Origin of the sequence: Wolinella succinogenes DSM 1740, assembly GCF_000196135.1 — a bacterium.
In the GTDB taxonomy this organism is placed as follows: domain Bacteria; phylum Campylobacterota; class Campylobacteria; order Campylobacterales; family Helicobacteraceae; genus Wolinella; species Wolinella succinogenes.
Window position 1 is genome coordinate 1 of the sequence record NC_005090.1, and the last position, 57671, is coordinate 57671.

General features: G+C 48.3%; 52 protein-coding genes. 18 read left to right on the forward strand and 34 right to left on the reverse strand.

Annotated features, from left to right (window positions below):
• The 6 genes from dnaA to WS_RS00030 all read left to right on the forward strand — a co-directional run bounded on the left by dnaA (position 1) and on the right by WS_RS00030 (position 6220).
• The gene (gene dnaA / locus WS_RS00005) at positions 1-1314 is read left to right on the forward strand and encodes a chromosomal replication initiator protein DnaA (RefSeq protein ID WP_011137974.1); all 1314 of its coding nucleotides are present in this window, start codon (positions 1-3) and stop codon (positions 1312-1314) included.
• Positions 1315-1473: 159 nt separating this feature from the next.
• On the forward strand, positions 1474-2541 hold the full coding sequence (dnaN, locus tag WS_RS00010) for a DNA polymerase III subunit beta (protein WP_011137975.1): 1068 nt from the start codon (positions 1474-1476) through the stop codon (positions 2539-2541).
• Positions 2542-2560: 19 nt separating this feature from the next.
• A complete protein-coding gene (gyrB, locus tag WS_RS00015; RefSeq protein WP_011137976.1) occupies positions 2561-4879 on the forward strand; it encodes a DNA topoisomerase (ATP-hydrolyzing) subunit B in 2319 nt (772 codons plus the stop codon).
• 10 nt (positions 4880-4889) lie between these two features.
• Positions 4890-5264: a preQ(1) synthase gene (queF, locus tag WS_RS00020; RefSeq protein ID WP_011137977.1), complete on the forward strand. Its 375-nt coding sequence runs from the start codon at positions 4890-4892 to the stop codon at positions 5262-5264.
• A 9-nt stretch (positions 5265-5273) separates the two neighbouring features.
• Entirely contained in the window at positions 5274-5900 is a 627-nt protein-coding gene (plsY, locus tag WS_RS00025; protein ID WP_011137978.1) for a glycerol-3-phosphate 1-O-acyltransferase PlsY, read from the forward strand.
• Positions 5897-6220, forward strand: a complete 324-nt coding sequence (locus WS_RS00030; protein WP_011137979.1) for a dihydroneopterin aldolase — start codon at positions 5897-5899, stop codon at positions 6218-6220. The genes plsY and WS_RS00030 overlap by 4 nt, the downstream gene beginning before the upstream one ends.
• Positions 6221-6223: 3 nt before the next feature.
• Here the strand turns inward: WS_RS00030 and WS_RS00035 are convergent, their stop codons facing one another.
• The 4 genes from WS_RS00035 to WS_RS00050 form a co-directional block, all read right to left on the reverse strand.
• Positions 6224-8179, reverse strand: coding sequence for a BCCT family transporter (locus tag WS_RS00035; RefSeq protein WP_011137980.1), 1956 nt, complete (start codon positions 8177-8179; stop codon positions 6224-6226).
• 99 nt (positions 8180-8278) lie between these two features.
• A complete protein-coding gene (locus WS_RS00040; protein ID WP_011137981.1) occupies positions 8279-9136 on the reverse strand; it encodes a universal stress protein in 858 nt (285 codons plus the stop codon).
• A gap of 162 nt (positions 9137-9298) precedes the next feature.
• Positions 9299-9790 (reverse strand): hypothetical protein, encoded by a 492-nt coding sequence (locus tag WS_RS00045; RefSeq protein ID WP_011137982.1) that lies wholly within the window; start codon positions 9788-9790, stop codon positions 9299-9301.
• Positions 9791-9801: 11 nt separating this feature from the next.
• A complete protein-coding gene (locus WS_RS00050) occupies positions 9802-10917 on the reverse strand; it encodes a c-type cytochrome (RefSeq protein WP_011137983.1) in 1116 nt (371 codons plus the stop codon).
• A 100-nt stretch (positions 10918-11017) separates the two neighbouring features.
• Between WS_RS00050 and WS_RS00055 the strand changes: the two genes are divergently transcribed.
• The 3 genes from WS_RS00055 to WS_RS00065 are packed head-to-tail and all read left to right on the forward strand — an operon-like array spanning position 11018 to position 13810.
• Positions 11018-11989, forward strand: coding sequence for a cache domain-containing protein (locus WS_RS00055; RefSeq protein ID WP_081454320.1), 972 nt, complete (start codon positions 11018-11020; stop codon positions 11987-11989).
• Positions 11986-12648 (forward strand): response regulator transcription factor, encoded by a 663-nt coding sequence (locus WS_RS00060; protein WP_011137985.1) that lies wholly within the window; start codon positions 11986-11988, stop codon positions 12646-12648. Before WS_RS00055 ends, WS_RS00060 begins: the two co-directional genes overlap by 4 nt.
• Entirely contained in the window at positions 12635-13810 is a 1176-nt protein-coding gene (locus WS_RS00065; RefSeq protein WP_011137986.1) for a sensor histidine kinase, read from the forward strand. The genes WS_RS00060 and WS_RS00065 overlap by 14 nt, the downstream gene beginning before the upstream one ends.
• On the opposite strand, the gene WS_RS00070 is transcribed toward WS_RS00065, so the two are convergent.
• From WS_RS00070 to WS_RS00100, 7 genes are all read right to left on the reverse strand, one after another.
• A complete protein-coding gene (locus WS_RS00070) occupies positions 13805-15304 on the reverse strand; it encodes a DUF1538 domain-containing protein (protein ID WP_041571931.1) in 1500 nt (499 codons plus the stop codon). The two genes, WS_RS00065 and WS_RS00070, sit on opposite strands and share 6 nt — an antisense overlap.
• Before the next feature lie 26 nt (positions 15305-15330).
• Positions 15331-15717 (reverse strand): CBS domain-containing protein, encoded by a 387-nt coding sequence (locus WS_RS00075; protein WP_011137988.1) that lies wholly within the window; start codon positions 15715-15717, stop codon positions 15331-15333.
• A gap of 19 nt (positions 15718-15736) precedes the next feature.
• Positions 15737-16087 (reverse strand): P-II family nitrogen regulator, encoded by a 351-nt coding sequence (locus WS_RS00080; protein ID WP_011137989.1) that lies wholly within the window; start codon positions 16085-16087, stop codon positions 15737-15739.
• 122 nt (positions 16088-16209) lie between these two features.
• The gene (locus tag WS_RS00085) at positions 16210-17547 is read right to left on the reverse strand and encodes a sensor histidine kinase (RefSeq protein WP_011137990.1); all 1338 of its coding nucleotides are present in this window, start codon (positions 17545-17547) and stop codon (positions 16210-16212) included.
• Between the two features lie 2 nt (positions 17548-17549).
• Positions 17550-18725, reverse strand: a complete 1176-nt coding sequence (locus WS_RS00090) for a class I SAM-dependent rRNA methyltransferase (protein WP_011137991.1) — start codon at positions 18723-18725, stop codon at positions 17550-17552.
• A 19-nt stretch (positions 18726-18744) separates the two neighbouring features.
• On the reverse strand, positions 18745-19863 hold the full coding sequence (locus WS_RS10510) for a phospholipase A (protein ID WP_011137992.1): 1119 nt from the start codon (positions 19861-19863) through the stop codon (positions 18745-18747).
• Positions 19864-20197: 334 nt separating this feature from the next.
• Positions 20198-20875 carry a DUF1847 domain-containing protein gene (locus WS_RS00100; protein ID WP_011137993.1) on the reverse strand — a complete coding sequence of 226 codons (678 nt, stop codon included), beginning with the start codon at positions 20873-20875 and terminating at the stop codon, positions 20198-20200.
• 63 nt (positions 20876-20938) lie between these two features.
• Here WS_RS00100 and WS_RS00105 point away from each other — a divergent pair, with 63 nt between their 5' ends.
• The 6 genes from WS_RS00105 (at position 20939) to WS_RS00130 (ending at position 29843) form a co-directional block, all read left to right on the forward strand.
• On the forward strand, positions 20939-23527 hold the full coding sequence (locus tag WS_RS00105; RefSeq protein WP_049770596.1) for a [protein-PII] uridylyltransferase family protein: 2589 nt from the start codon (positions 20939-20941) through the stop codon (positions 23525-23527).
• A 56-nt stretch (positions 23528-23583) separates the two neighbouring features.
• A complete protein-coding gene (gene glmS, locus WS_RS00110; RefSeq protein ID WP_011137995.1) occupies positions 23584-25371 on the forward strand; it encodes a glutamine--fructose-6-phosphate transaminase (isomerizing) in 1788 nt (595 codons plus the stop codon).
• Between the two features lie 6 nt (positions 25372-25377).
• Positions 25378-27207, forward strand: a complete 1830-nt coding sequence (locus WS_RS00115; RefSeq protein ID WP_011137996.1) for a GGDEF domain-containing protein — start codon at positions 25378-25380, stop codon at positions 27205-27207.
• A 118-nt stretch (positions 27208-27325) separates the two neighbouring features.
• Positions 27326-28444, forward strand: coding sequence for a pyridoxal-phosphate-dependent aminotransferase family protein (locus WS_RS00120; RefSeq protein WP_011137997.1), 1119 nt, complete (start codon positions 27326-27328; stop codon positions 28442-28444).
• 2 nt (positions 28445-28446) lie between these two features.
• Positions 28447-29499, forward strand: coding sequence for an NAD-dependent epimerase (locus WS_RS00125; protein WP_011137998.1), 1053 nt, complete (start codon positions 28447-28449; stop codon positions 29497-29499).
• Positions 29500-29510: 11 nt separating this feature from the next.
• Complete coding sequence (locus WS_RS00130) at positions 29511-29843, forward strand: VOC family protein (protein ID WP_232501937.1); 333 nt, start codon at positions 29511-29513, stop codon at positions 29841-29843.
• On the opposite strand, the gene fdhD is transcribed toward WS_RS00130, so the two are convergent.
• The 7 genes from fdhD to WS_RS00165 all read right to left on the reverse strand — a co-directional run bounded on the left by fdhD (position 29832) and on the right by WS_RS00165 (position 36277).
• Positions 29832-30620: a formate dehydrogenase accessory sulfurtransferase FdhD gene (gene fdhD / locus WS_RS00135; protein WP_011137999.1), complete on the reverse strand. Its 789-nt coding sequence runs from the start codon at positions 30618-30620 to the stop codon at positions 29832-29834. The two genes, WS_RS00130 and fdhD, sit on opposite strands and share 12 nt — an antisense overlap.
• Positions 30617-31537: a formate dehydrogenase subunit gamma gene (locus WS_RS00140; protein ID WP_011138000.1), complete on the reverse strand. Its 921-nt coding sequence runs from the start codon at positions 31535-31537 to the stop codon at positions 30617-30619. The genes fdhD and WS_RS00140 overlap by 4 nt, the downstream gene beginning before the upstream one ends.
• 2 nt (positions 31538-31539) lie before the next feature.
• The gene (fdh3B, locus tag WS_RS00145) at positions 31540-32142 is read right to left on the reverse strand and encodes a formate dehydrogenase FDH3 subunit beta (protein WP_011138001.1); all 603 of its coding nucleotides are present in this window, start codon (positions 32140-32142) and stop codon (positions 31540-31542) included.
• 10 nt (positions 32143-32152) lie between these two features.
• Complete coding sequence (locus tag WS_RS00150; RefSeq protein WP_011138002.1) at positions 32153-34972, reverse strand: formate dehydrogenase subunit alpha; 2820 nt, start codon at positions 34970-34972, stop codon at positions 32153-32155.
• A 50-nt stretch (positions 34973-35022) separates the two neighbouring features.
• Positions 35023-35229, reverse strand: a complete 207-nt coding sequence (locus tag WS_RS00155; RefSeq protein WP_011138003.1) for a hypothetical protein — start codon at positions 35227-35229, stop codon at positions 35023-35025.
• 306 nt (positions 35230-35535) lie between these two features.
• Complete coding sequence (locus tag WS_RS00160; RefSeq protein ID WP_011138004.1) at positions 35536-35832, reverse strand: YciI family protein; 297 nt, start codon at positions 35830-35832, stop codon at positions 35536-35538.
• A 64-nt stretch (positions 35833-35896) separates the two neighbouring features.
• Positions 35897-36277: a 4Fe-4S dicluster domain-containing protein gene (locus WS_RS00165; protein WP_011138005.1), complete on the reverse strand. Its 381-nt coding sequence runs from the start codon at positions 36275-36277 to the stop codon at positions 35897-35899.
• An 85-nt stretch (positions 36278-36362) separates the two neighbouring features.
• Here WS_RS00165 and WS_RS00170 point away from each other — a divergent pair, with 85 nt between their 5' ends.
• Positions 36363-36824, forward strand: coding sequence for a GNAT family N-acetyltransferase (locus WS_RS00170; RefSeq protein ID WP_011138006.1), 462 nt, complete (start codon positions 36363-36365; stop codon positions 36822-36824).
• Between the two features lie 61 nt (positions 36825-36885).
• Complete coding sequence (locus WS_RS00175; RefSeq protein WP_011138007.1) at positions 36886-37071, forward strand: CCE_0567 family metalloprotein; 186 nt, start codon at positions 36886-36888, stop codon at positions 37069-37071.
• Positions 37072-37073: 2 nt separating this feature from the next.
• Here the strand turns inward: WS_RS00175 and WS_RS00180 are convergent, their stop codons facing one another.
• The 15 genes from WS_RS00180 to WS_RS00250 are packed head-to-tail and all read right to left on the reverse strand — an operon-like array spanning position 37074 to position 55633.
• Positions 37074-38849 carry a polysaccharide biosynthesis protein gene (locus WS_RS00180; RefSeq protein WP_011138008.1) on the reverse strand — a complete coding sequence of 592 codons (1776 nt, stop codon included), beginning with the start codon at positions 38847-38849 and terminating at the stop codon, positions 37074-37076.
• A complete protein-coding gene (locus WS_RS00185; RefSeq protein WP_011138009.1) occupies positions 38846-39949 on the reverse strand; it encodes an aminotransferase class V-fold PLP-dependent enzyme in 1104 nt (367 codons plus the stop codon). The genes WS_RS00180 and WS_RS00185 overlap by 4 nt, the downstream gene beginning before the upstream one ends.
• A complete protein-coding gene (locus tag WS_RS00190; protein ID WP_011138010.1) occupies positions 39946-40557 on the reverse strand; it encodes an acetyltransferase in 612 nt (203 codons plus the stop codon). Before WS_RS00190 ends, WS_RS00185 begins: the two co-directional genes overlap by 4 nt.
• Entirely contained in the window at positions 40554-41159 is a 606-nt protein-coding gene (locus tag WS_RS00195) for a sugar transferase (protein WP_041571935.1), read from the reverse strand. The genes WS_RS00190 and WS_RS00195 overlap by 4 nt, the downstream gene beginning before the upstream one ends.
• Positions 41140-42306 (reverse strand): N,N'-diacetylbacillosaminyl-diphospho-undecaprenol alpha-1,3-N-acetylgalactosaminyltransferase, encoded by a 1167-nt coding sequence (gene pglA, locus WS_RS00200; protein WP_011138012.1) that lies wholly within the window; start codon positions 42304-42306, stop codon positions 41140-41142. Before pglA ends, WS_RS00195 begins: the two co-directional genes overlap by 20 nt.
• Complete coding sequence (gene asnB / locus WS_RS00205) at positions 42303-44135, reverse strand: asparagine synthase (glutamine-hydrolyzing) (protein ID WP_011138013.1); 1833 nt, start codon at positions 44133-44135, stop codon at positions 42303-42305. Before asnB (WS_RS00205) ends, pglA begins: the two co-directional genes overlap by 4 nt.
• Before the next feature lie 4 nt (positions 44136-44139).
• Positions 44140-46263: an STT3 domain-containing protein gene (locus WS_RS00210; protein WP_011138014.1), complete on the reverse strand. Its 2124-nt coding sequence runs from the start codon at positions 46261-46263 to the stop codon at positions 44140-44142.
• The gene (locus WS_RS00215) at positions 46260-47408 is read right to left on the reverse strand and encodes a glycosyltransferase (protein ID WP_011138015.1); all 1149 of its coding nucleotides are present in this window, start codon (positions 47406-47408) and stop codon (positions 46260-46262) included. The genes WS_RS00210 and WS_RS00215 overlap by 4 nt, the downstream gene beginning before the upstream one ends.
• Positions 47409-49265 (reverse strand): asparagine synthase (glutamine-hydrolyzing), encoded by a 1857-nt coding sequence (asnB, locus tag WS_RS00220; protein WP_011138016.1) that lies wholly within the window; start codon positions 49263-49265, stop codon positions 47409-47411.
• Positions 49250-50374: a glycosyltransferase gene (locus tag WS_RS00225; RefSeq protein ID WP_011138017.1), complete on the reverse strand. Its 1125-nt coding sequence runs from the start codon at positions 50372-50374 to the stop codon at positions 49250-49252. Before WS_RS00225 ends, asnB (WS_RS00220) begins: the two co-directional genes overlap by 16 nt.
• 32 nt (positions 50375-50406) lie before the next feature.
• Positions 50407-51183, reverse strand: a complete 777-nt coding sequence (locus tag WS_RS00230; protein WP_011138018.1) for a DUF2334 domain-containing protein — start codon at positions 51181-51183, stop codon at positions 50407-50409.
• On the reverse strand, positions 51165-51899 hold the full coding sequence (locus WS_RS00235; RefSeq protein WP_011138019.1) for a peptidoglycan bridge formation glycyltransferase FemA/FemB family protein: 735 nt from the start codon (positions 51897-51899) through the stop codon (positions 51165-51167). Before WS_RS00235 ends, WS_RS00230 begins: the two co-directional genes overlap by 19 nt.
• Complete coding sequence (locus WS_RS00240) at positions 51899-52993, reverse strand: glycosyltransferase family 4 protein (protein ID WP_011138020.1); 1095 nt, start codon at positions 52991-52993, stop codon at positions 51899-51901. Before WS_RS00240 ends, WS_RS00235 begins: the two co-directional genes overlap by 1 nt.
• A gap of 17 nt (positions 52994-53010) precedes the next feature.
• A complete protein-coding gene (locus WS_RS00245) occupies positions 53011-53952 on the reverse strand; it encodes a glycosyltransferase family 2 protein (protein WP_011138021.1) in 942 nt (313 codons plus the stop codon).
• A complete protein-coding gene (locus WS_RS00250) occupies positions 53942-55633 on the reverse strand; it encodes an ABC transporter ATP-binding protein/permease (protein ID WP_011138022.1) in 1692 nt (563 codons plus the stop codon). Before WS_RS00250 ends, WS_RS00245 begins: the two co-directional genes overlap by 11 nt.
• 115 nt (positions 55634-55748) lie before the next feature.
• Here WS_RS00250 and tviB point away from each other — a divergent pair, with 115 nt between their 5' ends.
• The gene (gene tviB / locus WS_RS00255; protein WP_011138023.1) at positions 55749-57008 is read left to right on the forward strand and encodes a Vi polysaccharide biosynthesis UDP-N-acetylglucosamine C-6 dehydrogenase TviB; all 1260 of its coding nucleotides are present in this window, start codon (positions 55749-55751) and stop codon (positions 57006-57008) included.
• Here the strand turns inward: tviB and WS_RS00260 are convergent.
• Positions 57005-57664, reverse strand: coding sequence for a response regulator transcription factor (locus tag WS_RS00260; protein ID WP_011138024.1), 660 nt, complete (start codon positions 57662-57664; stop codon positions 57005-57007). The genes tviB and WS_RS00260 overlap by 4 nt on opposite strands.
• Between the last annotated feature and the right edge of the window lie 7 nt (positions 57665-57671).

The following is a 57671-nucleotide window of genomic DNA, read 5'->3' on the forward strand; positions in this document are numbered from 1 at the left end:
TTGCTAGGCGATACTACATTAAAACAACTTAAAGACGAAATCTCAACGCTTGAATATGAGCGCTATATTAAGCAGCTTCGATATGATGAAGAAGCCTCACGCACGGACTTAGCGGTCTATATTGCCCCCAATCAATTTATCGCTAACTGGGTCAAAACCAAATATGGTGAGCGACTCGCCCATCTCTTTGAGCTAAGCACAGGAATCCGCCCTAAAATAGAGATTCGCCTTGGTTCTTTAAAGAAAGATGTGAAAAGTTCTTCCCCCAAAGCGGGAGTTAGCAAAGGCCAAAAAAGCACCATCTTAAACCCATCTTTCACATTCGATTCTTTTGTGGTCGGAAATTCGAATCGATTCGCCTATGAGGTCTCGCAAAATGTCGCTAAAAAACAGGGAATCGCCTATAATCCCCTTCTTATTTACGGCGGCACGGGTCTAGGAAAAACACACCTACTCAACTCGATTGGAAACTATAATGTTGCCAAGGGAAAAAGCGTCATCTATGTCACCAGTGAGCAGTTCCTTAATGATTATCTCTATCATATTCGCAACAACACCATGGATCGATTCCGTGATAAATATCGTGCTTGCGACTATCTTCTTATTGATGATGTTCAATTTTTTGGCGGAAAACCCCAAATCCAAGAGGAGTTTTTTCACACCTTTAATGAGCTCCATAATAAAAACAAACAGATTGTCCTCACCTCAGATAAGACTCCCAAACAGATCGCAGGACTAGAAGAGAGGCTCAAAAGTCGTTTTGAATGGGGAATGGTCTCAGATATTCAACCCCCAGAGTTAGAGACTAAGATCAACATTATTAAGAAAAAGTGCGAATTTGATGGAATATACCTAAGCAACGAGATCATCAGCTATATTGCCACCAACATGGACAACAATATCCGTGAGATTGAGGGAATCATCATCAAACTCAACGCCTACGCCAACTTGATGAATCAAGAGATCACTCTTCAATTTGCTAAAAATGTCCTCAAAGAGCAGATTAAAGAGGAGCGTGAAAATATCACTTTGGAAAATATCATTGAGGTGGTCTCTAAAGAGCTCAATGTCAAACCCGCCGAAATCAAAAGCAAAGGGCGAAGTAAAAATATCGCCAACGCTAGAAGAATCGTTATCTTTCTTGCGCGAACCCTCACACCCAACTCTATGCCCTCGCTCGCTCAATTCTTTGGGATGAAAGATCACAGCTCCGTGAGCAAGGCAATGAAAACGGTTAAAACAGAAATTGAAGAGGATGCGAACTTCAAAATGGTCATTGAAGAGCTAAAAAACAAGATCAAATCAAGGAACTAAGCTCAACTTTGCTACAATGGGTGTGAATAAAAGTGAAAAAATCCATTGGATTAATTCCCCTTTGAGATTCCCTATCCATCGGAATCAAAAGGCACTTTTCACCAACTCACTGTCCACTACTACTGTTACTAAAATTATTTTAAATCTAAGGGGTCTGTCATGAACATCGTCATTCCTAAGAGTAGCCTAGAGAATATCCTCACGAATCTCCAGCCTTTCCTCGAAAAAAAAGACGCCAGCCAAATCACCTCTCACGTCTATTTTAAAGCCCAGGGCAGTGAGCTCACCTTTCAGGCTACAGACTATGAGATTGGACTTTTAGCCAAAACAGAGAGCGTCCAAATTCAAAAAGAGGGAATCGCCACCGTCAATGGAAAAAAGATTTTAGACATTGTCCGAAGACTCAAAGAGGGCGAGATCACTCTTCAAAGCCAAGAGGAGTATCTTCACATCAAGCAAGAGAAAAGCAGCTTCAAACTCCCGATGTTTAATGCTGAAGAGTTTCCCTCATTCCCAAGCTACGAAGAGCTTCCAAAAATTGAGATCAACTCCATGCATCTGGTTCAGTCCATGAAGAAGATTCTTCCCGCTATTGATAACAACAACCCTAAATTTGAGCTCAATGGCGCCCTTTTAGACATCAAAGAATACTCTTTCAACTTTGTTGCCACGGACACTCGAAGACTCGCCGTAATTAAGTATGAGAATCCCTCCATCAACAAGCTTGCCCTTATTGTTCCTAAAAAGGCAATTGTGGAGATTCAAAAGCTCTTTTTTGAAGAGGTTGAGCTTCATTACAGTGAGACACACTTGATTCTAAAATCCAAAAACTATCTCTTTTTCACCAAACTCATCAGCGGAAAATATCCCGACTATGAGCGAATCATCCCCAAAGAGACCACCCACAATATGACCCTTCCTAAAGAGAAGATCATTGAAGCGATTAAACTCATCAACTCCCTTAGCAATGACATCAAGGTGACTTTTACAAAAGAGGAGATTCTCTTTGAATCTTTAAGTGAGGAGAATAGCGAGGCCAAAACTCAAGTTGAAGTGGAGACAGGAATCACAAAAGAGCTCACCCTTGGAATCAACTCCAAATATCTTCTAGATTATCTAGGACAAATCGATACAAGCGAGTTCAAGATAGGAATCAACGAATCCAACACTCCCTTTATTCTCAAAAGTGAGAATTTCTCCACGGTCATCATGCCCATCGTAATGTAAATTTTTAGGAAAGCACCGAATGCAAAATCAACAATACAGCGCCGACAATATCAAAGTTCTCAAAGGTCTTGAAGCCGTCAGAAAACGCCCTGGAATGTATATTGGTGACACCAATGTCAATGGTCTTCACCATCTTATCTATGAAGTGGTGGACAACTCTATCGATGAGGCGATGGCGGGTCACTGTAACACCATCTCTATCACGCTTACCAAAGAGGGAAGTGCTATTATCGAGGATAATGGACGAGGGATTCCTGTGGATATGCACCCCACCGAAAATCTCCCTGCTGCCACGGTTGTTCTCACCGTTCTTCACGCGGGAGGAAAGTTTGACAAAGATTCCTATAAAGTCTCAGGTGGACTTCATGGGGTTGGGGTTTCTGTCGTCAACGCCCTCTCTAAAAAATTGGTTATGACCATCCGTAAAAACGGAAATGTTTACACTCAAGAGTTCTCATGCGGGATTCCCAAGACGGGCTTGGACATCATTGGCACAAGCAAAAAAAATGGAACCACCATTGAATTTATCCCTGATGATGAGATTTTTGAAGTCACGGTTTTTGATAGAGAAGTGTTGGCTAGACGTTTTAAAGAGCTCGCCTATCTCAACCGAAATATCACGATTCACTTCAAAGATGAGCGCGATAATTTTAACGAGAGTTATCACTTTGAGGGAGGTTTGCGTCAATTTGTCGAACACCTCAATAAGAAGGTCCTCGTCTCCCAAGTTTTCAGCTTTTCTGATAATGAGAGCGACACTGAGGTAGAGATTGCCCTTGCCTATAACGATGGCTATGATGAGAAGGTCTTAAGCTTCGTGAATAACATTAAAACCCCTGAGGGCGGAACTCACGAGGCAGGTTTCAGAGCGGGTCTTTCTCGTGCGATCACGAGCTACATTGATGCCAATGCCAATGCCAGAGAGAAAGATAACAAAATCACGGGTGATGATGTTCGTGAGGGTCTTGTGGCAATCGTTTCAGTCAAGGTGATGGAACCTCAATTTGAGGGTCAAACCAAGGGTAAGCTCGGAAGCTCTTTTGTTAAACCCATCGTGCAGAAATTGACCTATGAAAAAATTGCCAAATTCTTTGAAGAGAATCCTAATGATGCCAAAGCGATCATGCAAAAAGCCCTTATGGCTGCACGCGGAAGAGAAGCGGCCAAAAAGGCTAGAGAGCTTACAAGGAAAAAAGATTCTCTTATGGTGGGGACGCTCCCTGGAAAATTGGCGGATTGCCAAAGCAAAGATCCTTCTATCTCTGAGCTCTACCTAGTGGAGGGTGATAGTGCGGGCGGTTCGGCCAAGCAGGGGCGAGATCGAGTCTTTCAGGCAATTCTTCCCCTTAAAGGAAAGATTCTCAATGTAGAGAAGAGCCGCTTGGATAAGATTCTCAAAAGTGATGAGATTAAAAACATGATCACCGCCCTTGGTTGTGGAATCGGTGAGGAGTTTGATATCAATCGTATTCGTTACCAAAAAATCATCATCATGACCGATGCGGATGTCGATGGGAGCCATATTCAAACCCTCCTCCTCACCTTCTTCTTCCGCTATCTCAAACCTGTGATTGAAGCGGGCTATCTCTATATTGCCCAGCCTCCTCTCTATCGATTCAAAAAAGGGAAAAAAGAGATCTATCTACGAGATGAGAAGGCGTTGAGCGAATACCTCATCGAAAATGGAATTGAAAATTTCGCTTTTGAAGGGGTTGGTACACCCGATCTTTTAGAGATTCTTCGATTCGCCTCTCACTATCGCCTCACTTTAAAAGAGTTAGAGAAGCGCTTTGCGATGATTGATGTAGTGAAATATATGATCGAGCATCGAGATTTGATCTCTTTGCCCATGAGTGAGCTCTATATTAAGCTAGAGGAGTTTGTCCAACAAAAAGGCTATAACATCCTTAATAAGCGCGTGGAAGAGGAAAAAATCCATCTCTATGTACAGACACACGAGGGATTGGTGGATTTGGTAATTGATGATTCTCTCTTCACTCATCCTCTTTTTGAAGAGGCCTATTATGTTCATAATCTTATTCTGGAGAGGGATTTAAGCTTTTTGGGCGAAAAAGATATTCTCACGATTCTTGAAGAGATTGAAGAGAGTGCCAAAAAAGGTGCTTATATTCAGCGCTATAAAGGTCTAGGAGAGATGAACCCTGAGCAACTTTGGGAGACGACCATGACACCAGAGAATCGCCGATTACTCAAGGTGCAGATCACTGATGACATGGAAGCAAGCGATGTATTCTCTCTCTTTATGGGAGATGAGGTGGAGCCGCGCCGCGCCTACATTCAAGATCACGCCAAAGACGTGAAACACCTAGATGTGTAAGGAGGGGAAGATGCGATATGGTGAAATGGAGGTCAAAAACTTTAATCCCGAAGAGATTGAGGTTTGGCCTAACCGAAACGATCGTCACTATACGATCAAAATCACGCTCCCAGAATTCTCTTGCCTCTGCCCAAGGAGCGGCTACCCTGATTATGCGACCGTCTATATTGAGTATGTTCCCTCCTCTTTAGTGGTTGAGCTCAAAGCGATTAAACTCTATATCAACTCTTTTCGTGATCGCCATGTGAGTCACGAAGATAGCGCGAATGAGATTTATGATCTTCTCTACAAAAAACTCTCTCCCAAGGAGCTCTACCTCAAGATGGATTTCAATCCTAGAGGAAATGTGCACACCATCATCGAAATTGATAGCAAGAAAAATTAGAGGTTTTTTATGAGTTTTATTAGTAATCCCAATATCCACTTCTATCTTCTAGCCTATTTTATCGGCGGGATTCCCTTTGGCTATCTTTTGAGTCGATTTTTCTACAATATCAACCTTCAAGAGGTGGGGAGTGGAAGTATTGGTGCGACCAATGTGCTAAGAGCCCTCAAAGAGAGAGACCCGAAAAAAGCCAAAATGATGGCGGCACTCACGATGCTTTTGGACGCACTCAAGGGCGCCTTGGTGATTCTTGTGGCCAAGATGGCTGGAATGAGTGTAGAGACTCAATGGGCGATTGCGGTTTTGGCGGTGGTGGGACATTGCTTTAGTCCTTATTTGAAGCTCGAAGGGGGCAAGGGAGTCGCCACAGGCCTAGGAGTGATGGCGGTGATGTTACCCTTAGAGGCAGCGATTGGCTTGGTCGTTTGGCTGGTTGTGGGTAAGACTCTGAAGATCTCCTCTCTCTCCTCTTTATTAGGGCTTGGCGCGCTTTTAATCTCAAGCTTTTTGATTCACCCTGAGATTCCAGAGATAGGAACTCACGCGCCGCTTTTAATCATCGCTTTTGTCATTTTTTACAAACATATCCCTAATCTCGTTCGCCTTTTTCAGGGCAAAGAGGGGAGGGTGGTTTGACACTTCTTATTGAGCATCTCAAAGTGGAGGCGATCATTGGAATCTTGCCCGAGGAGAGAGAAAAAGCCCAGACGATTCTCGTGGATGGCTCTTTTTCCTATGTGTTTGCAGGGAACTATCTCGATTATGTCGCCATCAAGGAGCTCATCACTCAACACCTCATCAGCGAGCGATTTGGACTCTTAGAAGAGGCACTTGTGAGTCTTCATCGAGAGCTCAAAGAGAGCTTTGAGGAGCTCACCGAAGTGAATCTCACCCTCAAAAAACCCGATATTCTGCGCGACTGCTTAGTCGGAGCGAGCCTCTCTAAACACTACTAACTCCTAGCGGAGTAGGTGCAAAAACTGCATATGTCGCCGATACTGGTTGAGAATATCAGCGATGATCTGCTCTTTAGAGTAGCCCATGAGGTCATAGCCTTGACTTCCCTCTTTAAGGAAGACTTCGGCGCGATGGTATTGATAGATCTCATCCTCGCTCTCACTGCTCATGATAAAGGTGGTGGAGGTGTATCCTCGATTCCTCACCTCATAAAGAAAGTCAATCTCTTCGCCATGAAGCACCTCTAGGGAGATGCTCCCCTCCCCTTTTTTTACTTTAGATAAAACCCCTTCCCTCTCTAACTCCTGCGATACGGCAGTGATAGCCTCAAAAACTCTCTCTTGGATGAAAAGTGTAATGGCACTCTTTTTGTGGCGAGAGATAAGATTTTTGAGTCTTTTTTGCCAAGGAATCGGAGAATAAGAAGGGGAGAAGGTGATGGCTCCTTGGACTTTGAGAGCCTCTTTTTTAATTGCTTCGATTCGGAGGGCTTTGTGCATCCCATAAGCCATAAATAGCATGATGATCGAAAAAGGGAGTGCAAAGATGATAGAAGCGGTCTGGAGCGCCCCCAAACCCCCTGCAAGAAGAAGAGCCGCCGCGACAAATCCCTCAGAGCTAGACCAAAAGATTCTTTGCCATAGGGGGGTCTCTTTGATTCCTCCTGAGGTGAGCATATCAATGACAAGGGAGCCTGAATCCGATGAGGTGACAAAAAAGGTGATGATGAGAATGGTCGCTAACAAAGAGGTGATGAAAGAGAAGGGAAGCGATTCGAGGAATTTAAATAGTGCAGTGGTGCTATCAGCCTGCACAGCGCTCCCCAAAGAGGTGAGATTCTCTTTCAAGATGAGGAAAATGGCGCTATCGCCAAAGACGGTGAGCCAGAGAAAAGTGAAGCCCACAGGTACCATGAGCACACCGATGACAAATTCTCGGATGGTTCGTCCTTTGGAAATCCTAGCGATGAACATCCCCACAAAAGGCGACCAAGCGATCCACCAAGCCCAGTAGAAGATTGTCCAGCCTCCAATCCAACCCGTAGGCTCATAGGCGTGGAGATTGAAGGTTTTATAGGTGAGGTCACTCAAATAGGCACCGATATTTTGGACAAAAGTCTGAATGATAAAAAGCGTGGGACCAGCGAGCAGCACAAAGAGCATCAGGGCGATGGCGAGGAAAAGATTGAGTTCGCTTAGGCGCTTGATTCCTCCGCTTAAGCCCAAAACCACAGAGATGGTCGCCAAAGAGGTGATGAAAGCGATGAGAAGAATCTGTGTCCAAATCGTATTGGGAATCTCAAAAAGGTAGCTAAGCCCACTGTTGACCTGTAAGACACCAAAGCCTAAAGAGGTGGCGACTCCAAACATCGTGCTTATAACAGCAAAAGTATCGATTGCATCACCCAAACGCCCTTTAATTCTCTCTCCAATGAGGGGATAAAAAGCTGAGCGAATCGTAAAGGGGAGCTGATGGCGAAAGCTGAAGTAGGCAAGGGCTAGAGCGACGAGTGCATAGATTGCCCAAGCGTGGATTCCCCAATGAAAAAAGGTGATTTTCATCGCCTCTTTGGCTGCTTCGACCGTGCCACCCTCCATTTTTGGAGGAGAGAGGAAGTGCATCACAGGTTCTGCAACTCCAAAATACATGAGACCAATTCCCATGCCCGCCGAAAAGAGCATCGCAAACCAAGACTTGTAACTAAATTCAGGCTCAGAATGATCCGCCCCAAGCTTCACATCGCCATGACGGCTGATGGCTAGATAGAGGACAAAAATCAAGAAGAGAGCCACGGAGAGGATATAAAACCACCCCAGTTTCTCAATGATTCCCTTTTGAATCATTGAGAAAAGGGTGTTAGCCCTCTGGGGCATCAGAGCCCCAAAGAGGACAAAGCCGAAGATGAGCAGAATGGATGAAAAAAATACAGGGGGGTTGAGGGTCGCGCGTATCTTCATGAAACTCCTTAAATTTTTTTAAGCTAGTTTCATTGTAGCGGATAAAAATAAAGTTTATTTTAAGGGGTGCCTCTAAAGCTCACCCAAGGAGTGATTTCCTCACTCCGAATCGGTTTTGAAAATGAGCACATCCTTGGGGCTTTGATTCAAAATATCCATGGAGAAGAAACTGATATTTCCTGTGGTGTTCAGCGCAATGAGATCGCTTTGAGCCTCTTTGACCTTTTGGAGGCAGAGTTTAGCGCTGAAGACTCCCGTTTCCATGAGGAGCTTGATGCGGTGTTTTCCCGAGGGAAGTTTAAGCTTTTCGATGAAATGGTCGGCTTCACTGGCGCTTTGGTTGTCGATATCTTTGTGGTAGCGAAGAATCTCATCCTTGTCCAATCCATACATCCCAAGACGCTGTTCAAAAGGCTTAAGAATGACATGAAAGAGCGAAATATAGGCATGGGGAAAGAGGTGGAGTGTCAGATTCGCCATCTTCTGGCTCGAGGGTGAAAAATCGGTGGGAATAAAAATTTTGGAGTAATCGCTCTCCTCTTCGTTTTTCACCACCAAAACAGGAATGGTTGAAGAGCGGATGATTTTTCGGCAGTGGCTTCCGAGGAAAAACTCTCGCAATAGGTTATCCTCACCCGAAGTCCCAATAAGAAGTAGGGAGGCTTGCGTCTCTTTAATCGCCGAGATAATCGATTCCTCGATTCCTCCTTGACGGCATAGAAGTGTGGCTTTGACTTCTGGATAGCGAGCGTAAAAGGGCTCTAAAAGCTTGCAAAGATTGGCTTCGATTTGTGTGAGCTCGATGATTTTAGGGGCAAAGAGGGTTGTTTCGCTCACATGGAGGATAAAAAGGGGTTTGTGGTATCTCTTGGCTAGTTTGAACGCCTTCTCCAAGACGACTTTTCCCGTAGGAGAGAGATCGGTTGCGACCAGTAGAGGAAATTTGGATGAAAGCATTCTAAGCTCCTTGGATCATGATGGAGAGTATGGGTTAAGATTATATTAGAAAAAGAGGTTTTTACCAAGCAAATAGGGGAACTCTTCCCTGAGAAGGGGGAGTTCTCAGGGAAACTACACAAGGAGGAAAATTATGCGTTTGGGGTTACTATGAGAGCAATCTTACCTTAGGAGCCCCCTTACGATGGGCTCCCGACCAAGCGAATCCCAAGACATGAGGAACTGCACTCCCTCAGAGGTCTTCTCTAGGATCACATAGCGGGGCGATGCTTCATTAGAGTAGTGTGCGCTTCGTCGCTCAACATAGAGCGCGCAGTTGTTATTGGCACTTGGCCAAGAACCAAAATAGACGGCGGCTTTAGTGCCATCCGCGCTATTTTCGTAACTCCCCTTGTAGGAGAATTCGCTCTCACAAGGGGAAGGAGAGAGATCTTTGCCCATGTGGTTTTTAAGCTCAGGGAAGGAGACAAGCAATTTCTCTCCCCTCTGCTCCACCTTTAGGGCAGTGGCTTGACCTTTTAGCTTTCCTGCTTGGGTTGCTTTGCCACTTAGTGCAGGAGATTGCATGATCTCTCCTGCACTATACTTGGCGCTACACCCTGCTAGCGCCAAGGAAGCCGCTACGATTCCCATGAATAGTTTCATCTTCTTCATATTGGCTCCTTTCACTTCGCGGCGGGTTTTTGTTTGATGATTCCCTTGTAGGGACCCACCTTATAATCCATTTGGGTCTTGCCCTCATCAGGGAAAATATAGCTCCCCTCAGGTCCATAGGGTCCTGGCTGGTCATGATCAGGAACGCGGACTTTAGGATCCACGAAGTCATTCTGACGATTGAGCTTCACGGTGCGATAGTGGCTATAGTCATTGATGAATGCAGCCACATCATAGGCATCTTTATCACTCAAAGTGGGAGCTCCCTTAGGCATGGTGCTCTTGATGAAATCGGCCGCTTTGAGCGTTCGATACATTCCCGCTCCAGTGTTGTAAGTGTCATCACTTCCCCATAGGGGAGGGAACTCATACCCTGCGGGCTTTCCATCTTTGCTCTCTCGTCTGAGCCCTTCACCCTCAGCTCCATGACAAGAGGCACAATCTCTTGCATAGACTTCTGCGCCATTTTTGACATCGGCAGCATTTTGTTGAACCATCTTGCGATCCACTGTCTTGAGGCTTCGTCCCTCGATCTTGGCCCCGACAGGGATTCCTTGGCCTAGCCAATGAATGTAAGCCAAAAAGGCCTTCATCTCTTTGCCCTCTGCAGGCAAAGGATAACCGTTCATGCTTCTTTGCATACAGCCATTGACTCTAGCGGCCATGGTGCCTAGAGAGTTTTCTCTATTTCGATACTGGGGGAAATTCGCGTGGTTATCCACTAAAGGAGCCGCGTATTTGGCGGTCCCTGCTCCCAAGTGACAGCTATTACAGGAGAGGTTATTTCCTGAGTAGCGCATGTTTGGATCGGCTACTTCAGGCCCAATCACTGCTTGAGTGTTCACGAACAGCTCATAGCCATACTGGACGAATTCTCCATAGATGCTATCAGGAACGACAGGTTTGGCATTGATCGTATCCCAAAAAACATCTCCCTCAAATTTGGGTAGAGCGTATTGAATGGTTGGATTCTTGATCTCGTTGATCGTTTTTCCTTCCACCCACTCCAGTTTAGGAGCGTCATACCCACTCTTGCCTCTAGCCTCAAGCGTCCAACGCTCAAAAGCTAAGGTGCTGGTTGTTAGGCAACCTAGGGCTAGCATTCCTGCTAAAGCTCCTCTAACCATCCTCTTCTCCTTCACAATCAGATTAGGTCCGAGGAGATTGTAGATAAACAAAGTCAATTTATCGTCAATTGGTGCTTTTTGGTCTATAATTGATTCCACCATGGAAAAAGGATTGGCCATTAAAGGGTTCAGAATCTATCTAATTTTAGGCGTTTTCTTCTGTTTGATGGCAGGCGGAATCTTCTTTTTGATTCTCAAAGTGAATCAGGCGATCTACTCCGAAGAGATCGAAAAAAAGATTGAGATCGCCCTAGAGATTGCGAAAGAGAATCTTGATAGCGAGATTCAAACGGCTCTCTCCTTGGCGATTGTGATCGCGGATCGGGAGAGAATCAAAGAGGGATTCATCAAAGATGATCGAGAGTTGCTCTATAAAGAGATCACAGAGCAGATCGCACGGCTCAAAAAAGGGGCAGACTACAAGGAGCTTGATATCCACCTCCATACAAAAGATTTGCGGGTCTATGTGCGAAGCTGGGACTTCAACTCTTTTGGAATTGAGCTCTCCCCCTTTCGCAAAGGTCTTGTGAAGGTGAAAGAGACGCTCCAGCCGCTGGCTTCTATTGAGCTTGGACAGAGAATGAATATCAAAGCGATCTCTCCCGTGATGCAAGAGGGTGAGTATCTTGGCTCTGCGGAGGTACACTTTGGTTTTGATCGGGTCTCTAGGCGCCTTTCCCAAAAGGGAATTAACTTTTTCATTCTCATGGAGGGGCGTCACCTAGGCGTGGCAACACGAATGATCGCCGATCCAAGAATCGATGGCTTTGTTCTGGCCAATAGTTCTTGTGAGCAGACCTGTATAGAAAAACTAAGAGGTAAACTCACCCCTAGTGTGCTCAAAAAGGGCTACATTGAGACGGATGATTTTGTCTTTGGATTCTCTCCCTTTTTCAGCTTTGATGGCGAAAAGTTAGGTTATATTGGGGTCTTTTTTGATCGTAAGCTGATCAATGAGCCAAGTATCCTCTATGCTTTTGAACGACTCAAAGAGGAGCGGCGCGAGGAGAAGCGGCTCTATAGGCCTATGCAACCCTCCGAAAATCCCCCCAAAGGAATCACCATCCAATGAAGATATTGCTTTTGGAAGATGATTACAATTACAAAGAATCGATCAAGGAGCTACTCCTCTCTCTAGGCTATGAGGTGGATGATTTTTTAAGTGGTGATGAGGCGCTGGAAGCGGCTTTTCATAACTCCTATGATCTTTTGCTTTTAGACATTAGAGTGCCGGGAATCGATGGCTATGGAATCGTCAAAGAGGTGCGCTCTTATGGGCTCAAAGTGCCCGTGATCTTCATCACTTCGCTCACGGATGTGAACAACCTAAGCCTAGGCTATGAGCTCGGATGCAATGACTACATTCGCAAGCCTTTTTCTCTTAAAGAGCTCAAATATCGCGTGGAGGAGGCGATTCGGAGCTACCATTTTCACAGCGTCTCCCCTCAAGTCCAGCTTCCCTGTGGTTTTATTTTTGAGATCAATTCAGGAATCTTGCGCCACGAAGATCATGAAATCGCCCTAAGCGACAAGGAGCGGAGGGTCATTGGACTGCTAGTGAAGAATCTCGACACCTTTATGGATGTGGATACAATCAGGGAGTATGCTTGGGAGGGGAAAGAGGTCGGAGATAATGACATTCGTATGGTGATCAAAAAGATTCGTTCCAAAACCTCCAAGGAGTTTATCCAGAGTCAGCGTGGCGTGGGATATAAGATTGCAAAAGAGTAGTAACGTCGCTTTCAAGTTTGCCCTGCTCTTTAGCGTGGTGGTGATTCTCATCGTCTCGATCCCCCTCTTTTTCTACGCCTCTCTCGCGATCAAACACACTGAATTCACCCAGCGGCAGGAGCTGATTGACCAATCCTTCGCCCTCAAACAGAAGTTCTACTCCATCAAAGAGGGGACGGTCAACTTCGTCTATCCGCGCTCGCTCCTCTTTGGCTCGGCGATTCTAGATGAGCACGATCACGCCATCTTCTCCCTCGTGGATTTTATTCCAGCGATGGTGGAGGAGGAGTTTGTCCACTTTCATAACCAGCTCTTTTACAAGACGACCCTAGAGGAGAATCCTTTGGGTGCTAGGTATCTCATCGTCTCTAAAAACTTCTCCTACAATGTCGTCCTCATCGATTTTTTGATGCTTCTTGGGGTGGTGCTGGTGCTCATCTTTGTGAGCTCATTTTGGATATTGCGCCGCTCCATTGAGCCTTTTGAGAAGGCGAATCGCTACATGGACACCTTTTTTAAGGACGCGATGCATGAGCTCAAAACCCCCCTAGGAATCATCCAGCTCAATCTAGAGATTCTTCGAGAAAAGCTAGGCAGTCACAAGGGTTTTGATCGTGCCAATGCGGCATTGAAAGTGCTAGTGACGCTCTTTGAGGATATTGAGTATTTTATCAAGAATCAGCACATCGAATACCTCCCCGCCTGCACGGCGCTCTCGGATTTTTTACACGAGCGAATCGACTACTTTTCTGATATTGCCCAGACCAAGGAGATCTCCTTTGAGCGACAGATTCAAGAGGGGGTTTGGGTGGAAATCAACCGCATGGAGCTCCAGAGAATCTTAGACAATACCTTCTCCAATGCCCTCAAATACACCAATCCCAAAAAGAGCATCAAAACGCGTCTCTACTATCTTGATCAAGAGAAAAAACGCGTGGTCTTGGAGGTGGAGGATGAGGGAATCGGGATCAAGGACACCCATGCCATTTTTGGCCGCTACTATCGAGGGGATAATATTCGAGGAGGCTTTGGAATCGGGCTTTCGATCGTGAAGAATATCTGTGAAAAGTATGGAATCATCATCAGCGTGCGCTCCCATGTTGGACATGGAAGCGTCTTCTCCTACACCTTCCCTGTGACTTTGGCTAGAGAAGGATCATGAGCCTTTGGGCTTTTTGATCTTCAGAGCCAAGAGACTATAGCCCATCACGGTGATCATGGGAAAAATGGAGGCAAAAGCAATCAGCCCAAACCCATCCATGAGGGCGTCTCTTCCCTCAATGTGGGTGGCGAGGAATATCCCAAAGGCCGTCACAATCGGGACGGTGATCTCAGAGGTGGTGACTCCCCCCAGGTCAAAGGCAAAGGCCACAATCTCTTGAGGTGCGAAGAGCGCAAGGAGAATCACCAACGAGTAGAAGAGGGTGAGAAGGAGCCAAATATTATAGCCATGGACAATCTTGTAGGCACCTATTAAGATTCCTATCCCCACACCCAGTGCCACCAGCAGCCGAATCAACATGACATTGAGCCTCGTGGAGGACATTTTATCCGCTTGCTTGATGACGGCGATGAGGGCTGGCTCGGCCATGGTGGTGCCAAAACCGATCAAAAAGGCAAAGAGGTAGATGAAAAAGACATTATCCATCTGCACCAAATGGCTGGCGATGGATTCACCTATAGGGAAGAGTCCAAGCTTGATTCCTACAATGAAAGCATAAAGCCCGATCACAAGGAAAATGAATCCAAAAACCACCCCCGCGAGATTGGCAAGAGGCTTTTTAATGATGAGGTATTGAAAAAATAAGATGGTCGCTATGATGGGGAGAAGATTGAAAAAGGTCTTAAAAATATCGATGAAAATCCCAAATAGCGTGAAGCTTGGGTCGTAGTGGGCTTCATCCTGTAGAGTCTCACCCAAAGGTTCCAGAGGGAGGGAGCCAAAATCATCCCCAAGGGCGAAGATTCCATAGAGCTGAATGCTAATCATGGGCGTGATAGCGGCAAGCGCAACGAATCCAAAGCCATCTTTAAGCACGCTTCTCCCCTGAAGTGCGGAGGTGATTCCTATTCCTAGCGCTACGATCAGGGGAACGGTCGCTACATTGGTTGCCACACCTCCTGAATCATAGGCTAAACCGATAATCGCAGGAGGGGTGAAATAGGTGATCATAAGCACGATCGCGTAGCCCAAAATGATGATTTTGGCGATAGGCCATCCCAAAAGGGTGCGGATGATTCCAAAGGCGGTGATAGCTCCCACGCTGGTGGCGATAATGAGTCTGAGGGTGAGAGGGTCAAGTGATCCTTGTGTGATTGAACCTGCCTGTGAGGCCACAGCGATGATGGCAGGCTCAGCGATGGAGGCGCCAAAGCCCAGAGCAAATCCAAAGAGAGAGAACCAAAAAAGAGAGTTTCGCTCCAAAAATTCACTAGAGAGTTGATTCCCCAGGGGGAAGATTCCAATCTCTAATCCCATCAAAAAAAAGGTAACCCCCAAAATAACAATCAAAAAACCTACGGATATCGAGAGGATATTTTCTGGAATCGTCTGAAAAACCAATAGCTGGAATCCCGCAATAATCACCAGAATGGGGATAAGATTGGTGGTCGATTCAAGAAGCGTGTTTTTGAATTGTTTTAGAAGTTCTTTCAATTGTTTTAGAAGTTCTTTCACAAGGGCTACTCCACAAGTCCCATGAGATAGTGGGTGAGGTCAGTGAGTGAGAGGATTCCTTTGAGCTCATTGTTGTCAGTGACGACCACTCTTTTGATGTTGTGTTCGATCATGGTTTTGGCGGCAAATTTCACATCAATTTTGGCCGAGACGCTAAAGGCGGGCTTTTTATAGACATCATAAACATTGATGAGCTCAATATCCCCCTCCTCGGCTAGAATCGCTCTCAGGATTTGGGTGTTTGTGATGATTCCATAGGCATCAGAAGGGGAGTTTTTATCCACCACAAGCGCCTTGAGTTGTCTCTCCTTCATGAGCTGAAGCGCCTCTTTGAGGGTGGCATAGGGCTTGATGGTGGTCACATTGGTGCGCATCACTTTTTCAACTAGCATGGATTCTCCTTGGGATGGATTAGAGATCGCTCTCTTGTTTGATGGAATCTTCAAATTTTCTCAATAAGGTCTGGTCCAATCCGACAATATGGGTGAGGGGGGCGGTGAAGGCCACGCACTCTATAGAGTCATTTTGAGTGGCTTTATGGATGGTTTTGAGGATGGTTTTGGAGAGCTTCTCCTCTAGAATGTAGAGGATGAGGCTTTGATTCCCCTCAAAGGTTAGAGAGAAGAAACTCCTCTTCTCCTCAGAGCCGCTTCCTCTGGCTTGAAGGATGGTTGCCCCTCTGGCTCCCGCATTTTTGGCGATGGTTTTGAGGCTCTCCTCATGTTCGCCTGAAGTGATCACAATCAAAGCTACAAATTTCATGGGCAAAATCTCCTACTCGAATCATTCCAAATATCAACACGACCCCTAGGGGCGTGAACACTTTTGTTCAAGGCAATGAATCGATTATACTATAAGAGGCACTTTGAAAGGAAGCGGCAAAATCACGCTAGAGGGGGATTTGGAGTGTGGATATCCCAAGGAGTAAGGGGGAGCAAAAGAGTGAAGCAGGCACCAAGCGCGAGATTTTGGGCACGGATCCTTCCCCCCATCTTCTCTTCGATGATGGTTTTGGCCAGCGACATCCCAATCCCCGTCCCTTGAGCGCCCTTGGTGGTAGTGAAGGGCTCAAAAATCTTCTCAGGAAGCAATTCAGGATCAATCCCTCCTGCGTCATCTTCGAGAGTGATTTCGATTCCATAGGGGGTGAGACGCTCTTTGATGAGAATCTTGCCCCTAAGAGCCCCTTGGGATTCAAAGGCCTCTTTGGCGTTGTTGAGCAGGTTGAGAATCACCTGCTCAAAATCATTGGGGTATCCCATCACCTCTAGCCTCTCATCCCCCTCCAAAAGCACCTCAAGGTTTCGTGGACGCAGAGAAGAATCGAGCAGGTGAATCACTCGCTTGATGGAGACAAAAGGACTAAAGAGGCGGCGCTCTTTGGGTGAGGGCTTGTAGAAGTGGCGGAAGTTCTCTAGCGTCTCATCCATGAAGCGAATTTGGGAATAGATTCTCGTGGTGTGCTCCCTGATCGCCTCTTCATCAAGCTCTCCATGTTCTTGCAGCTCCTCTAGGGTTTGGGTCATCAGCGATATGGCATGAAGGGGCTGTTTCCATTGGTGGGTGAGCGCTCCCATAAGACTTCCCAGCTCAGCAAGTTTGGTCTGCTCGATAAGAATCTCCCTTTGAGATTCCTTCTCTCGCTCCATCTCTTGGCGAAAACGCTCCACATTTCCAGCGATGAGGATTCCTACTAAAGTGGCGGTGAGAAGGTAGCTCAGCATTAAGTCAAGCAGGCGCTCCTCTTCAGAGGGATAGGGAAGAATCCAAGAGGGAAGAAACGCCTCAATGGAGATGAGCACCACGGGAGAGAGAATCAATAGGGCGATGAATGTCCTCGTGAAAAGAGAGCGGGGAGGACTTGAAAAAATAATGTAAAGAATCGAAGTGAAAAAGAAGAAGAGCGTGGGGCCTTTGGAGCCTGCGTTGAAAAACCAGTTGCAAAGGAGGGCTAGATAGATGAGGGCAGCGACCCAAGGGAGGTAGCGATGAAGCTCGCCCTTTTTAGCGGAGCGCCACCAAAACCACCAAAATAGAGGAGAGAAGCTCATCATGCCTAGGGCATACCAAAGAGGGGTGAGGTCAAAGAGGAGGTTTTGGATTCCCGCAAAGAGGAAGAAGAGCGACCCAAGAATCAAAAATCCATGATGCAGGCGCTCAAAAGGAGAGTAGCCCTCCCCTCCCAAAAAGAAGTCGAGTCTCCTTTGCCACTCCCGCTTCATTGTTACTTCAACACCTCAAAGACGATTCCTCGCAGGTAGAGGGAGTGAGGCATATTGAGAATCGCGGGATGATCGATGTCTTGGAGATGATACTGGAGAATCTGCAGCCTCGTGTAGGAGTCACGGCTAGCCTCTAGGGCGACTTGGGCGAGTTCATTGAGTCCCATATGATAGGAGCAGGAGTAAAGCGCGATTCTAGCCTTGGGGGCAGCGACTTTGATGGCGCCGATGATGAGGTATTTCCAGCCATTCATCGCTCCCTTTTGCTGCTCTTTGGTCTTGGCAAAGGAGGGGGGATCAAGGATGATAAGGTCAAACTTCTCTTCTCTTTCGCGCAATCCTTTGAGCTCATCAAAAACATTGGCAGAGATGATTCGACCCTTGTTTTCTAGCTGGTTTAAAGAGAGATTCTTTTTGACCTGCTCGCACGCCATCTCGCTACTATCGATAAAGAGTGCCTCTTTGGCTCCTTTGAGGAGTGCATGAATCCCAAAGCCTCCTCCGTTGCAAAAGAGATCCAAGACGCGCTTCCCTTTGGCCATCTCTGCGAGCAAGAGACGATTTTGGCGCTGATCAAGATAGTAGCCTGTTTTTTGACCCTCAAGGAGGTTGATTCCAAAACGAGCCCCCTCTTCTTGGAGGAGAATCTCCTGAGGAACCTCCCCAAAAATCACGCCATTAGAGCTCTCTAACCCCTCTAATTGACGACTCTTCTCGTCAGATTTGTCGATGATGGAGAGGGGCGAGAGGAGCTCTTTGAGGCTCTCTAGGATGAGTGGGCGGAATCGCTCCATCCCCGCGGTGTTGATCTGGAGGCTTAGGTGATTGGCATAGCTATCCACGATGAGTCCGGGAAGCTCATCGGATTCGGAGTGGATGAGTCTGGCGCCATTGGTTTTTAAAAGGAGTGATTCGCGCTTTAAGATCGCCTTTTGGAGGCGTTTTTTGAGCTCTTCGGGAGTGAAGCTTTTTTGAGTGAAGGAGAGGATTCTAAGCGCGATTTGGCTTTTGGGATTGATATAACCAAGGGCAAGAAACTCTTGCTTGGGGGAGTAGAGATGGACTAGCTCTCCTTGTTCCAAAGAGGAGGGAAGTGATTCTAGTTGAGAGCCATAAATCCACGCGGGAAGGGTTCTGAAGGCGGGAAGGGCGCTCTTTTTGAGGGTGACTTTTTGCATCAATTTCCTTGTTTTTAGTTTATCGCGTGAAGAGGAATCCTGCCCCGATTCGCTCCACGCTTCGATTATAGTCAATGAGACTCTCGCCATATCCGCTGAAATATTGCAGATAGAAGTAGAGGTGGTTTTGGATGGGGTAGGAGTAGTCTAGGAGAAGCGAGCCTCGATTCTCTCCTTTGGAGCGGAGGTTGTTGCGGAGGGTTGCGCTAAAGAGGTGCTTCTCTAGCAGGTAGCCTATTTTTAGGTCTCCATAGCCTAGATAGTTGTGAATGTCTGGATTGTCATCTCCATTAGGATCCAATGGGGAGCTCTTCTCTTTTTCAGGCAGTCGATACCACCCCTTTAGCCCCAAAAAGAGATTTCCATGATTGTAGATGCCTTCAATAAAGGCTCGATTCCAGCTTCTTGATTTTTCGATATCTTTGCCATTGGATTCGTGGTTGAGTCCAAAATTGACCTGCTCCAATCTCCCTCCAAAGAGGGGAATTTCGGTGGGGTAGGAGAGGAAAATCTCTGGTTCATAGTTGCTCTCCCTAAAGGGGCGCGAATCATCCCCATCATAGACCTGCCAATAGGAGCGCTGGGTGTAGGCGAGATAGAGGTCAAACTTGCTTCCCCAAAGGCTTTGGGCTAGGAGAGTTTTGAAGCTGATTTGGAATTTGGCTTCGGTCTTTTTGCTCTCCCCCTTGCGGTCATTGAGGCTATGGCTAAAGGGGAGGATGTAGTTAGGATGATGGGGGATGATTCCTAAAAAAGAGCCAAAGAGATTCTTTCTATCGTGATACTCCCTGTAGAGCCGTGGTTGCTCCTCTTCCTCGTTTGAGCTCTCTTCTTTGAATCCGGGAGGCTTGATCTCCACCACACGGAGCTGCTCTTTGTTTATCGTGGGCTGCTCGATGAGAGGGGTAGCTTTGGCGCCATTTTCTTCATCCGTGAGGAGAAGATGAAGGATTCGGGGGGATTCTCCCTCTTTGGTGGGCAGAAGAATCTCTATCGCCTGGTCCTTCTCCTCTAGCTTCACCCCTGTAAGGCGGCGCGTGGTGCCATCAGGTTCCGAGAGCCAAAGGGTGAGATTCCTCCCCTCTGCTAGGAGAGAAGAGAGAAAAAGAGCGCCAAAAAAGAGGGGGCGAAGCGACACAGAGCCTTCCTTCTGTTATTTAAAGGTGTTTGGGCGGTATTATAGAGTGTTTGGGCTAAAAGAAGCGGAGGGTTAAGGGGGAGAGCCGTCTGCCTCTTTAGCAGACGCCCTTTCTTTTGCCTTTGAAGTAGTTCTTGACCGCTTTAGAGCCTTTCATGGCACCTACGATCACCTTGTGGGGATCAAAACTAACCTCTTTGGGTGGATTGAACATCTTCTCCTCCTTGGCCTAAAATTGACAACGGATAGTAAAGAAGAAAAATAGCATTTTGGTTTCATGCTGGCGCGATGTTATCTAAACCGTGTGAAAAAGAAGTGATAAAATACTTATTTTTCACCCCTCTTTGAGTGAGCGATAGTAGCTCTCTAGCGTGTAAATCGCGGCTAGAGGATTGTGTCCTAATAATCGATCTTTGACGGCAAAGACAGTGCAGAGGGCTTCTGAAGCTTTGAGAAAGAGCGAATCGTGTCCCACGCATAGCCCTAACATGATGTTGAAATCGGTTTGACTCTCATTGAGCAGACGCGCCTGAAGGAGGGGATCGCACATCGCTTCAGGTGTATGGGGGATGAGTTTATCCTCTTCGTCGATTCCAAGGGTGCTTTTGTCGCTATTGCCCACTTTGCAGATGACGGAAACCACTTCAAAGCCTCGCTTTTGGAGGAGTAGCTCCACCGCTTTGGCTTCATTTCTAAGGCCCATACAAAAGGCCAACCCCAGCTTTTGATAGCCCATCTTTTGGGCAAACTCAATGATCTCTTCGATTCGAGGTTTGGCGGGGCGCAAGTGGGCGTAACCCTGCTCTCTTCCCTCATAACAGGAGGCTTCTTGGATTGCAGCATTTTTTGCAAAACGCTTCGTTTCTCCTTCATAGAGGGCGCTATTCTCCTCTTTGATTTCAGAAAAATTTTGGGTGGGGCAAAAGGCGGGTGATTTGCCTTCGCTATCCCTGCAGAGTCGTTCGCCAAGGGCAATTCCGCAGAGGGCACAATGGGGTGAGGGGGTGGACATGATCTCTCCTTGGGTTGTTTTGGCAAGGATTATAGGACTTTTTTGACTAATCAAGGAAGAGTTTTGTATTCTGTTGGCTACTTTGGCTACTTAAAAGAGGGGCAGATGCAGGAGCTTTTTGAAGAGAGTTTAACCGATTTAGAGGATGAGCTGGCAGTCTCTAAAGCCATCAAAGGCGAAGTGAGGCACTACATGGAGGGATTGGAGGAGAAGTTTGATCAAAATTTGGGTCGCCACTTCTCCTATCGTCATGCAAGAGAGATGGATAGATTGGTTGCCTTTGTCTATAAAGCAGTGATTCGACGCTACTTCAAAGAGTATCTTCCTCCGCTCAACCATGTTCCTCTTGTCTTCATTGCGCTAGGGAGCTATGGGAGGGAGCAGCTTAGTGTTCATTCTGATATTGACCTCATGATCGTCTATAAGGAGGTGGGAGGATATAACCTTTTAGAGATGATTGAGAAGATGATCCATATCGGGTGGGATTGTGGACTCAAGATCAGCCATCGAGTGCATGAAGTGGGTGAGCTTTTAGAGGTTTCAAGGAGCGACATCACCATCAAAACCTCTTTTTTGGAGGCGCGTTTTATCTGCGGTTCCAAGATTCTCTACATGGAGACAGAGGCTAGAATCGAGCAGATTCGCAAGGACAATAAAGAGGGATTTTTGAGGGAGAAGTATCTAGAGTATCTAGAGCGGCATAAGAAGTTTGAAGCCTCCATGGAGCCCAATATCAAAGAGGGGCGCGGGGGAATTAGAGACGCCAATATGCTCTTTTGGGTGCTCTATGTTCTCTATAATGTCAAAAACCCCAAAGAGATGGAGGGGCAGCTCTATGATGAGGAGCGTTACCGCGACTTCCGCTCCTCCCTAGAGTTCCTTTTTCGCCTAAGGGACGCGATGCATCTAGTGAATCAAAAGAAAAATGACACACTCAATCTAGAGCTTCTCCCCTTTGTCGCCAAAAAGCTTGGCATGGAGAGTCAAGATTCCTCCAAAGATCAGTTTGGTTTGGCTAAAAAGACACTCCTTTGTATGCATGAAATTGAGCATTTTTGTGCCTATGTATTGCGCCAAATCTACCGTCGCCATGGACTTTTACCTGCCTATTCATGGAGAGAGAGAAAAGAGGCGAGGCAAGAGGGAGGACTTTTTCTCTTTAAGAGCTCCTCTAGTGAGAGGCTCTATGCGCGCGGGGCGCTAAAGCGTTTCAGGATTGGAGAGTTTTTGGGCAAACTTTTGGAGCTTGAGACCATTCCTGAAATGAGTGAAGGAGTGGTGGAGCGGCTCCATCGATCCAAACTCACTCTTAGCAGCAAAAAAGAGAGGGAGCGTTTCAAAGAGCTTCTTCTTAAGCCCCAAAGCCATCGATTCTTCCGAGCACTCTATGAGGCGGGCAAGCTGGGCGAGGTGCTTCCTCCTTTGGCAAAGATTCGCCATCTGCCTCAGTTTGATGGTTATCATGCTTATCCTGTCGATCTGCACACGCTCAAGGCGCTTGAAATCTTGGAGGCCTTGGAGAGGGACTCGCACCCCTTTTTGAGCGAGCTCTATGGCTCTTTGGATCAAGAATCGCTTCTTCTTTTGAAGCTTCTCGTGCTTTTTCATGACGCGGGCAAAGGGCGCTCTAGGGATCATCACCTTGTCGGAGAGACGCTTTTTAGATCGTGGAGCAAACGCTTTTTACTCAGCGAAGAATCAAGGGAGCGAGGAGGGCTTTTGGTGCGATTCCATACGCTCATGAGCTCTGTGGCGCAAAAGCAAGATATCTACAGCGAGGAAGTTCTTTTGGAGTTTGTTTCGCGCCTCAAAGAGCCAGAAAATCTCGATCTCCTCCTCTTGCTCACCTATGCGGATGTGAGCGCGGTGAGTCCGGGGAGATTCAATAAGTTCATTGAAAAGCTGCTCCTAGAGCTCTACAAAAATGCCAAGGCGACCTTTGAGAAGCGAGAGCTCCTAGGGGATGCGACAAGGAAACTTAAGCGTCTTGATCTTTTGGAGAGGAGTGCAGAGTTTCTAGCCCTCCCCTCGCCCCTTAGGCAAAAGATTCGTCAAATCGCCTCGCCCCTCTTTTTCATCAAGCTCACTCCTGCTCAAATCGCCGAGCTCTCCAAAAAGGCGCTTGGAGTGGAGGATTTTTGCTTTGAAGTCGAGAATCAGGATTTTCTCTCTGTTAGTATTCTTCGGCGCCAAGAGCTAAATCTTGGCTATCTCCTAGGAAAACTCTCGATCTTTAATGTTGCCTCCATGGAGATATTCAAGATGTTTGATGGAATCAAATACTTTCATATCGAGTTCCTAGAAAAAGCCGAGGAGGATGAGATGGAGCGGCTTAGGGAGATCATCTCGGAGAGCTTTGACATGACGCGCCATCCCAAAGCACCCAAGCCCACTATTCTCAAAAAGGATATTATCTTTGAGCCTAACCACTCCGAGAGTTACGCCGAAATTCGCCTCAATACCAAGAATCAGAAGGGAATCCTAGCCCATGTTGCTTCAGTCTTTGACGCTTTTGGGATAGACATTGCTAGCGCGAAGATCATGACGATCAAAGAGAGGACGAGAGATTGGTTCTTGATTGAGAAGAATGAGGCCTTCTTTAGGCATCAGGGAGAGCTAGTGAAGGCGATTGCGATTAATGATAAAAAATGAAACGATTGGAGATAATGGCGCAAGTCAAACTTGATTTCTTGTGATAAAGGGTTTTCATGTGTGGAATCGTCGGCTATATCGGGAGTAACGAGAAAAAATCGATCCTTCTAAGCGGTCTTAAGGAACTAGAGTATCGTGGGTATGATTCGGCAGGAATCTCTGTCCTCAAAGAGGGGGAGCTCTCTGTTTTTAAGGCGGTAGGGAAGCTCAGTCATTTAGAGAATAAGTGCAAGGATTTTGAATCTTGTGGCTTTGGCGTGGCGATTGGGCACACCCGATGGGCGACCCATGGGAAGCCGACAGAGATTAACGCTCACCCGCACATGGCGGAGTTTTCTAATGTCGTCCATAATGGAATCATCGAAAACTATCAAGAGCTTAAAAAGGAGCTTGGCGAGAGGGGGTGTCGATTCGTCTCTCAGACGGACACCGAGGTGATCGTCCATCTCTTTGAAGAGTGCCTCAAAGAGCTTTTTGACCCGTTTGAAGCCTTCAAAGCCACTCTCAAGCGCCTCAAAGGGGCTTATGCGATTCTTCTTATCACCAAGAAAAGTCCCGATCGAATCTACTACGCCAAAAATGGCTCTCCATTGATTATTGGCAAGGGGAGTGATGGAGTCTATTTTGCCTCTTCAGATGCCCCTCTGATTGGCTATGCGCACAGTGTATGCTATCTTCAAGATGGAGATTTGGGCTACATGGACGAGAAGAGCTTCGATCAGCTTCCGCTCATTCGACCCCTTAGTGTGAATAAGCTCTACGCTCAAAAAGAGGGCTACCGCTACTTCATGGAGAAGGAGATCTACGAGCAACACAAGGTGTTGGTGGAGACGATGATGGGTCGCGTGGGGGGCGCAGAGGTTCACTTTGAGGAGATCGAGGCGGGTTTCTTGGAGGGAATTGAAGAGATCACTATCTGCGCCTGCGGCACGAGCTATCATGCGGGATTGGCGGGGAGCTACCTTTTAGAACGCCACGCCAAGCTCAAGACCAATGTCGCCATCGCCAGTGAGTTTCGATACAAAGAGCCCATCATGCGACCTAGCGAGCTTTTTGTGGTCATTAGTCAAAGCGGAGAGACGGCAGATACTCTAGAGGCGCTCAAACAGGCCAAACGTGCAGGGCTTAAGACGCTCGCCATCTGTAACATGGACAATAGCTCTATCGTGAGGGAGGCACATTGTTCGATTCTCACTCGCGCAGGAATCGAAAAAGGGGTCGCTAGCACCAAAGCTTTTGCCACGCAAGTGATGGTTCTTTGGATGCTTTCACTTCATATCGCCAAGATTCGCCACACTCTCTTGAAAGAAGAGATTGAGGGGCAGATTCACTCCATGGTCGAATCGGCCAAGCTCACCAGGGTGGATGAACGCCTCCATGAACGCCTCAAAAAGCTCTCCAAGCGCTATTTGCATGGACATGGATTCTTTTTTATCGGACGAGACATCTTCTATCCTCTAGCGCTCGAGGGGGCACTGAAGCTCAAAGAGATTAGCTACCTCCATGCTGAGGGCTATCCAAGCGGTGAAATGAAGCATGGACCTATCGCACTGGCTGATAGTGAGCTCTTCACCGTAGCCCTAATGCCTAAAAATTTACTTTATGATAAAATCAAAAGCAATGTTGAAGAATTGGCCGCCAGAGATGCCACCATCTGCGCGATCACGCCCGAACCTTTTGAAGGGGCGGATGACCTCGTCTTCACTGCGGCTCGAGAGAGCTACATGGAGGAGTTTTTCGAGATGATGGTGGTGTTACAAATTCTCGCCCTAGAGATATCTGTCCGCTTGGGTAATGATGTCGATATGCCTCGAAACCTCGCTAAAAGCGTAACCGTGGAGTAAACTTTTATGAGCGCTAAAAGGAAAATCCTTTTCATCAGCACGCTAGCCTTAGGACTTTTAACCCTGATGGTGGTGGTGCTGGTGACGCTCAGTTTTCGTGACTATGGTATCGCAAGTGCCAAAGAGAAGTCCAAGCTCACCGCAGAACTCGTCCGTGACGCGCTCACGGCGCACATGATCAATGGTGTGATGGATAAGCGAGAGTATTTCCTCGATAAAATCACTCGTTCTGAGAATGTCAAAAAGATGTGGCTCGTTCGTGCACCCAGCGTGGAGGCGCAATTTGGCCCTAGCCTTTATGGAGAATCGATGCGAGATGCAATCGATAGGAAGGTGCTTGAGGAGGGAAAGGCATCGGAGATTCTCAAAGAGAGTGCTAAAGAGGTGACATTGAGGGTGACGATCCCCTATATCGCCGATTCCAAGGGTCTCCCCAACTGTCTTAGCTGTCATGAGGCCAAAGAGGGAGAGGTGCTGGGGGCGATTTCGATGATCTTTGATATTGACTCTTTTAGGAGCACGGGACTCTCCACAACACTGAAGATTCTTGCCGCAGCCACGGCCCTGTTGCTTCTCACGGTCTATCTCGTGGGGCGACTTATCACCCCCTATACAGAGCTTTTTGAGGCTTTTAGAAAGAGCTTGCATCATGCCGAAGAGGGTGATTTCACCCATAAAGTTTCCACTCCGCTCAAAGATGAGATGGGAGAGCTCGCCAAGTGGCTCAATAGCCTCACTGAGAAGCTCCATCAAGTGGTGAGTGATATTGATCGGCGTATCTCTATTCTTATCGCCTATAACAAGAATCAATACAACTCCAACCCCCTTATTCGCACCAAAGAGATCATTGGTGAGCTGGCGGATGTCTATAAATTCCGACGCAATATTGAGCTTTTGGACAAAAAAGAGGAGGTCTATGACAACATTACGGCCATCTTCCTCTATAAGCTCAACCTCAAACGATTCACCATTATTCAGGTGCAAAATGGCATTGAAGAGCTCATCTATCCAAGGGATGAAGAGGAGGCTGGCTCTACTCTATTGCAATTTAGCGCACAATATGTCCATGCAATCCCTCTCTACCGAGATAGCGCTAACAATGTCTTTAGTGGCTATATGCCTAAAGAGAATGAATATTACATCAATGCCTCTTTTGCGATTTCTCCCTCCGTGCTCTGGCAACTCTCCTTTGCTTTTGATCAATACAAAGAGTATGAGCGCGCCAAAAATCTCGTCTCAGTGATCTACAACTATCTTGATGCAGCCAAGGCGATCTTGCACACAAGAATGCTCATGGAGATGCTCAAAGAATCCTCTTTGCGTGATCCGCTTACGGGGCTTTATAATCGTAAATTTCTTGAGGAATATATTGAGAGCGCGACTCACCAAGCCCTAAGAAGTAAGACCACCTATGCGATTTTGATGATTGATGTTGACTTTTTTAAGATGGTGAATGACACCTATGGGCATGATGTGGGGGATCAAGTGATCAGCGGACTCTCAAATATCATCCAAAACACGATTCGTGAGGCAGATTTGGCGGTGAGATTTGGCGGGGAAGAGTTTATCGTGCTCCTCTACAATAGTGCACCCGAAGGAGCAGAACGAGTCGCTCAAAAGATCAGAACTCGATTCTCTGAGATGGTTTTTGAGGTCAATCATGAGCGCTTCAGCAAAACGCTAAGCGTAGGAATCTCGATGTTCCCCGAGGATGGACCGACGGTGTGGAGAGCGATCAAGTTCGCCGACATTGCTCTCTATAAAGCCAAAGAGAGTGGACGAAATCAGGTGGTGCGTTTTCACTCAAGCATGTTGCCCGATGGATTTAACTACTAGAATCTTCCCCTTTGCGCCTAACTCTTTTGCCAATATTTTGAGCCACCCCTCCCCTCTTCTTAGCTGGCTTTTGGCTATAATTCCCCCACTATTTCACCCCCAATTCTAGGAGAATCTCATGTTGCTATTCACTCCCGGTCCTACCCCCGTCCCCGAATCGATTCGTGTGGCGATGGGTGAGCCGACGATTCACCACCGAACCCCTGAGTTTGAGGCGATTTTCGCCAAGACAAGAGCGCTTTTGCAGGAGATGCTTGGCATGAGCGAGGTGCTGATGTTGGCGAGCTCGGGCACGGGAGCAATGGAGGCGTGCGTGAGCTCTTTGAGCGCCAAAAAGGCCCTCACGATCAATTCGGGAAAATTTGGCGAGCGTTTTGGCAAGATTGCCAAAGCCCTTAAAATTCCTAGCGTAGAGATCAAAAATGATTGGGATACGCCCGTTTCTCCTGCTCAAGTGATGGAGGTTTTAAAGAGCGATTCAGAAATTGATGCTTTTTTCATTCAGGTGTGCGAGAGCGCAGGAGGTTTGCGCCACCCCGTAGAGGAGATTGCTCAGGCGATCAAGGCATACAACCCAAATATTATGGTCGTAGCGGATGCGATCACCGCGATGGGCGTGGAGAAGATAGAGACCACCCACATTGATGCGCTCATCGGTGGTAGTCAAAAGGCTTTCATGTTGCCCCCTGGTATGAGCATCATCGGCCTTTCAGCCAAAGCGGTGGAGAAGATCGAGGAGAGGGATGTGGGCTACTACTTCAACCTCAAAACCGAAATCAAGAATCAGCGCAAAAACACCACCGCATGGACGGCTCCCACCACGCTCATCATTGGGCTTGGGCGATATTTGGAGATGGCCAAAGAGCGTGGCTTTGAGAGAATCTATGAGGAGACGCGCGCTAGAGCGTTGGCCACTCAAGCGGCAATGAAAGCTTTGGGGCTTGTGATCTTCCCTAAAGCACCTGCCGTGGCGATGACGACCGTCATTGATGAGGAGAGTGCGGAGGGGATGCGAAAGCTTCTCAAGAAAGAGTATGGAGTCAATCTTGCAGGCGGCCAAGACCATCTCAAAGGAAAGATTTTCCGTATTAATCACATGGGACTCATTGAAGTTTATGAGAGCGCTTGGGTGGTCAATGCATTGGAGCTAGCCCTAGATCGACTAGGGAAGCGAAAATTTGATGGAAGCGCCAATCGTCTCTTTTTAGAGACCTACTATAAGGAATTGGGAGTTTAGAGATGAAGATTCTAGTCACAGGAACGGCGGGCTTTATCGGCTCGCATCTGGCAAAAAGGCTTTTAGAGCGTGGCGATGAGGTCGTGGGGCTAGATAATATCAATGACTACTATGATCTTAGGGTGAAGTATGGGCGATTGGAGCGAGCAGGAATTGAGAGCTCTTCTATTGAGTATGGCAAGCTCCTCTCTAGCGCCACAGAGTCCAACTATCGATTCGTTAAACTCAATCTAGAAGATAGAGAGGCGCTCCATGCGCTCTTTGAGCAAGAGAAGTTTGACAAAGTCTGCAATCTCGCTGCTCAGGCGGGCGTGCGCTACTCTCTCACTAATCCTTATGCCTACATTGACAGCAATATTGTGGGTTTCATTAATATTCTTGAAGGGTGTCGCCACTTTGGCGTGAAACACCTCGCCTATGCCTCCAGCTCCTCTGTCTATGGACTCAATGAATCGATGCCCTTTAGCACGAGTGACAATGTGGATCACCCCATCAGTCTCTATGCAGCGAGCAAAAAGAGCAACGAGCTTATGGCGCACACCTACTCTCACCTCTACAAGATTCCGACCACGGGTCTGAGATTTTTCACTGTCTATGGTCCTTGGGGACGCCCTGATATGGCGCTTTTCCTCTTTACCAAGGCGATTTTAGAGGATAGGGCGATTGATGTTTTCAATCACGGAGAGATGCTTCGAGATTTCACCTATGTGGATGATATTGTGGAGGGAGTGGTGAGAGTGATTGACAACCCGCCCATGGGTGATCCAAACTGGAGCGGCAAACATCCTAACCCGGGAAGCTCCAAAGCCCCTTACAAAATCTACAATATTGGCAATAACTCACCCGTGCGTTTGATGGATTTTATCACCGAGATTGAGAAGAATCTAGGCAAGGTGGCCAAGAAGAACATGCTTCCTCTCCAGATGGGGGATGTACCTGCCACCTATGCGGATGTAAGCGATCTTGTGGAGAATCTCCACTACAAGCCTAACACTTCCATAGAAGAGGGAATCGCCCGTTTTGTGAAGTGGTATCGGGAGTTTTTTAGGGTTTAAAAGGGAAGGCGATGATAGAACGACTCGACCACTTTGTTCTAACCGTAGCCGACATCCAAAGGAGTGTAAGTTTTTATACGGAAGTGCTTGGAATGAAAGAGATTGACTTCGCTGGGCGTAAAGCATTAAGCTATGTTGGTGGGAAAATCAATTTGCATGAAGTTGGCAAAGAGTTTGAGCCTAAAGCTAGACATCCTAAAGCTGGTTCTGCTGATCTATGTTTTATCACTTTAGAACCATTGTCAAAAGTAGCAGTCATTTACGTGCGAAAGGCATTGAGTCATAGAGGAAGCGGTGAGCGGCACTGGAAGTCGCTCCCCCCTCCTCTCCCTCTATATTCGTGACCCTGATGGGAATATATTCATCTTCTCCCCTCTAGCAAAGCCCACTAGAGTCACCCCTAGCTCTTGGGCTGTCTTGATTCCAAGAAAGGTTGCTGCTGCCCTAGAGACAATCATGGGAATGTTGTGCATGACAGCTTTAACCACCATCTCCATGGAGAGTCTTCCGCTCACCACTAGCACAGCCTTCTCTGTATCTATTCTCCCTAGCCTGGCTTTACCCATCACCTTATCAATTGCATTATGACGACCAATATCCTCAGCCGTGATCTTGCTTCCATCTTCTAAGAGAAGGGAGGCTTTATGAACGCAGCCTGTCTCATGAAAGAGATGGCTGCTCATCTCAAACTCTTCCATCCCTTCCCAGATTCTCTCCAAAGAAATCTGCATGGGAGTAGCGATGAACTTTCTTAGGACATTGCCTTCAAGATTCCCCGTCACTCCGACACAACAACCTGAAGTGAGTGTCTTCTCTTTGAAGAGATTGGTGATGTTCTCATGGTTGATGAGAGCCTCTACATAGACAGAGCTCCCATCAGAAGAGATTTGAACACTCTTTAAGTCTTCGATCTTCTCAATCACCCCCTCACTCATCAAGAAGCCCACCGCATGAGCATCTTGATCGGAAGGAAGAGACATCATGGACATAAGCTTGGTGCCATTAAGATAGAGAGAGATTCTCTCCTCTTTGATCACCACATCTTCCTCCTCGGCGAGCACTCTCTGATCGCCGATTCGTTCAATCACCACCTTTTTAACAAATCTATCGGTGTGTCTCATACTTTCCCCTCCGCCTGCAACTCTTTATAGTAGAAACTATGAAGAATCGCTACCTCCTCTTCACCCATATGACCATCTAGGATGGAGTGCAATGCACCCTCAATCGCAAAGGCTGCCATATAGATGTGAGTCATAAGGAGAGCCACCACAGCAAACCCCACTACATTGTGCAAGATCGCCATGAGTCTTAGGGTCTCAATATTGCCCTCTTGGAAGAACATCACATAGCCACTATAGACCATGAAGAATCCTCCCATCGTGCAGACCCAGAACCACATCTTCTGACCCGCATTGAATTTGCCTGCAGGAATAGGTCTCTTCACCTTGCTTAGATACCCTCCAAGAATGAGCATCCAGTCGATGTCATACATCTTAAAGAGAGCGTGCTTCACCCACATGATGAACATGAGGGGACCAAAGATCGCAAAGATGATCGTGGCTAATCCATGCACATCTCTAGCGAATCGAATAAAAGCTCCACCCCCTAGGGCATCTCCAAAGACCATCAGAAGTCCTGTGATGCAAAGAAGCACAAAGGGAATCCCTGCAATCCAGTGCACCATGATGTTGAAGGTGTTAAAGACCTTGATCTTCTTCCCCTCATGAGAGAATCGCTTGGGTCCAATCACCATATAGTGACCTAGGAAGACCAAAGGGATAGCGATGATGATCGCTAGGAAGATAAGAGCAAAGTAACCACTTTGCAAGAAGGTGAAGAGCTCTCCTAATCCTCCTATTCCTCCAATCTCTCCAAGACCTAGAATCCCTCCACTTCCCCAAGTGGGGATTGCCTCAATCATGGGCTTTCCATAGATTTGGGTGTTGTAGCTGAAATCCAAGGGCTCCTTGAGATTCTCAGAAGCTTGTGCCCCCAAGGCTCCCAGAAGGGAGAGGAGGGGCAATAGAGGCTTTTTCATTCTTAATCCTTGTAGGCTTGTGACCAGGTGTAAGGAACACTGGCTGTTCCACTGCCTCGCTTGAGCACTCTCTCACGAATGATGAGCGAGATGCTATCAGAATCTCCTGCTAGGAGTGCCTTGGTGGAGCACATCGCTGCACATACAGGGACTTTGCCCTCAGCGATACGATTCTGTCCATAGAGCTTATACTCCTTCTCGCTGTGAGTCTCTTCAGGACCTCCAGCACAGAAGGTGCACTTATCCATAGGTCCTCTTGAACCAAAGATTCCACTCTTGGGGAATTGAGGAGCACCAAAGGGGCAGGCATAGAGGCAGTAACCGCATCCAATGCACTTCTCTTTGTCATGCAATACAATCCCATCGGCTCGAACATAGAAGCAGTCCACTGGGCAGACCTGAGCACAAGGGGCATCAGAGCAGTGCATGCAGGCAATAGAGAGGGATTTCTCTTTGCCTACAAGACCTTCATTGAGGGTCACCACTCTTCTTCGGTTGACTCCCACAGGAAGGTGATGGGCCTCTTTACAAGCCACATCACATCCATGACAATCAATACATCTAGCCTCATCACAATAGAACTTGACTCTAGCTTGACTTTCCATGCTTCACCCCCTACGCTTTTTCGATGCGGCAGAGGCCGCACTTGGTTTCAGGAGTACTGGTGTTGATGTCGTATGCATCACTTGTGATGGTATTGCATGATTCACCAATAACATAAGGCTCTGTGCCTGCAATATGATACGGAACCAGTGACTCTCCTTGATACATTCCTCCGAAATTCTGGGGGAGGAAAACACTTGTTTTGTTGACCTTGTAGCTATGTCTCGCTTTCACGAGAATCTTTGCCCCATTGGTGCCGTGCACCCAAACCATGTCACCATGCTTCACGCCTAAATCCGTGGCTGTTTCGGGATGAATCTCCACAAACATCTCAGGCTGAACCTCGGCGAGGTAATGAGCTGATCTTGTCTCTGTGCCTGTGCCAAACTGTGCTACTAGTCGTCCAGAAAGCATATTAAGCGGGAACTCTTTGGTCCAATCTTTCTCTTTTTGGCGGCTCTCATAGCGAATATTTGCCCTAAAGTGGTTGGGCTTGTCTTTGAAGGTTGGATATTGGCTAATGAGATCGTGTCGAATTGTGTAGATGGGTTCACGGTGTTTAGGAATCTGATCCGTCCACTCCCAAACAATCGCTCTAGCTCTACCATTACCCATAGGGGAGAGACCTGCGGCGAGTGCTTTTTCAACCAAGATATTGGTGGTGTCAGTCGCCCATGTCTTGCCTGCCACTTTGGCTTTTTCCTCTTCGGTGAGGGCGATTCCAGTGATAGCTTCGACATTTTTATCGGTGATCATGCTATGACCGCCCTTGAATTTTGAGCCGGGCAAAGAGCTGTCCTGGCTGGCCAACAAACTTTCTCCTGTGGGTGACACATCACCCCATCGAACCCTAAAGCCAAGACCTCCATCCATTACAGGGATGCTGTCATCCCATAGATTTGGTGTTCCAGGATGCTTTTCGCTCCAGCAAGGCCAAGGAAGACCATAGTATTCGCCTTTGACGGGGCCGCCCTTTCCTCTGAGGGTGAACTTATCAAACATATGCCAGTTTTCTGCATGAGCCTTGAGTCGTTCTGGAGTTCTGCCTTGGAAGCCGACAGTTCGTATAGCCTTGGCCACCTCTCTAGTCGCATCATCGGGCCATACAAAGTTTCCTTTGCCATCCCCCAAAGAGCGAGTGTACTCCTCATAGAATCCAAGTCGCTTAGCTAAATCAAAGAGAATCTCTTCGTCAGGTCGACACTCAAAGAGTGGCTTCATAACCATGGATCGCCACTGATAGCTTCGATTCGTCGCTGCGACTCTTCCGCTGGTCTCCATCTGTGTGGCGGCAGGAAGGATATAGAGATTATCTTTTCGGTTGGTGAGGGCGGCTGCATCATTGAAATAGGGATCAAAAAAGACGACTAAATCCATCTTGTCTAGAGCGTCTTTGGTGGTATCCACGCGTGCGATCGTAGAGATTCCGCTTCCCACGACAATCAAGGCTCGAAGTTTAGTGCCTGCATTGTGGGGGATGTTCTCCTCTTCAGTCACCCCATATCTCCATGTGGATACACTGAAACCTTTTTTATGCATCATATCAGGGGTCTTAAAGCGTTTTTGCATTGCTTCGAAATCCACTTTCCAGATTCCACAGAAGTGATTCCATGCATTTTTGTCTAACCCATAATAGCCAGGAAGACTGTCGGCTAGGTTGCCCATGTCGCTCGCGCCTTGGACATTGTCATGACCTCGTAAAACGTTAGTGCCTCCACCTCGTTTGCCAATGTTTCCAAGAATCATCTGTAAAATAGGGGCCAAACGAGTGTTGCTTGTACCTGTGGTGTGCTGGGTGAGACCCATCCCCCAGATCAGTGAAGCAGGCTTGGCTTTAGCGAAGATCTCCGTGATCTCAATAAGTTGTTGGGCGGGCACGCCTGTGACCTCTTCGACCACTTCAGGGGTGTACTGTTCGCACTCTTTAAGAATCTCTTCGTAGCCAAATAGGCGTTGTCGAATAAATTCTTTATCTTCTAGTCCATTTTTTACAATATGGCGAATCATCCCATACATGAAGGCGACATCCGTGCCATTGCGCAATCTCACATAGTGATCGGCTTTAGTTGCTGTTCGACTGAAGTGGGGATCCACAACGATGATTTTTGCTCCTGCCTCTTTAGCGCGCAAGATATGCACCATGCCTACAGGGTGATTCACTGCGGGATTTCCACCAATGATAAAAATCGCCTTGGAGTGCATCATGTCTGCCAAGTGATTGGTCATACCGCCATATCCAAGGGTATTGGAGACTCCAGCAACTGTTGGGGCATGGCAGATTCGTGCGATGGTATCGAGATTGTTGGTGCCAAAAAAGGCGGCAAACTTTCTAAAATAATAGGATTGTTCAATCGAACACTTGGAGCCGCCAATGAACATGACGCTATCAGGGCCATATTTTTGGGTGAGATCCTGAAGCTGCTTGGCAATCTTATCCATGGCGCTATCCCATGAAGTTTTACGCCATTTTCCGCCAACTTTCTCAATGGGGTATCGAAGTCTTGTTTCGCTTCGAGCCTTATCAATCATATCGGCGCCCTTGCAGCAGTGACCCCCTTGACTAATGGGGTGATCTTGAGCGACCTCTTGGCGTACCCATACACCATCGACCACTTCCGCTATAATTCCACATCCGACCGAGCAATAGGTGCAAATCGTTTTTACCTTTTTGGACACTGGGTATTTTTCGATTAACTCTTGTTTTGTTGCAGGTCTAAGCACTTTGCTTTGGTCGGAGCCAACCGCTTGACTCACGCCTGCGACTCCTGCTAAAGCCGACATCTTTAGGAACTTTCTTCGATCGTTCCCGCGTCCGCTTAACGCTTCACTCATGACTTCCTCCTTGTTGTTAGATTTGAAGTTCAACTTGACGCTTTGCCTTGTTAATGTGCAATACTAAAATACTCTTCCCAGTGAGGACTCTTTTGGTAGAGGATTTCGGTCTTCTTGGATTTTCCTCGAGTGAGCTCTGGTGAGGCTTTAGGTTCATTATTGCAGCCACTGAGCACGATAGCTCCGCCTGCTAGCAACACTGAAGTCTTTCCAGCCTTCACTAAGAACTTCCTTCGGGAGTTCTCTTTAACTTCCATGCGGATTTCTCCTTGTGTGAGGATTGAGTGATGAAATTTTCTCCTTCGAGAATCGCACACGCGACCTAGGGGAGAAGGTGGCCATATGGGAACACGTTGAAAAGAGTGTTTTGGTTGCGGTTGGTGTCGGAGTATGTTTAAGTGCTCAGCACTTCTCCTGACCGATATGGCAATAAAGCCATATAGAGTATTATCTCCCTAATTAGGTAAAATTTATCTTAACATTTTTATTTGAGCGAAAGGAGGAGGAGCAAAGAATCAAAAATTCGATCGAATCTCTTGATTCTTTGGGTTGGAGGAGTGTGATTATTGGAGGAAGGCGCTTAGAGATTCGGTATGTTTGACGGGGGTGAATTCCACCACTTGATAGCTGGCTGCGTTGTTTTTGGCATAGGGATCTTTGGCGGTGAATTCCATCGCCTCTTTGGTGTCCTTGAAGATTCCTAGGATGATTCCGCCAACGCGCGGGTTCATGGGTCCAGAGGCGAGCAAGATGCCCGCTTCGTAGCCTTTTTGCAAAAAGGCGCGATGTTCGGGAAGAATCGCATCAATAATATCCAGAGGCTTGGTGTAGGTGACTGTGATCACAAAAAGATTTTTCATAGGGTTCCTTGGGCGTAGGCAAATTTAGAGAGAGAATCCTAGCCCCAAGAGACCCAAAATCCTCTTAGGCGCTCACGTTTTTGTGTGCCGCTCTATCCTCTTGCGAGATACTCTCTCGATAGGGCTTGGGGCTATTTTCGGGGAACATGAATCCCTTGCTTTTGTGCTCCCTGATGCCATAGTTTCCGCCCTCATGCCCGCTTTTGTAGTAGTCGTTAAATTCCGCTATGTAGGGCATATCCCAGACGATAGCACCCTCGGTGGGGCAGATGTCGGCACACTTTGGCACGGTACTATCGGCACACTCGATGCACTTTTCGGGCTTGACATAGGTGTGTTCAAAACCTGCGATAGGAGCGTCATCCGCGCTAACAATAGCTGTGGCGGGGCACTCCTCGATACAGGAATCGCAATTGATACAGGAATCAGTGATCATAACAGCCATAGGTTATCCTTTTAATGGGGTTTTGAGTCGATGTTTCATCGATGTTATTGCATAATAGATTCCATTCATGAAATAAGGAGGAGAGATGGAGTTGCTTTGGGCGAATTTAGAGGAGGAGGCGCATGAGCGTGCTTGCGTCAAGCTTCTGAATGACTATATTTTAGATCCCATGGGAGGCGGAGAGCCCCTAGAAAAAGAGCAGGCCTTAAAGCTTATTGAGGGGCTGAGAAAAACTCCTAATGTTGAGATTCTTTTGGCCTCCATGGAGGGGGAGTTTGTGGGGCTTTGTACCCTTTTTGTCAACTTTTCGACCTTTAAGCAAAAGCCCTATTTCAATCTTCATGATGTGATCGTTTCACCTGAAGCTAGGGGAAAAGGGGTGGGGCGGAGTATGCTGGAGCACCTCATCAAAGAGGCCAAGAGACGGGATTATGCCAAGGTGACTCTGGAGGTGCGCGAGGACAACCAAGGCGCTCAGACACTCTATCAGAGTCTAGGCTTCAGGGAGAGCGAGCCGAGAATGTTTTTTTGGAGCAGGATGCTCTAAGATGTTTTTGGAATGTTTTATGTGATTGAATCCTCTAAAAAGTGCGAGAGGATTCTTAATCATGGGCGAAGAGGAAAAGAGAGAGCTAGCCAGACTCAAACGACTCGCTAGCGAGGTAGCCGCAAAGATTCATGATGTGGTTGAAGAGACTCTTTGGAGCGACTACAAGCTCCTAGAGCCCCTCTCTAGGGAGCTTATTGAGGCCTGTGAGAAATATTATGCCTACAAAAGAGAGCACTCTTTGTAAAATCAGGCTTTGTGGTTGAACTCGACCACAATCTCTTTGAGCTTGGTAACCTTGTTGGAAGCTTGGATGAGCTCTTTTATGTCGCGGTTGAGCTTATGAATGTCATAAGGCGTGGGGCGAGCGACATGGATTGATTCGTATTGGGTTTTTTGCTCCGAATCATCAATTAAGAGCTCTTCGTATAGCTTTTCACCGGGACGAAGACCTGTGAAGACGATCTCAATCTCCTCCTCTTTTTTGTAGAGTTTGAGCATATTTTTGGCCAAGTCAACGATCTTCACTGGAGCGCCCATGTCAAGGATGAAGATCTCTCCACCTTTGGCGATGGCAGCGGCTTGGAGGACAAGGCGGCAGGCTTCAGGGATGAGCATGAAGTAGCGCGTGATCTCAGGATGGGTGACGGTGATGGGGCCGCCCCTGTCAATTTGCGCTTTGAATTTGGGCACAACACTTCCGCTACTTCCTAGCACATTTCCAAAGCGAACGGCCACAATCTCACTCTTTTTGCTATCCACATTTTGGGCATAAAGCTCCACCACGCGCTTGGTTGCTCCCATGACATTGGTGGGGCGGACGGCTTTATCGGTGGAGATGACGACAATCTTGGGAATCTCGCACTCAATCGCACAATCAATAACGTTTTTACTTCCTAATACGTTGTTTTCTACGGCGCTGTACATATTCCCCTCGCAAAGGGGGACATGCTTGTAGGCCGCGGCGTGAAGAAGAATATCAGGCTTCTCTTGTTTAAAAAGCTCCAAAAGACGCTCTTTTTCAAGGATGCTAAACATCACGGGCAGGATGTTGAATTTTTGTAACTCCTCAGTGATGGCGTAGAGGTTGTATTCGGAATGATCAAGCAAGATCACCTTCTGGGCGCCAAAATTGACACACTGCCTTGCAATCTCGCTTCCAATGCTCCCCCCGCCCCCTGTAATGAGGACGGTTTTGTCGTGGATAAACTCCTTGATCACGGAGCGATCGAGGTCTTTGGGGGGGCGAGAGAGGAGGTCTTCGATGGAGACATCCTTGAGGGGCTCATCTTCTTTAAGGGTCGTGGCGATCTTGATATCGGTGATTCCTAGGGCATGAATCTCTTTGAAGAGCTTCTCCAAAGGAGGCTTGGCGTACTCCTTGGTGAGGACGGCGGTGGAGATTTTATGCTTGGTGATGAGCTCGCTACAGGAGGACATGGGATAGACGCGAAGATTGGCGATGTAGGTCCCCTCAATCTTGGGATTATCATCGATAATCGCGATGGGATAGACGGGAATCTCTCCGCTTAGGGCGCTTTTGACAAGGTTGGCAGCCTGGGTGCCTCCTCCAAAGATGAGGGCGACTTTAGGGGAGTGTTCGCGGACATTTTCTAGATAGACGCGCTTGGAGATTCGGATAGTTCCGATGAAAATAACCGAGAGGACAAAGTCAGTGGCAATGACGCTCTGGGGAAAGTAGTCAAAAATCTCTGGAGAGAAGAGGGTTAAGCCAAAGAAGATTCCATAGGACAAAAGGTGGGCATAGAGAATCCGAAGCGCTTCGATGAGGCCAAAGAAGCGCCATGCTACAAAATAGACGCGAAAGAGTCCCAAGGAGAGGATTTTCAGCGCGATAAGGGAGAGGAAGAGAAGCTTGACATTCGCATTAAACTCCAGGGGCACCTCAAAGCTGAATCGCAGGTCATAGGCAAGGGTGAGGGTGAAGTAGGAGACGAGAATATCAATGACGAGAAAAAAGAGAATCCTCTTTGTGTTGCTAGGGCGCAGGAGAGAGGAGCTCATAGGGCCTCGCTCACCCAATGGGCGATCTTCTCTACGGTCGTCCTATCCATCGCTGTGCCGCTAGGGAGGCAGAGTCCGCGAGCAAAGAATCGCTCGCTTGTGCCATCGACGAAGGCTTTGGATCCTTTAAAGAGGGGCTGGAGATGCATCGGCTTCCACAAGGGGCGCGATTCGACTTGATGCGTTTCGAGGTGTTTCATCACCCTAAGAGGGTCAGCCTTTTTAAAAAGAAGCGTGGTGAGCCATCGATTCCCTCTAGAGTGAGGAATCTCTGGCATGAATTCCACCTCATCTGGAGATAAGAGCTCCTGATACCAACTAAAAATCTCACGCCGCTTCTGCACGCGCTCCTCCAAAACTTCCATCTGTCCCGCGCCAATGGCGGCGACCACATTGCTCATGCGATAGTTGTAGCCAAAGTCGTAGTGTTCGTAGTGAGGAAGGGGTTCGCGCGCCTGGGTGCTGTAGTAACGCGCCTTCTCCATCGCCTTGTTCTCTTTTCCCACAAGCATCCCGCCGCCGCTTGTGGTGATGATCTTGTTGCCATTGAAAGAGTAGATGCCAAAATCACCAAAGGTGCCTGTTTGGCGACCTTTGTAGGTGGCACCAAGCGATTCGGCGGCATCTTCAATGAGGAGGATTCCCTCCTCTTGGCAAAGGGTGGCAATCTCTTCGATCTTGGCGCATTGGCCATAGAGATGCGTGAGGATGAGCGCTTTGGGCTTCTTCTCTAGGGAGGCAATCGCTTTTTTAAGAAGAGAGGGGGAGAGATTCCAACTCTCCTCATCGCTATCAATAAAGACGGGAATTGCCTTTTCGTAGAGAATCGCCGCGATGGAGCCGATGAAGGTGAAAGAGCTAGCGAGCACATAATCCCCCTGCCCCACTCCGCCAACCCTGAGCGCTAGATGAATCGCTGCAGTACCGCTAGAGAGCGCAAGAGCGCTTGGCGCTTGGGTGTAGCGCTTGATGCTATCCTCAAAGGCGTTCACAAAGGCCCCTAAGGGAGCGATATAGTTACTCTCAAATACCTTTTGGACATAGGCGAGTTCATTTCCGCCCATATGGGGAGGAGAGAGGAAGATTCTAGATTCGTTCATGGCAATTCCCTTTTGGCAGGATTCCCCACCACTTTTTTAAAGCTTTCAATATCATTGATGACGACACTTCCCGCGCCAATGACGCAATATTCACCAATGGTGAGATTTTGGATCACGCAGGCACCAATCCCCAAGTGGCTGAGACGCCCTACCCTCACCCCGCCTGCACAGGCCACTCTGGGGGAGAGATGGGCAAAACTCCCAATCTCATTGTCGTGCTCCACCACCACTCCGCTATTAAGGATCACGCCCTCTCCGATGGAGGTGCTCGCATTGACGATGACTCCTGCCATCGCCACGCTCCCTTCGCCCCAAATGGATTCACGTGAAACCGTGGCGTGAGGGTGGATTAAAATCGGGAGATTATACCCCTTTTCTTTAAGAATCGTGAAAATTTTGGCTCTAGTTGAATTGTCTCCGATTCCCAAAGCAACGGGAGTTTCGGGGAAGCGCTCAAAGAAGGTTTGGCTTGGGATGGAGCGAAGATTAAAGAGCTCTTTGGGTTCTTTGGCATCATCCACTAAAGCGATAATCTCATAGCCTAGAAGCTGGGCGATCTCGCCCACCACTTTGCCATGGCCACTGGCGCCATAGAGAGCGATTTTCATGCGTGTCCTTTGAACTTTTCCATTGTGGCACTGGTAGTTGAGCTAATCCCTTCACGCTTGAATACTTTTTGGGCGGTGAGATAGAGAATCTTCATATCCAGCCAAAAACTCTGATGCTCCACGTAGTAGAGATCAAGTGCAAATTTCTCTTCCCACGAGATGGCGTTGCGGCCATTGACTTGAGCCCAGCCCGTGATTCCAGGGAGCACATCGTGGCGTCTTGCCTCCTCTTGGCTATAAAGGGGTAGATATTCGACTAAAAGCGGTCTTGGCCCCACAAAGCTCATCTCCCCACGAAGGACATTGAGGAGTTGAGGAAGCTCATCAAGACTGAGGGAACGGATGCGTTTCCCTATGCCCGCTAAACGCTCCTCATCACTCAAAAGATTCCCCTCCGCATCACGTGCATCACTCATGGTGCGAAATTTGAAAATTTTGAAAATTTCCCCCCCTTTGCCGGGACGCTCTTGCCTAAAGAGGACAGGAGAGCCGAGGTGCTTTTTAATAAGCCACGCACAAAGGAGCAAAACAGGGCTAAAGAGCAGTAGTAAAATGAGCGCTAGCACGCGGTCAAAAAGGGGCTTAAAGAGTTTTTTGTAGATCACCTCTCACCTCCTTGTAGAGCTCTAGATGGGCTTTGACGATGATGCTCACATCAAACTCCTTTTGAGCGATTTGACGCGCTTTTTCACCCATGCTGAGGCGAAGTGCAGGATTTTGCACGAGATAGTGAATTTTTTGCGCCAAGGCCTTGGTGTCCCCTACGGGCACCAAAAACCCATTTTCTCCCTCTTTAACCACCTCTTTGCACCCCACCGCCAAAGAGGTCACCATGGGCTTGGCAAGACTAGAGGCTTCTAGGAGAGTGCGGGGGATCCCTTCGCGATAGCTTGGTAAAACAAAAATATCGCATAACGCCATAAGCTCTAAAATATCCTCTCGGTGCCCCAACCAAAGCACATGGGGAGAGTAGAGCTCTTTGGAGGAGACGCAGGAGGGGTTCCCCTCATCGGTGTCACCCACAAAAAGAAAGGCAAGGTGAGAATCGGAGGTGAAAGCCCCCAAAAGGCGCGCTGCTTCGTAGTATTCGCGCACCCCTTTGTGGGCGATGGCACGCGCGACCATGAGAACCACATGTTTCTTCTCTAAGCCCAGCTCTTGGCGATAACGCACCAGGGTGGAGGGGGAGATGAGGGCGGGATCAAAGAGCTTGGTGTTGATTCCTGAGCCTTTGATGAGATGGGTCTTGGAAGACTCCACGAGTCCTTTTTGGATGAAGAGTTGGCGGTCATCCTCGTTTTGAAAGACCACCTTTTTGGCGATTTTAAAGACGATTCGGCTGAGTGTTTCGATGAGATAGCGAATCGCCCTAGATTTGAATGACTCTTCGATATAGAAGCTCCCTAGCCCCGTGACGCTGCAGATGACATAGGGGATGGAGGCGATTTTGGAGGCTAGAGTGCCATAGATATTGGGCTTGAGCATGAAAGTATGCAGAATATCGGGTTTGAGTTCGGAGAGCTTTTGGGCGATGGAGAGAAGCGTTTTGAGCTCCTTGAAGGGATTGAGGCTCTCGCGTGAAATCTCATAGCTGATGGCTTTGATTCCGAGCTCTTTAAATCGATCAAAATATTCACCCTTGGGGCACATCGCGATCACTTCATGCCCCTCTTTGCGAAGGGCCTCCATGATGGGTCGGCGAAAGAGATAGAGATTCATATCTAGGTGGGAGAGGAAGAGGATTTTCATTCACAAGCCTTTTGATAGTGTTCATGCCACACCTCTAGACTAAAGAGGCTCCAGAGCATCTTGGCGCGTTTTTCGGGGGCAAAATCTTGAGGTTTATCAAGGAGAGCATCGACAAAACGGCTCTCGATAAGCTCCCTGGAGAGGCAATTTTTGGAGAGAGAATCAAAAATAAGCTCTTTTAGCTCCCCCTCCACCCAAGCTCTAAGGGGCACCTCAAAGCCTCGCTTTGGCTGTTCAAGAAGGGCATGGGGAAGATATTTTTTGGCCAGTTCGCGGAGAATGAATTTGGTACTCTTCCCGAAAATTTTATACTCATCCTTGATTCTAGGGGCGACCTCTAGGAGGGATTTGCCAAGAAAGGGAGAGCGACCCTCTAGGGAGTGCGCCATGGTCGCGATATCCATTTTTGGAAGCAGATCAGAGAGAAGGAGGTTTTGGCTATCGAGATAGAGCATCTTGGAGAGGGACGAGAGGGAGGAATCCTCAAGGATTTGCGTGATCTCTTGATCAAGTGTTTGCGTGTGAGGATTGGGGCTAAAGGCGTAGGCATCCTCAAAGCTGTCAATGGTGGCGGAGAGGTAGAAGTCAAGTCCTCTTTTTCGGCTCATCGCTAGGAGTCGATGGAGGTAGTTGTAGAGAGATTTTTTCTCTTTAGGCAAGGGAAGCAGGGGCAAAAGGAGGCTTAGAGGGCGAGCCAGTTTAAGCCATCCATGGCTCATGGGCACATAGCGACGATAGCCGCCAAAGAGTTCATCCGCTCCATCGCCATTGAGGATGACGGTGAGATGTTTTTTGGCCTCTTGACTCACATAGTAGCTAGGAATCGCCGAGCTATCCATGAAGGGGCGTCCATAACAAGCCAAGATTCCCTTCACCTCCTCCTTGAGTTTGGAGGGGTTGAGGTGCAAGGTGGTGTGGTCGGTCTTGTAGCGCTTGGCGACAAGCTCGGCGAGTGAAGATTCATCATAGGCTCCTTCAAAGGCGACTGTGAAGGTTTTAAGCTTTGGGGTGAAGAAGGAGGCTAAAGCGGTGATGAGCGAAGAGTCGATTCCTCCACTAAGGAAGCTTCCCACCTCTAAATCGGAGCTCTCTAGGCGATTCTTTACACTCTCTTTAAGCGCGAGTTCGACCGCCTCCTTGGAAGCCTCAAATCCCTCAATTTTAGGGGCTTGATAGAGGGAGAGCAGGTCAAAGTAGCGCTGGGGAGAGAGGGGCCTTGGATGGTGCAGGTCGATGAAGGCGTAGGAGCCTTGGGGGAGGGATTGGACTCCTTGATAGGGGGCTCCATCATGAGGGAAGAATCCGCATCGAAGAAAGGCAGAGAGTTTTGCGTGATCGATTTGTAGAGGTTTTAGGGTGAGGAGGGCGTTGAGTTCGCTGGCAAAGAGAAACTCCTCTCCCTCTTGATAGTAAAAGAGAGGTTTTTTCCCCATGCGATCGCGTGCAAGGAAGAGCTTGTGGGTGCGCTGATCTAAGATGGCCAAGGCAAACATCCCATCCATCCACTCCAAAGAGCGCTCTCCAAAGCGCTCAAAGAGGGCGAGAATTGTCTCCGTGTCTGAGCGGGTGGAAAAGGGGTAGTCTGCCACCTTGGCTCGCAGCTCTAGGTGGTTGTAGATTTCACCATTAAAGACGATGGAGAGATGGTGACGATGCATGGGTTGCGCCCCTGCGGGACTCAGGTCTTGGATGGAGAGGCGCGCATGAAAAAGATTCACCCCTTGGTGGCTAAACTCCCCATGACCGCTGGGTCCTCGATGCGCTAGGGCGGCGAGGAGTTTTTTTGAAGAGAAGCAAGAGGAGTTGAGGGTGCCAGCGATTCCGCACATGGTTTTATCTCTTTAGTTTATAGATTTTCGCCCAAGGCGAAGAGAGAATGGGTTCAAACAGAGTGGAATCGTAATCCCCCAAGGCAAAAAGTTGGATGAAAAGAGAGTGGAAGTAGTGCTCATCCGCAAGAAAAATAGCACGCTGATTCTTCATATAGACCGCATAAAGCGGAGCCGCAGAATCAAGCTTGAGGCTTTTGGAGTGAACCTCTCCCTCCTCTTCTTGGGTGATGATAAACTCTCTTAAAGCTACCCTTTCACCGCTTTGAAATTCCAAGATGCCTTCGGTTTTGTCAATCCTAAGCCCACGCCCTAAATCGATGAAATCTTTTTGGTCGATAAAGTTTTGGGTGTAGAAGAAAAAGCCCGATTCCTTGGAGTGGCCCGTGGAGAGGTCAAGGTGGCTAAAGAGATCGACCGTGGGAAGAATCTCCATCATTTTGAGGGGAAGATAGTAGTAGATTTCACGACTCTTGGGAGGTAAGGGCAGGGCGTCTTGGCTGAGGGCTTCTAGGAAGGCGTTGGGATCGCTAAAGCCGTAGTGTTCCATTATTTTGGCTACCACCTCATCGCCATTCCACCCCTCCTCGAAGGAGCGCTCGGTGAACTCCACGCTAAGGCGCGCCATGTTGGCCGAGGCGAGGGCATTTTGGCTAAGGAGGGCGTAACTCACGGGGTAGTTGATGTTTCCTGCGTGTTTGGCGCCATCGATGAGGGTTTTGACATCGCTATAGTAACGGAGCCCATAGCCATAATCCCACCAAGCCATCACATAATCTTCGCGATTGGCGATTCCCTTGAAGGTTTCAAGAAGGTGCACCTCTTTGGCCTTGAAGACAGGCGGGATTTGATAATCGAGGATGTGATTGAGATTAGGCCAAAGGGCAAGGAGTGTGGCTAGGGCAAAGAGGGGAAAGCGCCAAAGTTTTTGAGGGATTTGAGCCAATATTGATTCGATTAAAAATCCCAAAGAGAGCGCCATGAAAGGCACCGCAAAAAGGGTGAATCTAAGCCCACTCTTCATCCCCAAAAAGCCCAACGCTACAAAGGGGAGGGTGAGCCAAAAGAGGGGGCGTTTGAAGGCGAGTAGAAGATAACCCAAAAGAGCAAGGCCAAAGCTTAAAGGATGGCCGCTGATACGAATGGCTAGCTTCTCCAAAGAGAGGGTGCTTGCCTCGCGAATAGTCTGCACCACGCTATAGAAGTGGAGGCTAGGAGCGCTTGCCTCAACGCTTGGGCGAAAGAGGTAGACCTCTAGCTGATACCAAAGGGGAGAGAGAGCCCCCCCAAAGAGCACCCAAATAAGAAGAGCCAGCGTGAACCATGGCGCGAGGGAGGGGTTTAGAGAGGGGGTTTGAGCGATCCAAAAGCCCAAAAGGATCACCACGCCTATCTGCAAAAAAGAGGGATTGGGGAGGCATAGAAGCAGAATTAAAGAGAGGGCGTGCCAGCGCTTGGGATTTGATTCTTCAAAAAAAAGAAGATAGAGGATTCCAATGAGAAAGACTCCGACATAGAGATTGGCAAGGCCGTTATGCCAAAGGACGGAGGCGATTCCAAAGAGGACGGAGAGAATCCAAAAGAGCGCCCTAGGCTCTTTGAGGAATTTAAAGAGAAAATAGAACATCCAAAGCGGAAGCACCAGCACCAGCATATCCGTGTCGTAGTAGCCTGCCATGGTGCGATTGTAGTAGCTCACCGCCACTCCTCCAAGCAGTGCGCCAAAGAATCCCACATTTCTAGAGGCAAGCTCTTTTCCTAGCAGGTAGAGGGGAAAGACGATGGAGGCGCCAAAAAAGAGAGGCATACCAAGAAGCAGTGCTTCAAGACTAAAAGGGGTGAGATGGTAGAGCCAAGCGGTGAGAAGGGAGAGGGGGGTGTGCAAGGGAGAGAGGTCATTTTCTTGGTGGAAACCTGCGATGAGGTCGCGCGCGCCCTCGGCATAGTAGTAGCCATCATTGGTGTTGATCATGAGGATTCCCTTGTGAAGGAACTCCTCATAGGCTCCAAAATCGACCACCCAAGCTAGACGTGCTCCTAGGGCAAAGAGAAAGAGGAGGAGGGCTAGCCCTATATCTAGGCTTGCTTGGCCCCTATGCGGAGGCGAAGAGAGGGGCTGTGGCTTCATGAGAAGAGTGCTTTGAGATAGGATTCTTGGATGATCTCCTTGGAGAAGCTCTTGGCGCGATCAAGGAGTGATTCTTTGGAGAAATGAGACTCTTGGCGGAGGAGCTTTTGCATCGCCTCCACCATCGCTTTTTTGTCATTTTTGGCCACAAGGATTCCATAGGGGGTGAGCTCTAATCCCTCAAGGAGAAGCTCTTGGGGGCTTTGAGGGGCGAGAATCTCCCTAGGACCACTGGGGCAATCGGTGGAGAGGATAGGAATCCCTAGGGCGAGCGATTCGACCAAGACATTGGGGAAGCCCTCGTGGTTGGAGCCAAAAAGGAAGGCCTGCGCCCCTTTGATCCAAGGGTAGGGGTTGGGTTTAAAGCCCACAAGATAGACCTGATTCTCTAGACCTTTGGCGTGAATGAGAGAGAGAAGCTCATCCTTTAGCTCGCCCTCTCCTAGGATATAGAGCGCCACGCTCTCTCCCCTGAAAGTCTCCATCGCCTCAATGAGCAGGCGATGATTTTTGCCCCTATCGAGCCTTCCCACGCTTACAAAAGTGTATCGATCCTCGCCCTCTAAAGGAGTGCTCTCCAAAGAAAGGGCTTGGATGCGCTCTAGGTCAAAGGGGTTGGGGATGGTGCAAAGGCGCTTGGGGGTGATTCCAAAATTCTCTTGCAGGTCTTTGGCGTTGCCTTGAGAGTTGGCGATGATGAGTGGAGCCTTGGGGTAGAGGGAGCGAATGAGAAAACGGTTGATTCTCGCCCCTAGAGAGTCACCAGCGTATTGGAGTGAGGGGGTGGCGCGCTCACTGAGGATGATTTTGGAGCCTCCGCCCCCAAAGGAGGCAAGGAGATTGACATAGTTGGGGCGGCTCATCAGGGAGAAGGAGTGGGTGATCTGATGCTTCTTTAGGAATCGAGCGTATCGGTAGGCCAAAAAAGGGAGCTTAAGAAGTTTAAAGAGACCTTTTTCATGGACTTGGTTGCGCCCTAGGATATGGAGGGGAACCCCATGAATTTCAAAGGCGACAATCTCTTCAAAGAGGACGAGATGAACCTCAAAATGTTCTTTGAAGGAGGGCAGGAGCGTGGATATGACGCGTTCGGCTCCCCCGCCTCCCATGGAGTAGAGGAGAACGGCCAAGGAGGGGCGACTCATCTAGCGTGCCTTCTCTTGCCACATCAAAAAGACGAGGATGAGCCAAAGCTTATTGACATTGACGGGCTCCCCTCTTTGGAGTTTGCCAAGCTCTCTTAGGACATAGCTTGGGTTGAGCACGCCAGAGCTTTTGAGTCTCTCAGGGGTAAAGTGAGTCTCAAAAAGGGAGCGTAAATCTTGGCTAAACCACTCAAACATCGGGATTCCAAAGCCCATCTTGGGGCGTTCGATCATCTCTTTGGGAAGGTAGCGCTCAAGAACTTTTCGCAGGATATATTTGGTTTTGCCCTCGCGAAATTTCATGTTAAAGGGAAGGCGTGCGGCAAATTCGGCAATGCGGTGATCCAGTAGAGGCTCCCGTCCTTCAATAGAGTGAAACATGGTCGCTCGATCAACTTTCACCAAAATGTCATCCACCATGTAGCGTTCATAATCCCATGACATCATCCCCTGCATGGGGTGAATCCTCTCGCCGACTTTAAAGGCTCGGCTCTTGGGAGGGAAGGTCTCCCCTAGGAGCTCTTTGATCTCATAGTTTTTGGAGTTGTGCACCAAGAGCTCGTAGAACTCTTCCAAATCCTTAGCGCGCAGCATCTCGCTGAGTTGGTTGAATTTGTGCTCTAGGTTGCGCACTTTAAAGAGATAGCCCGCCCTCTTGGCTCCAAAGCTCTCCATGGCTCTTCCTGCGAAGGCTCTTAGGGGATAGGGGAGGGAGAGGATCTTGCGCGAGAGGGAGTGGGCGATGGGATAGCGCTCATAACCGCAAAAGATCTCATCTCCGCCATCAGCGGAGAGGACGACCTTCACTCCGCTCTCCTTGGCCACCTTGGAGACAAGAAGCGTAGGAATCCCGCTACTATCGCCAAAAGGCTCATCGTAAACTTCAGGGAAGCGATAGAGAATCTCTCGCGCCTCTTCAGCGCTTAGGATTCGTTCCGTATGCTCGGTGCCAAGATGCTCGGCGACCCCTTTGGCGTAGAGGGCTTCGTTGTAGCGAGGATTCTCAAAGCCGATGGTGAAAGTATGGATATGACCATGGTGCTTTTGTAAAATCGCTGCCACTAAAGAGGAATCGATTCCTCCGCTCAAAAAGACTCCCACGGGCACATCCGCCACCATACGAAGCTTGAAGGCATCCACCAAAAGCTCTTCTAGCTCATCAATAAGCTCCTCTTCACTCTTTTCAAAAGGGGGCATCTCCAAGAAGGTGTGGATGCTCCAATAGGGCTTCACCTCGATCTTGCCCGCTTTGAAGCGGAGATAATGCCCAGCAGGGAGCTTGTGGATGGCCTGATGGATGGAGAGATTGGAGCTTATATAGCCGAATTGAAAATATTCATAAAGCCCCGCTTGGCTTAGCGCTAGGTTGGGTTTGATGGCGGTGATGGCGCGTAGCTCGCTAGCAAAAAGAAGCTCGCCCCCTTCAAAATAGTAGTAAAGAGGCTTCACTCCTACTCGGTCTCGATAGAGGAGCAGCTCCTCTTTTCTCTTATCCCAGAGGGCAAAGGCAAACATCCCGATGAATTTATCCACGGCTTTTTCGCCCCAGCAGTGCATCGCTTTGAGGATCACCTCTGTGTCTGAATCGGAGAAGAAGGTGTAGCCAAGCCCTAGAAGCTCTTTTTGGATGGCGCGGAAGTTATAGACCTCACCGTTAAAGACAATCACGAGATGCTCAAACTCCATGGGCTGATGGCCTGCGTGGCTCAGATCGAGGATGGAGAGGCGGGTGTGACCAAGCGAGAAGCCCTCATCACAGTAGATTCCTAGATCATCAGGACCTCGATGGCGGATGCTTTGGAGCATCTCTTGGATGGCTTGGGGGTGGTTTTGGCTGTAGCCTACGATTCCGCACATGTTAGGATGGCCTTGGTGGAGTTTTGAATCATTGCTTCAAGGGAGAAGAGCGTGACGATTCTCTCTCTCGCCCTCTCCCCTTCTGTTTTGAAATCGGATTCTATCATTAAAGCGAGTTTTTGCGCCAACATTTCGGAATCTTTAGGGGGGATGAGCGTCCCCACCTCTCCAAGGATGACGGAGGTATCGCCCACATCGGTGGCAATGGGGGCGAGCGCGCAGGCCATCCCCTCGGCGATGGAGTTAGAGAAGCTCTCTGTGAGCGAAGAGGAGACGAGAATATCCCAGCCATTATAGACCTCTTCCATCCTCTCCACTCCACCCAGCCAGATGAATCGCTCCCCTTCCTGCCCCAAAATCTCTAAGCACTCTTTTTGGAGTAAAGGGTCAATCTCGCCTGCCGCAAAGAAAAGAACCTTGGGGTAGCGAGAGAGGATGATTTTGGCCGCTTTGGCTAGGTAGGGATAGCCCTTGGCGATATCCATCCTTGCAGCGATTCCGATGGCGATTTTGTCTTTGAGATGGTAGCGCTGGCGAAACGATTCTCGAAGCTCTAAAGAGGGGGAGAATCGCTTCGTGTCAATGCCGTTGTGAATCACTTGGGCTCGCTTCATGCAGTAGCCAATGTGTTTATGGTAGGCAAGCGAATGGTGAGAGTTGGTGATGATTTTGCTCGCAAAGGGGCTGAGGAGCTTTTGGGCGGCATAGTAGAGGCGACTCTGCCATCCATAACTCTTCACATCCATATCACTAGAGCGAAATCCCCAAAGAATCTTGGGAGAGCGCTTGAGGAATCGTGAGGCCATCAGCGAGAAGAGATTCATCTCGGGCAAAAAGGAGTAGATGGCCTTGGGGTTTTGCTCTTGGATCAAAGTGCGATAGCGCCTAAGGAAGCTAAAGTCGCTTCGCCCTCTTTTGTGCAAGCAGAAAATCTCCACGCCGCTCTCTTTGAGCTCTCTCTCTAGCTCACCGCCCCCATAGAGGGTGCAGAGGGTGAGGGCGAAGCGCTCTTTGTCCAGTCCTTTGGCTAGCTCGACCATCTGCCGCTCTGCTCCCCCTTTATGGAGAGAGCGAATCGCCAAAAATAGTCTAAAGGGAGGGGGGTTCATGGATTCTCCTTGGAGATGATTTATGGGATACTCTACAAAAATCGCCGAAGGCGTGAGGTGATTTTTTGGAGGGTTTGATTTTGTTGGCGTCTTCGATTGAGGAAGTAGGCATAGAAGTAGAACCGCTCCTTGAGTGTTCGTTTGCGATGTCCATAGAGACCCTCTAGGGAGGAGAGGTCAGAAAGGACGCTATGGGAATGAGAGCTTAAGAATCGTTCCAAATCTTCAAACTCCTTTTCCCCTATGGTGTTGGGGTGGTAGCAGGCGCTCCATAGACCACTCTTTTGAGGGATGAGAGAAGAGAGCTGGCAGGGAATCCAGAAAAATCCCCTTTCATGGTAGGGCTCATGGGCGATTCCATCGCTGATGATTTGAATGGACGATTCTCTTAACGCCTCTAGGGTCTGATGGTCGAAATTGTGCGCGGGAGCGACCCAAATTTTTGTCTCTATTCCCTCTTTGGCAAAGATAGCCAAACCTTGGAGAATCTTCTCTTTTTGCTCCTCTAAGGGGCGACTTGAGAACTCCCCGTAAGCATTCATGGGAATGATGCCTCGACTTTGGGTGACATAGCGGTGCTCAAATCCATGGAGAGCGATGTGCCATCCTTTGGCTTGCCAAGCGCGCACCCTATCCCAAAAGAGCTCATCTTCTGGATCGATTCTCATCTGGGGGTCTTGATTGCTTGGAATCACCGCCACAATCGGAGAGATGGAGTAGTGATCTAAAATCTCCTCTATGCGTTTCCACTTTTTTCTATCCATCGTGGCACAGGCATCATCTAGCCGAACTATATAGCGCGCTTCCATGTTTGAAGTCTTCCTTTAAGTGTGAAGATTTTAAGTAGTGCGACAAAGAGCCATCCGCGAAAGGTGGGCTCTTCGACCTCCCTTCCGCCAAAGCCCTCTTTGAAGCGGTTGATTCCAAGCAGGGCAGGGTCTTGGCTATGGCTCACTCCCCCAAAGTCATAGATTTTAAATCCCTCCTCCTTAAAGCGCTCCATATCCAAAAAGTGCAAAAGTCGATTGGCTCGACCGACGAGTGCGCGAAAATCTTTCTCTTGGCTGAGGCGAAAGAGGGAGGCGGAGTGGAGCAGGCGCACTCGCTTAATGGAGTGATCTAGGAGGTAGGAGTGCATCACGAGGGGCTCTCCATTGGCTCTAATTTCGGTGAGGCGGAGATGCTCGCCCATGTAGGAGAGCTCAGCCTCATTGAGGAGACTAAGCCCTTTGCTTTGGGCAAAAGCGTTGAAAAATTTGACAAAGCGGGGAACTCCTTCACCCCAGCTAAAGAGAAGAGACTCTTTTTGAGCGCGTTTGATCTCGTATCGAACATTTTTGTCAAACTCCTCCTCGAAGGGCGATTCAAGATCGATGAGTCGAGTGAAGAAGGGCTCTTTGACAAAACCCCAAGGGGTTTGGGTCTCTTGGCACTGCACGAAGGCTTTGAGTGAGTAGCACTCTTTGGGGCTTGGCGTGGGGGCAAACCAGAGCTCCTGACTTTTGGCGCGTTGGAGGAGAATCATCAAGACTCCTTTGAACAAGAGGGGGTAGAATCAAGGATGGAGCGCATCAACTCCTCCCATTGAGGCATCACCCTATCGATGGCGAATCGCTCCCGCACTTTGGGGGCATTTTGGGAGAGCTTTTGGCGGAGTGGCTCCTCTTGGATGAGGCGCTCCATCGCTTCTTGGAGTGCAACTTCATCATGCAAGGGCACTAAAAGACCATTCTCTTGGGGGGTGATCACCTCGCTAGGGCCATAGGGGCAGTCAAAGGAGATGACCGCACACCCCATGCTCATCGCTTCAATGAGGGCGTTAGAGAGTCCCTCCATGGAGGAGGAGAGAACAAAGATAGAGGCGCGTTCATAGAGGGGATAGATCTCTTTTTGAGAACCAAGGAGATGAATCTTCTCCTCCATTCCCAAGGATTGAATCAGTTCCTCCAAGCGAACCCTCTCCTCGCCCTCTCCTGCGATAAGGAGTTGATAGTCGCCTATAGAGATTCGGCTAAAGGCGCGGATGAGACGATCAAAACCCTTGTCCTTGATGAGGCGCCCCACGCCTAAGATAATCTTCTCCTTGGGGGTCGGAGAGAGCGGGGGAAAGTCAAAGGGGTTGGGGAGAATCTTGGCTTGGGGGAGAAAGCCATAGTGATTCTCTTTGTCCCTTTGGGTTAGGAGGGTCGTGGCAGAGGCGAGAGGATAGAGGAGGTGACGCAAGCGATTCCAAAGGCGTGAGGGCTGCCAGAGGTAGTTGGTGTGCTCGCTCGCAATCACGGGAATCCCTAGACTTTTAGCGGCGATGATGGAGAGGATATTGGTCTCAGTCATAAAGGAGAGGATAAGATCGGGCCTAGCAGCGCGCAGGGCTTGGCGGAGCTTTTGGATTCGCCTTAGGTTTTGGAAAAGAGAATCGATCACTCCTTTGGAGGAGCGACACTCCCCTAGGGCGATGATCTTGGCTTGGGCGGGGAGGGGATAGAAGCTCTTGGAATCTCCTAGGGAGATGAGGGTGAGAGAGATTCCTTTTTGGGCCAAATAGTGACTCATCAAGGAGAGCACCTTCTCTGCACCCCCTGCTCCTAAAGATGAGATGACAAACGCTAAGCGTTTCATGCGTAATTCCTTGGTTTTTAGGGGTGGAAATAGCGTTTTTGCAAAGCAAAGGCAGGAAGATAACAAAGAGCAAAGAGGATCTTGGCTCTCCATGAGGTGAGATTCTTCCATGAGGTGAGAAAACCTTCTCCTAAATGCTGGGAGAAGAGGGCGTATTTGAGCAGATGCTTGAGATAGCTTCGCGGGTACTCCTTGAGGATAAAGGGGTAGTGATTGAGAAAATAGCGCGATTCAACGAGGAATCCGCGGGGTTGTTTGAGGCGGATATTTTCACTCAAGGCCCCCGTTCCCTCCTCGTTGACATAGTAGATTCGGAGGGGTTGGTTGATTCGATAGCTTTTGGGGCGCTCATGGATGGCTAGCTTCACCCAAAAGAAGCTCTCGGGAATAAACTTCAACCCTTCAGCCTCTCTAGGTAGAGAGAAGTGGCGTTTGAGCATGGAGGCATTGAGGGCTGACCAGGTCTCTCCTGTGGCATCATTGGTGCCATCAAACATCGAATCGTAGACCTCAAACCATCCCTCCTGTGGAAAGGGACGGCCTAGAGGTTTGCCCTCTTGGGTGAGGCAGAGAACGCCAATTCCACTGCATCGATTCTTCTCCTCTTGGGTGAATCCTTGCCAAAGGGCGTGGAAGGTCTCAAGGGTTTGGGGGAGGAATCGATCATCGGAATCGGCGATAAGCAATAGCTCGCCTTGGATATGAGAGAGCCCTTCAAGGAGGGCGGAGATTTTGCCTCCATTCTCTTTGGCTAGGTAGAGAATGGGAAAGTTGGCCTCTTTTTGCCACCCCTCCACCAAGGCTTGGGTCTCATCTTTGGAGCCATCATCCACCACCACCCACTCAAAGACCCCCTGAAGGGTCTGAGAAGAGAGGCTCTCATAGACGCGGTGAAGCGTGGAAGCACGATTGTAGCTTGGGGTTAGGACGCTAAAGAGCGGGAGAGGGTCACTCTTCATGCACTCCTCCCTCTTTGATGCGGAAGATTCGTTCACAGTGCTCTATGGTGCTTAAGCGGTGAGCGATGATGATAAGCGTTTTGTCCTGGCTTACCTCGTAAATCTCTTCCATGATTTTGCTCTCCGTTTCGTTATCTAACGCGCTAGTGGCTTCATCAAGCACCAAAATTTCAGGGTCACCATAAAGGGCTCTAGCGATAGCAATTCGCTGTTTTTGCCCTCCGCTTAGCATCACTCCTCCCTCGCCCACTTTGGTGAAGAGACCCTCTTTTTTTTGCAAAAAGTCATAGACATTGGCTAGTTTTAGCACCTCTTTGATTTTGCTCTCATTATACTCTCGCCCAAAGACCACATTCTCGGCAACGGTGCCATCAAAAAGATAGACGCTTTGGGGGATATAGCCCACTTTGCGGCGCCAGTTTTTGAGGTTTTCTAGACTTAGGCGCGTCTCATCAATAAAGATTTCACCACTTTTGGGCTTGTAGAGTCCAATCAAAATATCCACTAGGGTGCTTTTGCCGCTTCCGCTCTCGCCGATGAAAGCAACCTTTTGCCCTTTTTTGAGGGTGAGGTTGAGATTTTCAAAAACGGGTTTGTGATTCTCGTATTCAAAAGTGACATTCTGGAGTCGAATCTCACGTTCAAATTCCACGGGGGAATCGCCCAAAGAATCAAGGCTATAAGAGAGGTCGTCATAGACAATATCAAGCGATTTGTGATTGAAGAGGATTCGGTTGTAACTGTCCAAGATTCGATTCACGGAGGGCAAGAGGCGATAGAGAGCGAGCACATACATAGAGAGGAGGGGTAGGGCATCGCTGATGTCACCCTCCTTGGAGTAGACCAAAAAGAGGATGATGGCGACCATCAAAGAGAATCCAATGGCCTCTAAAAAGAGCCTAGGGACATGGGAGAGGGTCTGATTGATGATGTTAGAGGTGGCGTATCCCCAAGAGGCATTGGCGAATTTGTCCATGATAGGTTTTTCGTTGCTCTGAAGTTTGATGAGCTTGAAGTTGCCAAAGCTAGAGCCGATAATCTCATAGAAGCTCTTTTGGAACTCCTCGCGTCTATCCCCCTCATCTTTGATTTTTTTGGAGACGGTCACCCCTAAAATCCATGCTTTGAGCGCCAAAAGGAGTGTGAGTGTGAGGGTGATCTGATAGTCGACCACTAGCAGCATTCCATAGATGAGAATCACCACAAAGAGCTCAGAGATCATAAAGAGCACGGCAGCGATAACGATGGTGAGGTTGTTGGCCTCGTTGATGATGGCCTTGGTGAGAGAGGAGCTGTTTTTGGTGATGAAATCTTTATAGCTCATCCCCATGTAGTTCTGAAAGAGTCGAAAGGCGATGAGGTGGTAGCGCCCAAAGGAGAATCGAGCGAGAAGATATTGGTAAAAGAGATTGATAAGACTGCGGAAAAGGTAAAAGAAAAGGAGAATGACTCCAAAGGCGATCACGAAGCCCTGCGGGGAGGTGAAGCCAAAATAGTGATAAGGGACGGAAAAGTAGCGTTTGGCCTCAATGGTCTCAAAATCACTTGCCACCGAGATGAAGGGCATGATAGCGGAGATGCCGATCATCTCGATGATAGAGATGATGATGGAGAAGAGAAGCAAGACGAAGATGAACTCTTTGTCTTTGGCGGTGAGAAGAGTGCGGAGTTTGGCCAGCATTTGGATTCTTTATGTTTTTATCGTTGAAAGTGGCGTGATTTTAAAACAACTCATATAAACGATGCATTAAAATGAGCGTGACGAAACTCCCTTGGAATAAGGAACGGAAAATATCATGAAAACATTGGCGATCATTGGACTTGGGTATGTAGGCTTGCCTTTGGCGGTCGAATTTGGAAAACAGTATAAGGTTTGGGGTTTTGACATCAACAAAGCGCGAATAGAGGAGCTCAAAAGCGGCTACGATCGAACCTTGGAGGTGGAGAAAGAGGAGCTTTTGGAGTCGAAGAATCTTCATTATAGCTGCAATCTAGAGGAGATCAAAGAGGCGCAGATTTTTATCGTCACCGTCCCCACTCCCATTGACCAATACAACAAACCCGACCTCACCCCCTTGATCAAGGCGAGCGAGAGCGTGGGCAAGGTGCTCAAAAAGGGTGATATTGTCATTTATGAGAGCACTGTTTATCCTGGTTGCACCGAAGAGGATTGCGTGCCTGTGCTGGAGCGATTCAGCGGTCTTAAGTTCAATGTTGACTTCTTCTGCGGTTACTCGCCTGAGCGAATCAATCCGGGTGATAAAGAGCATCGTGTCACCACGATTAAAAAGGTCACCAGCGGCTCCACTCCAGAGATCGCCAATGAAGTGGACGCGCTCTATCGCTCCATCATCAAGGCAGGCACCCATAAAGCCTCTTGCATCAAAGTTGCCGAAGCGGCCAAAGTGATTGAAAATTCCCAGCGCGACATCAATATTGCCTTTGTCAATGAGCTCTCCATTATCTTTGATAAGATGGGAATCGACACGCTTGATGTCTTGGAGGCAGCGGGAACCAAGTGGAATTTTCTCCCCTTCCGTCCAGGTCTAGTGGGAGGGCATTGCATCAGCGTTGATCCCTACTATCTCACCCATAAGGCGGAGAGTCTAGGCTACCACTCTCAAGTGATTCTTGCAGGTCGTCACATCAACGATAATATGGGAATCGTAGTGGCCAATAAAGTGGTGAAGTTGATGATCAAAAAGGGGCAAAAGATTGAGGGGACAAGGGTGCTAATGATGGGAATCACCTTCAAGGAAAACTGCCCTGACATTCGCAATAGCCGAGTGATTGACATCATTAAAGAGCTTAAAGAGTTTGGATGCGAGATTGACATCTACGATCCTTGGGCGGATAAGGCTGAGGTAATGCATGAGTATGGAGTGGAGCTCAAAAGCCTAGCGGAGCTTCATAAGGGAAATTATGGCGCTATTGTGATGGCGGTAGGTCATAAAGAGTTTAGAGAGATGGAGATTAAACCCTTTGGCGCCAAAGACAGCGTCATCTATGATATCAAGGGAATTCTCGACCGAGAGATGGTGGATGCGCGCCTTTAAGGGCGCTCCACTCTCCCCTCTAGCTGATACCCCACATCAGTGTGATTTTTGATGACTCCTGCAGGGAGTTTCTTTCTCAATCGACTCACTAACCCTCGCAATGAAGTCCCATCCACCTCTTGATAATATCCCCAGACATGATTGGTGATCTCTTCAAGGCTCGCCACTCTTCCCTCGTGAAGGGCTAAAATCTCAAGCAGTCTTAACTCTTTTTTCGTGAGAGGCACAATATCTTCTTCGCAAAAGAGAAGCTTCGCCCCTAAGTCAAATCGATAGCGTTTATCAATAAGGAAGCAAGAGGGGCGATTTTGGGTATGGGAGGCAATACGTGCGAGGAGCTCTCTGGGGTCAAAGGGCTTGCGAAGGAAGTCGTTGCATCCGCGCTCAAAGCTTTTTAAAACAGTGTCAATGTCATTTTCGCTACTGATGATGATCGCGGGGGTTTTGCGATCGATTCGGCGAATCTCCTCTAAGAGCTCTAGTCCATTGACAAAGGGAACATTGAGATCAAGGATATAGAGTTCCCAAGGACGGTCAAGATTCTCTAAGACACTTTTTCCATCAAGGTAAGAGTCGACAACAAACTGTTTTTGAGTCAAAAACTCTTTGAGGATTCGGTTTTGTTCGGGATCATCTTCTAGTAGGAGGATTCTCATCCAAAGA

Excerpts from the sequence above, each read along its gene's own strand:
- fdh3B (WP_011138001.1), bottom strand. The coding sequence starts at position 32,142 with ATGGAAAGTCAAGCTAGAGTCAAGTTCTATTGTGATGAGGCTAGATGT.
- WS_RS00040 (WP_011137981.1), bottom strand. The coding sequence starts at position 9,136 with ATGCTTTCATCCAAATTTCCTCTACTGGTCGCAACCGATCTCTCTCCT.
- WS_RS00160 (WP_011138004.1), bottom strand. The coding sequence starts at position 35,832 with ATGAAAAATCTTTTTGTGATCACAGTCACCTACACCAAGCCTCTGGAT.
- WS_RS00175 (WP_011138007.1), top strand. The coding sequence starts at position 36,886 with ATGGGCGAAGAGGAAAAGAGAGAGCTAGCCAGACTCAAACGACTCGCT.
- WS_RS00085 (WP_011137990.1), bottom strand. The coding sequence starts at position 17,547 with ATGAAGCGGGAGTGGCAAAGGAGACTCGACTTCTTTTTGGGAGGGGAG.
- WS_RS00165 (WP_011138005.1), bottom strand. The coding sequence starts at position 36,277 with ATGGCTGTTATGATCACTGATTCCTGTATCAATTGCGATTCCTGTATC.
- asnB (WP_011138013.1), bottom strand. The coding sequence starts at position 44,135 with ATGTGCGGAATCGCTGGCACCCTCAACTCCTCTTGCTTCTCTTCAAAA.
- WS_RS00080 (WP_011137989.1), bottom strand. The coding sequence starts at position 16,087 with ATGAAATTTGTAGCTTTGATTGTGATCACTTCAGGCGAACATGAGGAG.
- WS_RS00130 (WP_232501937.1), top strand. The coding sequence starts at position 29,511 with ATGATAGAACGACTCGACCACTTTGTTCTAACCGTAGCCGACATCCAA.
- WS_RS00125 (WP_011137998.1), top strand. The coding sequence starts at position 28,447 with ATGAAGATTCTAGTCACAGGAACGGCGGGCTTTATCGGCTCGCATCTG.
- WS_RS00225 (WP_011138017.1), bottom strand. The coding sequence starts at position 50,374 with ATGAACCCCCCTCCCTTTAGACTATTTTTGGCGATTCGCTCTCTCCAT.
- WS_RS00150 (WP_011138002.1), bottom strand. The coding sequence starts at position 34,972 with ATGAGTGAAGCGTTAAGCGGACGCGGGAACGATCGAAGAAAGTTCCTA.
- WS_RS00170 (WP_011138006.1), top strand. The coding sequence starts at position 36,363 with ATGGAGTTGCTTTGGGCGAATTTAGAGGAGGAGGCGCATGAGCGTGCT.
- WS_RS00185 (WP_011138009.1), bottom strand. The coding sequence starts at position 39,949 with ATGAACGAATCTAGAATCTTCCTCTCTCCTCCCCATATGGGCGGAAAT.
- WS_RS00035 (WP_011137980.1), bottom strand. The coding sequence starts at position 8,179 with ATGAAGATACGCGCGACCCTCAACCCCCCTGTATTTTTTTCATCCATT.
- WS_RS00120 (WP_011137997.1), top strand. The coding sequence starts at position 27,326 with ATGTTGCTATTCACTCCCGGTCCTACCCCCGTCCCCGAATCGATTCGT.
- WS_RS00260 (WP_011138024.1), bottom strand. The coding sequence starts at position 57,664 with ATGAGAATCCTCCTACTAGAAGATGATCCCGAACAAAACCGAATCCTC.
- WS_RS00235 (WP_011138019.1), bottom strand. The coding sequence starts at position 51,899 with ATGATTCTCCTCCAACGCGCCAAAAGTCAGGAGCTCTGGTTTGCCCCC.
- WS_RS00210 (WP_011138014.1), bottom strand. The coding sequence starts at position 46,263 with ATGAAGCCACAGCCCCTCTCTTCGCCTCCGCATAGGGGCCAAGCAAGC.
- WS_RS00240 (WP_011138020.1), bottom strand. The coding sequence starts at position 52,993 with ATGAAACGCTTAGCGTTTGTCATCTCATCTTTAGGAGCAGGGGGTGCA.
- WS_RS00100 (WP_011137993.1), bottom strand. The coding sequence starts at position 20,875 with ATGTCCACCCCCTCACCCCATTGTGCCCTCTGCGGAATTGCCCTTGGC.
- WS_RS00115 (WP_011137996.1), top strand. The coding sequence starts at position 25,378 with ATGAGCGCTAAAAGGAAAATCCTTTTCATCAGCACGCTAGCCTTAGGA.
- glmS (WP_011137995.1), top strand. The coding sequence starts at position 23,584 with ATGTGTGGAATCGTCGGCTATATCGGGAGTAACGAGAAAAAATCGATC.
- WS_RS00245 (WP_011138021.1), bottom strand. The coding sequence starts at position 53,952 with ATGAAGAGTGACCCTCTCCCGCTCTTTAGCGTCCTAACCCCAAGCTAC.
- WS_RS00050 (WP_011137983.1), bottom strand. The coding sequence starts at position 10,917 with ATGGTTAGAGGAGCTTTAGCAGGAATGCTAGCCCTAGGTTGCCTAACA.
- fdhD (WP_011137999.1), bottom strand. The coding sequence starts at position 30,620 with ATGAGACACACCGATAGATTTGTTAAAAAGGTGGTGATTGAACGAATC.
- WS_RS00045 (WP_011137982.1), bottom strand. The coding sequence starts at position 9,790 with ATGAAGAAGATGAAACTATTCATGGGAATCGTAGCGGCTTCCTTGGCG.
- WS_RS00180 (WP_011138008.1), bottom strand. The coding sequence starts at position 38,849 with ATGAGCTCCTCTCTCCTGCGCCCTAGCAACACAAAGAGGATTCTCTTT.
- WS_RS00230 (WP_011138018.1), bottom strand. The coding sequence starts at position 51,183 with ATGGAAGCGCGCTATATAGTTCGGCTAGATGATGCCTGTGCCACGATG.
- pglA (WP_011138012.1), bottom strand. The coding sequence starts at position 42,306 with ATGAAAATCCTCTTCCTCTCCCACCTAGATATGAATCTCTATCTCTTT.
- queF (WP_011137977.1), top strand. The coding sequence starts at position 4,890 with ATGCGATATGGTGAAATGGAGGTCAAAAACTTTAATCCCGAAGAGATT.
- dnaN (WP_011137975.1), top strand. The coding sequence starts at position 1,474 with ATGAACATCGTCATTCCTAAGAGTAGCCTAGAGAATATCCTCACGAAT.
- asnB (WP_011138016.1), bottom strand. The coding sequence starts at position 49,265 with ATGTGCGGAATCGTAGGCTACAGCCAAAACCACCCCCAAGCCATCCAA.
- WS_RS00075 (WP_011137988.1), bottom strand. The coding sequence starts at position 15,717 with ATGCTAGTTGAAAAAGTGATGCGCACCAATGTGACCACCATCAAGCCC.
- plsY (WP_011137978.1), top strand. The coding sequence starts at position 5,274 with ATGAGTTTTATTAGTAATCCCAATATCCACTTCTATCTTCTAGCCTAT.
- WS_RS00090 (WP_011137991.1), bottom strand. The coding sequence starts at position 18,725 with ATGCAAAAAGTCACCCTCAAAAAGAGCGCCCTTCCCGCCTTCAGAACC.
- tviB (WP_011138023.1), top strand. The coding sequence starts at position 55,749 with ATGAAAACATTGGCGATCATTGGACTTGGGTATGTAGGCTTGCCTTTG.
- WS_RS00140 (WP_011138000.1), bottom strand. The coding sequence starts at position 31,537 with ATGAAAAAGCCTCTATTGCCCCTCCTCTCCCTTCTGGGAGCCTTGGGG.
- gyrB (WP_011137976.1), top strand. The coding sequence starts at position 2,561 with ATGCAAAATCAACAATACAGCGCCGACAATATCAAAGTTCTCAAAGGT.
- WS_RS00055 (WP_081454320.1), top strand. The coding sequence starts at position 11,018 with ATGGAAAAAGGATTGGCCATTAAAGGGTTCAGAATCTATCTAATTTTA.
- WS_RS00215 (WP_011138015.1), bottom strand. The coding sequence starts at position 47,408 with ATGAGTCGCCCCTCCTTGGCCGTTCTCCTCTACTCCATGGGAGGCGGG.
- WS_RS00060 (WP_011137985.1), top strand. The coding sequence starts at position 11,986 with ATGAAGATATTGCTTTTGGAAGATGATTACAATTACAAAGAATCGATC.
- WS_RS00155 (WP_011138003.1), bottom strand. The coding sequence starts at position 35,229 with ATGGAAGTTAAAGAGAACTCCCGAAGGAAGTTCTTAGTGAAGGCTGGA.
- WS_RS00190 (WP_011138010.1), bottom strand. The coding sequence starts at position 40,557 with ATGAAAATCGCTCTCTATGGCGCCAGTGGCCATGGCAAAGTGGTGGGC.
- WS_RS00250 (WP_011138022.1), bottom strand. The coding sequence starts at position 55,633 with ATGCTGGCCAAACTCCGCACTCTTCTCACCGCCAAAGACAAAGAGTTC.